Annotated in this window: 70 protein-coding genes, 1 rRNA gene and 2 other annotated features; of the genes, 1 reads left to right on the top strand and 70 read right to left on the bottom strand. The window is 47.8% G+C overall.

The annotated features are described in order from the left end of the window. Positions 1–549 precede the first annotated feature (549 nt). The 3 genes from P397_RS0116515 to P397_RS0116525 form a co-directional block, all read right to left on the bottom strand. A complete protein-coding gene (locus tag P397_RS0116515) occupies positions 550–1,155 on the bottom strand; it encodes a KinB-signaling pathway activation protein (protein WP_026834288.1) in 606 nt (201 codons plus the stop codon). Between the two features lie 3 nt (positions 1,156–1,158). Continuing rightward, the gene (locus P397_RS0116520; RefSeq protein WP_026834289.1) at positions 1,159–2,190 is read right to left on the bottom strand and encodes a P-loop NTPase; all 1,032 of its coding nucleotides are present in this window, start codon (positions 2,188–2,190) and stop codon (positions 1,159–1,161) included. A 180-nt stretch (positions 2,191–2,370) separates the two neighbouring features. After that, positions 2,371–3,003 carry a M15 family metallopeptidase gene (locus tag P397_RS0116525; protein WP_028107238.1) on the bottom strand — a complete coding sequence of 211 codons (633 nt, stop codon included), beginning with the start codon at positions 3,001–3,003 and terminating at the stop codon, positions 2,371–2,373. Positions 3,004–3,103: 100 nt separating this feature from the next. On the opposite strand from P397_RS0116525, the gene P397_RS0116530 reads away from it, so the two are divergent. Then, the gene (locus P397_RS0116530; protein ID WP_028107239.1) at positions 3,104–3,394 is read left to right on the top strand and encodes a hypothetical protein; all 291 of its coding nucleotides are present in this window, start codon (positions 3,104–3,106) and stop codon (positions 3,392–3,394) included. Between the two features lie 273 nt (positions 3,395–3,667). Here P397_RS0116530 and rpsI read toward each other — a convergent pair whose 3' ends face one another. From rpsI to rrf, 67 genes are all read right to left on the bottom strand, one after another. After that, complete coding sequence (gene rpsI / locus P397_RS0116535; RefSeq protein WP_012369042.1) at positions 3,668–4,060, bottom strand: 30S ribosomal protein S9; 393 nt, start codon at positions 4,058–4,060, stop codon at positions 3,668–3,670. Positions 4,061–4,084: 24 nt separating this feature from the next. After that, positions 4,085–4,522 (bottom strand): 50S ribosomal protein L13, encoded by a 438-nt coding sequence (gene rplM, locus P397_RS0116540; protein WP_012369041.1) that lies wholly within the window; start codon positions 4,520–4,522, stop codon positions 4,085–4,087. A 155-nt stretch (positions 4,523–4,677) separates the two neighbouring features. Continuing rightward, positions 4,678–5,427, bottom strand: a complete 750-nt coding sequence (gene truA, locus P397_RS0116545) for a tRNA pseudouridine(38-40) synthase TruA (protein WP_028107240.1) — start codon at positions 5,425–5,427, stop codon at positions 4,678–4,680. Then, a complete protein-coding gene (locus P397_RS0116550) occupies positions 5,427–6,218 on the bottom strand; it encodes an energy-coupling factor transporter transmembrane component T family protein (RefSeq protein ID WP_028107241.1) in 792 nt (263 codons plus the stop codon). The genes truA and P397_RS0116550 overlap by 1 nt, the downstream gene beginning before the upstream one ends. Then, positions 6,215–7,072 (bottom strand): energy-coupling factor transporter ATPase, encoded by an 858-nt coding sequence (locus P397_RS0116555; protein ID WP_026834294.1) that lies wholly within the window; start codon positions 7,070–7,072, stop codon positions 6,215–6,217. Before P397_RS0116555 ends, P397_RS0116550 begins: the two co-directional genes overlap by 4 nt. Beyond that, positions 7,060–7,890, bottom strand: a complete 831-nt coding sequence (locus P397_RS0116560; protein WP_028107242.1) for an energy-coupling factor ABC transporter ATP-binding protein — start codon at positions 7,888–7,890, stop codon at positions 7,060–7,062. The genes P397_RS0116555 and P397_RS0116560 overlap by 13 nt, the downstream gene beginning before the upstream one ends. Before the next feature lie 96 nt (positions 7,891–7,986). Continuing rightward, the gene (rplQ, locus tag P397_RS0116565) at positions 7,987–8,358 is read right to left on the bottom strand and encodes a 50S ribosomal protein L17 (protein ID WP_012369036.1); all 372 of its coding nucleotides are present in this window, start codon (positions 8,356–8,358) and stop codon (positions 7,987–7,989) included. Positions 8,359–8,391: 33 nt separating this feature from the next. Then, entirely contained in the window at positions 8,392–9,336 is a 945-nt protein-coding gene (locus tag P397_RS0116570; RefSeq protein ID WP_012369035.1) for a DNA-directed RNA polymerase subunit alpha, read from the bottom strand. A 137-nt stretch (positions 9,337–9,473) separates the two neighbouring features. Then, entirely contained in the window at positions 9,474–9,869 is a 396-nt protein-coding gene (rpsK, locus tag P397_RS0116575) for a 30S ribosomal protein S11 (RefSeq protein ID WP_012369034.1), read from the bottom strand. A gap of 16 nt (positions 9,870–9,885) precedes the next feature. Continuing rightward, positions 9,886–10,251, bottom strand: coding sequence for a 30S ribosomal protein S13 (gene rpsM, locus P397_RS0116580; protein ID WP_012369033.1), 366 nt, complete (start codon positions 10,249–10,251; stop codon positions 9,886–9,888). 20 nt (positions 10,252–10,271) lie between these two features. Further along, positions 10,272–10,385, bottom strand: coding sequence for a 50S ribosomal protein L36 (rpmJ, locus tag P397_RS0116585; protein ID WP_003156543.1), 114 nt, complete (start codon positions 10,383–10,385; stop codon positions 10,272–10,274). A 33-nt stretch (positions 10,386–10,418) separates the two neighbouring features. Further along, a complete protein-coding gene (infA, locus tag P397_RS0116590) occupies positions 10,419–10,637 on the bottom strand; it encodes a translation initiation factor IF-1 (protein ID WP_012369032.1) in 219 nt (72 codons plus the stop codon). A gap of 150 nt (positions 10,638–10,787) precedes the next feature. Further along, positions 10,788–11,540 carry a type I methionyl aminopeptidase gene (map, locus tag P397_RS0116595; protein ID WP_026834296.1) on the bottom strand — a complete coding sequence of 251 codons (753 nt, stop codon included), beginning with the start codon at positions 11,538–11,540 and terminating at the stop codon, positions 10,788–10,790. After that, a complete protein-coding gene (locus P397_RS0116600) occupies positions 11,540–12,187 on the bottom strand; it encodes an adenylate kinase (protein WP_026834297.1) in 648 nt (215 codons plus the stop codon). Before P397_RS0116600 ends, map begins: the two co-directional genes overlap by 1 nt. 72 nt (positions 12,188–12,259) lie before the next feature. Next, complete coding sequence (gene secY, locus P397_RS0116605; RefSeq protein ID WP_028107243.1) at positions 12,260–13,549, bottom strand: preprotein translocase subunit SecY; 1,290 nt, start codon at positions 13,547–13,549, stop codon at positions 12,260–12,262. Beyond that, positions 13,549–13,989 carry a 50S ribosomal protein L15 gene (rplO, locus tag P397_RS0116610; protein WP_012369028.1) on the bottom strand — a complete coding sequence of 147 codons (441 nt, stop codon included), beginning with the start codon at positions 13,987–13,989 and terminating at the stop codon, positions 13,549–13,551. Before rplO ends, secY begins: the two co-directional genes overlap by 1 nt. 36 nt (positions 13,990–14,025) lie before the next feature. Next, complete coding sequence (rpmD, locus tag P397_RS0116615) at positions 14,026–14,211, bottom strand: 50S ribosomal protein L30 (RefSeq protein ID WP_012369027.1); 186 nt, start codon at positions 14,209–14,211, stop codon at positions 14,026–14,028. An 18-nt stretch (positions 14,212–14,229) separates the two neighbouring features. After that, a complete protein-coding gene (gene rpsE, locus P397_RS0116620) occupies positions 14,230–14,730 on the bottom strand; it encodes a 30S ribosomal protein S5 (protein ID WP_012369026.1) in 501 nt (166 codons plus the stop codon). Positions 14,731–14,752: 22 nt separating this feature from the next. Continuing rightward, on the bottom strand, positions 14,753–15,103 hold the full coding sequence (gene rplR, locus P397_RS0116625; protein ID WP_012369025.1) for a 50S ribosomal protein L18: 351 nt from the start codon (positions 15,101–15,103) through the stop codon (positions 14,753–14,755). Between the two features lie 37 nt (positions 15,104–15,140). Next, complete coding sequence (gene rplF / locus P397_RS0116630) at positions 15,141–15,677, bottom strand: 50S ribosomal protein L6 (protein ID WP_026826919.1); 537 nt, start codon at positions 15,675–15,677, stop codon at positions 15,141–15,143. Between the two features lie 31 nt (positions 15,678–15,708). After that, positions 15,709–16,107, bottom strand: a complete 399-nt coding sequence (rpsH, locus tag P397_RS0116635) for a 30S ribosomal protein S8 (RefSeq protein WP_012369023.1) — start codon at positions 16,105–16,107, stop codon at positions 15,709–15,711. 31 nt (positions 16,108–16,138) lie between these two features. Further along, positions 16,139–16,408, bottom strand: coding sequence for a 30S ribosomal protein S14 (rpsN, locus tag P397_RS0116640; RefSeq protein WP_012369022.1), 270 nt, complete (start codon positions 16,406–16,408; stop codon positions 16,139–16,141). Positions 16,409–16,422: 14 nt separating this feature from the next. Beyond that, a complete protein-coding gene (rplE, locus tag P397_RS0116645; RefSeq protein WP_012369021.1) occupies positions 16,423–16,962 on the bottom strand; it encodes a 50S ribosomal protein L5 in 540 nt (179 codons plus the stop codon). Positions 16,963–16,993: 31 nt separating this feature from the next. Further along, positions 16,994–17,305, bottom strand: coding sequence for a 50S ribosomal protein L24 (gene rplX, locus P397_RS0116650; protein ID WP_014969156.1), 312 nt, complete (start codon positions 17,303–17,305; stop codon positions 16,994–16,996). Between the two features lie 34 nt (positions 17,306–17,339). Beyond that, entirely contained in the window at positions 17,340–17,708 is a 369-nt protein-coding gene (rplN, locus tag P397_RS0116655; protein WP_012369019.1) for a 50S ribosomal protein L14, read from the bottom strand. A 48-nt stretch (positions 17,709–17,756) separates the two neighbouring features. Then, positions 17,757–18,020, bottom strand: coding sequence for a 30S ribosomal protein S17 (gene rpsQ / locus P397_RS0116660; RefSeq protein ID WP_014969155.1), 264 nt, complete (start codon positions 18,018–18,020; stop codon positions 17,757–17,759). Between the two features lie 31 nt (positions 18,021–18,051). Continuing rightward, the gene (gene rpmC / locus P397_RS0116665; RefSeq protein WP_012369017.1) at positions 18,052–18,255 is read right to left on the bottom strand and encodes a 50S ribosomal protein L29; all 204 of its coding nucleotides are present in this window, start codon (positions 18,253–18,255) and stop codon (positions 18,052–18,054) included. Then, positions 18,242–18,679 carry a 50S ribosomal protein L16 gene (gene rplP, locus P397_RS0116670; RefSeq protein ID WP_012369016.1) on the bottom strand — a complete coding sequence of 146 codons (438 nt, stop codon included), beginning with the start codon at positions 18,677–18,679 and terminating at the stop codon, positions 18,242–18,244. Before rplP ends, rpmC begins: the two co-directional genes overlap by 14 nt. Before the next feature lie 33 nt (positions 18,680–18,712). Continuing rightward, positions 18,713–19,369, bottom strand: a complete 657-nt coding sequence (gene rpsC / locus P397_RS0116675) for a 30S ribosomal protein S3 (protein WP_026834299.1) — start codon at positions 19,367–19,369, stop codon at positions 18,713–18,715. A 12-nt stretch (positions 19,370–19,381) separates the two neighbouring features. Beyond that, positions 19,382–19,714, bottom strand: a complete 333-nt coding sequence (gene rplV / locus P397_RS0116680) for a 50S ribosomal protein L22 (RefSeq protein WP_012369014.1) — start codon at positions 19,712–19,714, stop codon at positions 19,382–19,384. 20 nt (positions 19,715–19,734) lie between these two features. Next, entirely contained in the window at positions 19,735–20,013 is a 279-nt protein-coding gene (rpsS, locus tag P397_RS0116685) for a 30S ribosomal protein S19 (protein ID WP_012369013.1), read from the bottom strand. Between the two features lie 63 nt (positions 20,014–20,076). Beyond that, the gene (gene rplB, locus P397_RS0116690) at positions 20,077–20,907 is read right to left on the bottom strand and encodes a 50S ribosomal protein L2 (protein ID WP_012369012.1); all 831 of its coding nucleotides are present in this window, start codon (positions 20,905–20,907) and stop codon (positions 20,077–20,079) included. Between the two features lie 32 nt (positions 20,908–20,939). Then, on the bottom strand, positions 20,940–21,224 hold the full coding sequence (gene rplW / locus P397_RS0116695) for a 50S ribosomal protein L23 (RefSeq protein ID WP_012369011.1): 285 nt from the start codon (positions 21,222–21,224) through the stop codon (positions 20,940–20,942). After that, on the bottom strand, positions 21,224–21,847 hold the full coding sequence (gene rplD / locus P397_RS0116700) for a 50S ribosomal protein L4 (RefSeq protein WP_028107244.1): 624 nt from the start codon (positions 21,845–21,847) through the stop codon (positions 21,224–21,226). The genes rplW and rplD overlap by 1 nt, the downstream gene beginning before the upstream one ends. 29 nt (positions 21,848–21,876) lie before the next feature. Then, on the bottom strand, positions 21,877–22,503 hold the full coding sequence (gene rplC, locus P397_RS0116705; protein WP_026834300.1) for a 50S ribosomal protein L3: 627 nt from the start codon (positions 22,501–22,503) through the stop codon (positions 21,877–21,879). 68 nt (positions 22,504–22,571) lie between these two features. Continuing rightward, entirely contained in the window at positions 22,572–22,880 is a 309-nt protein-coding gene (rpsJ, locus tag P397_RS0116710; RefSeq protein ID WP_012369008.1) for a 30S ribosomal protein S10, read from the bottom strand. A 318-nt stretch (positions 22,881–23,198) separates the two neighbouring features. Next, the gene (gene tuf, locus P397_RS0116715) at positions 23,199–24,386 is read right to left on the bottom strand and encodes an elongation factor Tu (RefSeq protein WP_026834301.1); all 1,188 of its coding nucleotides are present in this window, start codon (positions 24,384–24,386) and stop codon (positions 23,199–23,201) included. A 117-nt stretch (positions 24,387–24,503) separates the two neighbouring features. Next, on the bottom strand, positions 24,504–26,582 hold the full coding sequence (gene fusA / locus P397_RS0116720) for an elongation factor G (RefSeq protein ID WP_026834302.1): 2,079 nt from the start codon (positions 26,580–26,582) through the stop codon (positions 24,504–24,506). Positions 26,583–26,706: 124 nt separating this feature from the next. Beyond that, complete coding sequence (gene rpsG, locus P397_RS0116725; RefSeq protein ID WP_026834303.1) at positions 26,707–27,177, bottom strand: 30S ribosomal protein S7; 471 nt, start codon at positions 27,175–27,177, stop codon at positions 26,707–26,709. A gap of 49 nt (positions 27,178–27,226) precedes the next feature. Next, the gene (rpsL, locus tag P397_RS0116730; protein ID WP_012369004.1) at positions 27,227–27,649 is read right to left on the bottom strand and encodes a 30S ribosomal protein S12; all 423 of its coding nucleotides are present in this window, start codon (positions 27,647–27,649) and stop codon (positions 27,227–27,229) included. A 125-nt stretch (positions 27,650–27,774) separates the two neighbouring features. Beyond that, the gene (locus tag P397_RS0116735) at positions 27,775–28,026 is read right to left on the bottom strand and encodes a ribosomal L7Ae/L30e/S12e/Gadd45 family protein (RefSeq protein ID WP_026834304.1); all 252 of its coding nucleotides are present in this window, start codon (positions 28,024–28,026) and stop codon (positions 27,775–27,777) included. A gap of 80 nt (positions 28,027–28,106) precedes the next feature. Further along, complete coding sequence (gene rpoC / locus P397_RS0116740; protein WP_026834305.1) at positions 28,107–31,706, bottom strand: DNA-directed RNA polymerase subunit beta'; 3,600 nt, start codon at positions 31,704–31,706, stop codon at positions 28,107–28,109. A 20-nt stretch (positions 31,707–31,726) separates the two neighbouring features. Further along, on the bottom strand, positions 31,727–35,284 hold the full coding sequence (gene rpoB / locus P397_RS0116745) for a DNA-directed RNA polymerase subunit beta (RefSeq protein WP_026834306.1): 3,558 nt from the start codon (positions 35,282–35,284) through the stop codon (positions 31,727–31,729). A gap of 230 nt (positions 35,285–35,514) precedes the next feature. Further along, positions 35,515–36,111 (bottom strand): class I SAM-dependent methyltransferase, encoded by a 597-nt coding sequence (locus tag P397_RS0116750; RefSeq protein WP_028107245.1) that lies wholly within the window; start codon positions 36,109–36,111, stop codon positions 35,515–35,517. 83 nt (positions 36,112–36,194) lie between these two features. Beyond that, a complete protein-coding gene (rplL, locus tag P397_RS0116760; protein ID WP_026834308.1) occupies positions 36,195–36,560 on the bottom strand; it encodes a 50S ribosomal protein L7/L12 in 366 nt (121 codons plus the stop codon). Between the two features lie 76 nt (positions 36,561–36,636). Further along, positions 36,637–37,143, bottom strand: coding sequence for a 50S ribosomal protein L10 (rplJ, locus tag P397_RS0116765; protein WP_014969141.1), 507 nt, complete (start codon positions 37,141–37,143; stop codon positions 36,637–36,639). A gap of 50 nt (positions 37,144–37,193) precedes the next feature. Beyond that, positions 37,194–37,348, bottom strand: a sequence feature (ribosomal protein L10 leader region). 54 nt (positions 37,349–37,402) lie between these two features. Then, positions 37,403–38,089 (bottom strand): 50S ribosomal protein L1, encoded by a 687-nt coding sequence (rplA, locus tag P397_RS0116770; protein WP_026834309.1) that lies wholly within the window; start codon positions 38,087–38,089, stop codon positions 37,403–37,405. Between the two features lie 116 nt (positions 38,090–38,205). Further along, positions 38,206–38,631, bottom strand: a complete 426-nt coding sequence (rplK, locus tag P397_RS0116775; protein ID WP_012368996.1) for a 50S ribosomal protein L11 — start codon at positions 38,629–38,631, stop codon at positions 38,206–38,208. Between the two features lie 149 nt (positions 38,632–38,780). Then, on the bottom strand, positions 38,781–39,332 hold the full coding sequence (gene nusG / locus P397_RS0116780; RefSeq protein ID WP_026834310.1) for a transcription termination/antitermination protein NusG: 552 nt from the start codon (positions 39,330–39,332) through the stop codon (positions 38,781–38,783). Between the two features lie 19 nt (positions 39,333–39,351). Then, positions 39,352–39,522, bottom strand: coding sequence for a preprotein translocase subunit SecE (secE, locus tag P397_RS0116785; RefSeq protein ID WP_012368994.1), 171 nt, complete (start codon positions 39,520–39,522; stop codon positions 39,352–39,354). Between the two features lie 44 nt (positions 39,523–39,566). Beyond that, on the bottom strand, positions 39,567–39,713 hold the full coding sequence (gene rpmG / locus P397_RS0116790; RefSeq protein WP_012368993.1) for a 50S ribosomal protein L33: 147 nt from the start codon (positions 39,711–39,713) through the stop codon (positions 39,567–39,569). A gap of 157 nt (positions 39,714–39,870) precedes the next feature. Further along, a complete protein-coding gene (sigH, locus tag P397_RS0116795) occupies positions 39,871–40,512 on the bottom strand; it encodes an RNA polymerase sporulation sigma factor SigH (protein WP_026834311.1) in 642 nt (213 codons plus the stop codon). Between the two features lie 190 nt (positions 40,513–40,702). Continuing rightward, positions 40,703–41,233, bottom strand: a complete 531-nt coding sequence (locus P397_RS0116800) for an NYN domain-containing protein (RefSeq protein ID WP_026834312.1) — start codon at positions 41,231–41,233, stop codon at positions 40,703–40,705. Next, positions 41,230–41,994, bottom strand: coding sequence for a 23S rRNA (guanosine(2251)-2'-O)-methyltransferase RlmB (gene rlmB, locus P397_RS0116805; protein WP_026826906.1), 765 nt, complete (start codon positions 41,992–41,994; stop codon positions 41,230–41,232). The genes P397_RS0116800 and rlmB overlap by 4 nt, the downstream gene beginning before the upstream one ends. 94 nt (positions 41,995–42,088) lie before the next feature. Beyond that, positions 42,089–42,493: a Mini-ribonuclease 3 gene (locus tag P397_RS0116810; protein WP_026834313.1), complete on the bottom strand. Its 405-nt coding sequence runs from the start codon at positions 42,491–42,493 to the stop codon at positions 42,089–42,091. Beyond that, a complete protein-coding gene (gene cysS / locus P397_RS0116815) occupies positions 42,490–43,887 on the bottom strand; it encodes a cysteine--tRNA ligase (RefSeq protein WP_026834314.1) in 1,398 nt (465 codons plus the stop codon). The genes P397_RS0116810 and cysS overlap by 4 nt, the downstream gene beginning before the upstream one ends. Beyond that, positions 43,841–44,524, bottom strand: a complete 684-nt coding sequence (gene cysE / locus P397_RS0116820; RefSeq protein ID WP_028107246.1) for a serine O-acetyltransferase — start codon at positions 44,522–44,524, stop codon at positions 43,841–43,843. The genes cysS and cysE overlap by 47 nt, the downstream gene beginning before the upstream one ends. Before the next feature lie 45 nt (positions 44,525–44,569). Next, positions 44,570–44,787: a binding site (T-box leader), on the bottom strand. Then, the gene (gene gltX, locus P397_RS0116825; protein ID WP_028107247.1) at positions 44,787–46,232 is read right to left on the bottom strand and encodes a glutamate--tRNA ligase; all 1,446 of its coding nucleotides are present in this window, start codon (positions 46,230–46,232) and stop codon (positions 44,787–44,789) included. It overlaps the preceding feature by 1 nt. 45 nt (positions 46,233–46,277) lie before the next feature. Next, on the bottom strand, positions 46,278–46,760 hold the full coding sequence (ispF, locus tag P397_RS0116830) for a 2-C-methyl-D-erythritol 2,4-cyclodiphosphate synthase (RefSeq protein ID WP_026834317.1): 483 nt from the start codon (positions 46,758–46,760) through the stop codon (positions 46,278–46,280). A 2-nt stretch (positions 46,761–46,762) separates the two neighbouring features. Continuing rightward, positions 46,763–47,446: a 2-C-methyl-D-erythritol 4-phosphate cytidylyltransferase gene (gene ispD / locus P397_RS0116835; protein WP_028107248.1), complete on the bottom strand. Its 684-nt coding sequence runs from the start codon at positions 47,444–47,446 to the stop codon at positions 46,763–46,765. 58 nt (positions 47,447–47,504) lie between these two features. Beyond that, positions 47,505–48,599, bottom strand: coding sequence for a PIN/TRAM domain-containing protein (locus P397_RS0116840; RefSeq protein WP_028107249.1), 1,095 nt, complete (start codon positions 48,597–48,599; stop codon positions 47,505–47,507). 131 nt (positions 48,600–48,730) lie between these two features. Continuing rightward, positions 48,731–50,107 carry a DNA repair protein RadA gene (gene radA / locus P397_RS0116845; RefSeq protein ID WP_026834320.1) on the bottom strand — a complete coding sequence of 459 codons (1,377 nt, stop codon included), beginning with the start codon at positions 50,105–50,107 and terminating at the stop codon, positions 48,731–48,733. A gap of 75 nt (positions 50,108–50,182) precedes the next feature. Next, complete coding sequence (gene clpC / locus P397_RS0116850) at positions 50,183–52,636, bottom strand: ATP-dependent protease ATP-binding subunit ClpC (protein WP_026834321.1); 2,454 nt, start codon at positions 52,634–52,636, stop codon at positions 50,183–50,185. Further along, a complete protein-coding gene (locus P397_RS0116855) occupies positions 52,636–53,709 on the bottom strand; it encodes an ATP--guanido phosphotransferase (protein ID WP_026834322.1) in 1,074 nt (357 codons plus the stop codon). Before P397_RS0116855 ends, clpC begins: the two co-directional genes overlap by 1 nt. Continuing rightward, the gene (locus P397_RS0116860) at positions 53,702–54,130 is read right to left on the bottom strand and encodes a hypothetical protein (RefSeq protein WP_026834323.1); all 429 of its coding nucleotides are present in this window, start codon (positions 54,128–54,130) and stop codon (positions 53,702–53,704) included. Before P397_RS0116860 ends, P397_RS0116855 begins: the two co-directional genes overlap by 8 nt. A 16-nt stretch (positions 54,131–54,146) precedes the next feature. Beyond that, a complete protein-coding gene (locus P397_RS0116865) occupies positions 54,147–54,602 on the bottom strand; it encodes a CtsR family transcriptional regulator (protein WP_026834324.1) in 456 nt (151 codons plus the stop codon). A 139-nt stretch (positions 54,603–54,741) separates the two neighbouring features. Next, positions 54,742–54,845: ribosomal RNA gene (gene rrf / locus P397_RS0116870) — 5S ribosomal RNA — on the bottom strand; the annotation flags it as partial.

Here is a 54,845-nt window from a genome sequence, read left to right on the forward strand (position 1 = left end):
CATGCGGTCTGAAGAACTATTCGGTATTAGCTCCGATTTCTCGGAGTTATCCCAATCCTTGGGGCAGGTTCCTTACGTGTTACTCACCCGTCCGCCGCTCATTCCCTTCACTTCCCTCCGAAGAGTTCCGTGAGCTTCCTGCGCTCGACTTGCATGTATTAGGCACGCCGCCAGCGTTCGTCCTGAGCCAGGATCAAACTCTCCATAAAGTGTTTGACTTGCTCGTTGTGTGACCGAAGTCACGTTGACGAAGCTTGCGCTTCATTCATTGTTTGTATCCGAAGATACGTTTTTTGCCTCATCGTTCAGTTTTCAAAGTCCGATATGTCGTTTGACGACTTTTAAATCTTACAGTAAAGTATTAACTGGTGTCAATAACTTTTTTCATAAGTTTTTTTCGTTTCCGACGTGTCTGTGTGGCGTGTGCCTCAGCGACATGTATTAATATATCAACTCTTGTTTTTTACGTCAACTGTTTTTCTAAAAAAATATTAAAAAAAGATGGACGCCGCTCTGACCGGATCAAACGGTAGAACGGCGCCCTTTCTTTTATGCTCTTTTTTCAGACGTTGCGTTAGCTGAATTCGGTTTTTCCTGTAACCGATGTAACATCAAAATCTGATAGGCGTTACAAACGAGTAGTGTGGCGAGTGCCGCCCACAACATCCGTTTATCCTGTGTCGCCTGAAGTGCCGGCACCCATTCAATTAATGTGATGACCGTCATCAGAAACAAGGTCGGGATGAAAGCCGTAAAATTCGTTTCCCGTGCTTTCGTCCGGGCTACGAGGAAAGCGATGAACAACAGAACGACCATTTCCCCGATGTACAAGTTCGTCTTCTCAAACCCAAATGCCAGACCGCGTAGATAGATGCCGTCAAACAAGGCAAACGCAATCAAGACAATTTGGACCCGGTTCCACAATCTCGCGCCCCGGAAAATATCAAGCCCCACCCGGTGCAGGATCAGGTACGAAAAGAATCCCATCAGGCTGATGGCAGTCCAAGTGCTGCTGTAAGCCAGTGCGGTGACATATCCGCTGATCGATTGGTTCCGGATATATCCTGGTTCAGCAACAAGGTTAAACACGAAGCCGGCGAGCGTCCCGATGAGGAGCGTCATCCAAAACAGCTTCAAAAATCCTCTAGTCTTCATTCATTATCCCTCTACTTTTTCGATGACACGCGTTGCGAGTTCATTATAGTGTGTTTCAAATGGATGGCCGTCACGATAAATCGACGGTGCAAAATCCGTCTCGTTCGCATACGGTTGACCAAGTGGAATCTTAGCTAGGATATCTGTTTTCAGCGCTTCTGACAACTTCTCTCCGCCACCCGAACCAAAGACATACTCTCTTTCGCCTGTCTTCTGACTTTCGAAATACGCCATGTTCTCGATAATCCCGAGCAGACGGTGGTTTGTTTTGATCGCCATCGCCCCGGCGCGTGCTGCAACAAACGCCGCAGTCGCATGCGGTGTCGTGACGATCAATTCCTGACAACTCGGCAGCATCGAATGGATATCAAGTGCCACATCACCGGTGCCTGGAGGTAAATCAAGCAACAGATAATCCAGTTCGCCCCACTCGACGTCCGAGAAGAAGTTGTTTAACATCTTCCCGAGCATTGGACCACGCCAGATGACAGGTGCATTGTCTTCGACGAAGAAGCCCATGGAGATGACTTTGACACCAAACCGTTCAGGCGGAACAATCCGGTCATTGACGACCGTCGGACGGGTTTCGATTCCCATCATGTCCGGGACGCTGAATCCGTAGATATCCGCGTCAATCAAACCAACCTTTTTTCCTGCCCGGGCAAGTGCCACTGCCAAGTTGACGGAAACAGTTGATTTTCCGACGCCCCCTTTACCGGAAGCAATCGCGATGAAGGTCGTGCCCGACTCCGGTTTGAGAATCGACGGCGTCGTGGCCGCTTGGATCCCGTGATCACCGAGTGCCTCAAAACGTAAGCCGACCGTCTTGAATCCTTTTTCCTTTAATTCTTTGACAATCTGTTGCTGTAACGTCAACTGTTCACCGGAACCCGCTTGAGCAAGGGCGATTTTCAGACTGACATAATCCCCCTTGATGCGGACATCCCGAATCCCGTTCGTATCTGAAAGCGAGCGTTCAATCGTCGGATCGATCAATTGCCCGACCACCTCGCGAATTTCTTGTTCATTCAACATAGTGCCTTCCCCCTGAGAACGTTCGATTTAATCCATTTCAGTATAACAAAAATAAGATAGCGCTTGCACATTTCGGCTCATAAAGGATGACATTTCCTTGTCGACCCGGAAGAATCGGTCCAGCAACTTCAAAAAAAGAGATCTCCTCCGCACTGTCGCTCAAAGGGATCTCCCGATCTGTTAAAACATCCGATTCCAGGTTGCCGGTCCGACGACTCCGTCAACCGCTAATCCTTGGCGTGCTTGGTAGGCACGGACCTTTTCAACCGTCTCTGCATCAAATCGTTTCGTGACGGTTGCCTTGACCGCCCGCTGAATCCGCTCGATGTCCCGACTGTTCATCTGGACGGCACCTCGATAGAGCGGCTGTCCCGGATAAGGCACCAAAACATCCGTCGTCACTTTATTTAACTCAAAGTGCGGATAATCTTTAAACCCACTCCAGTCTCCGCCCCAGGAAAAACCTTGCCGTTTCATTGCTTGAACGATTTGTTGAAAGTTGGCATCGGTATTGAAGATCGCTTCCGTTCCGTCCATCGAGTATTGAAACAGATCAACGGCAATCCCGCGGTTATGATTCGATTGTCCTCCACGGGCATTCGTGACAATCGCTCCCGGCGTCGTCCGCCCTTGCGCATAGAGTTTCTCCTGCTCGGCATAGGACCGGAAGCCTTGGGCCACCCCGACATAAATTCCTTTGACATGGAGCTCCCGGATGACTTGGCGTGTCTTACGGGCGACTTCCGGCGAGAGTCCGGGAACATTCAGTTTGCGATTGGCCCGTTCGAGCAACCAACTGACTGATACTGTCATCTTTCACCACACTCCTTTCTCCTCTGTTCCCGAAAACAGAATCCGGTATACTTGATGATGGACTTGTCTTCACCAAGCATTTGGAAAAAGGAGTTTTTTGATGAAAAAAACGTTCGCCTTCGCGGGCATCTTGACCGTTCTCTTACATACCGGTTATGCGTTCTACTTTTATACAACGTATGAAGCGAACGCGACTTATCAGCCTGCTCTCCCTGAGAACAGCACCGTGTTAAGTCAGGACACAGCATTTGTTGGAAAGGTCGGTCCGCAAACTGCGTTTAATCCGGCTGCTTTTTTACAGGATCTGTTCCTGTGGAGTGTACCGCTCACGTTTATTGCCTTGTTATTGCTTTTCTCATTGATGCACCGGATCCGTCGGCGCATATCTTAAAAATCAGTTTCTCCAAAGATAAGGGTGACAGAGCGATCATCTGCCACCCTTAGCTCGTAAAAAAAGAATTACTCGTTACACGCAACTCCTACAGGAAAAAGCGCATTTTTGCGCTGTCAGAGACAAACAAGACCCGCTTTCCTGCCTGAATGAGGCAGGAAAACTGGCTTGTGTCTCGCCTGAGGAAAGAGCGTGAAAAGACGAGTGATTTTTTTGAGTCAGCCTCTTTTAAACAAAAAAATCTCCCACCCGTAAGGATGAGAGATAAAACGATTAACGTTTTGAGAACTGAGGTGCACGACGTGCTGCTTTAAGACCGTATTTTTTACGTTCTTTCATACGAGCATCGCGTGTGAGGAAACCTTTAGCTTTAAGTGTGCCACGGAAGTCTGGATCCGCTTGAAGAAGAGCACGTGAGATACCGTGACGGATTGCGCCTGCTTGACCAGTGAAGCCGCCGCCTTTAACCGTTACCATGATATCGTATTTGCCTTCTGTTTCTGTGAGTACAAGTGGTTCTTTTGCAGTCATGATTAAAGTTTCATAACCGAAGTATTCGCTGATATCGCGCCCGTTAACTGTGACTTTACCGTCTCCAGCAACGAGGAAAACGCGAGCTGCCGCGTGTTTACGGCGACCAGTGCCGTAGTAACGTACATCTGCCATCGTGTAGTTCCTCCTAAATTCGTATTAACCGCGAAGTTCGTAAACTTCTGGTTGTTGTGCTTCTTGCTTATGAGTATCTCCAGCGTAAACGTGGAGTTTGTTGAACATTTGACGACCGAGGCTACCTTTTGGAAGCATCCCTTTGATCGCGAGTTCAAGCATACGCTCAGGTTTGTTAGCGAGTAAGTCGCGTGCGACAGTCTGCTTCAAGCCGCCTGGATGACCAGAGTGACGGTAGTAGACCTTTTTGTCGAGTTTGTTACCAGTTAAAACGATTTTCTCAACGTTGATGAGGATAACGTGATCCCCACAGTCAACGTGTGGTGTGAACGTAGGTTTGTGCTTACCGCGGAGAAGTGAAGCCACTTCGCTCGAAAGACGACCGAGTGTTTTGCCTTCTGCGTCGATAAGGAGCCATTTGCGTTCTACATCAGTAGCTTTCGCCATGAAAGTTGTGCGCATGTAAAATACCTCCTAAGGAATTTAAAAATTTCTTTTTTGATTTTTCATTTATTCACTGTTTGAATCTATCAGAATCTTAGGTGTACGGGGCTAAGATTGTGGTTTCATAATAAATGAAATGCCAATAAACATTGTATGTTTTTTAGCGGCTAATGTCAAATGCCTTTTTTAGACTCTGGGTAGAAAACTTCCCAAAGGTATAACCCGTGCGGTGGTGCCGTCACACCAGCGACGTTTCGATCCTTCGCTTCGAGCATCCGTTTGATGTCTTCCGGTGCAAAACGCCCGCGTCCGACATCAAGCAACGTGCCGACCATGATGCGGATCTGATTGTAGAGAAAGCCGCTTCCCCGGAAACGGAAAATCAGTTCTTCCCCTTGTTCAATCAGCTCTGCCTCATAAATCGTCCGAACACGATTGTCCGTCTCTGTCTTCGCGACACAGAACGAACTGAAGTCATGAGTCCCGATTAAATACGCCAGTCCCAGACGAACTTGCGCCACATCGAGCGAATACGGAATCAGCACGGATTGATGACGCCGAAACGCATCTTCCGTCTGACGCACGAAGTACCGGTATTCTTTCCCTACTACATCATACCTTGCTTCGAAGTCAGAAGCGACCTCTATACAGTCACGAATTCGAATATCGTCCGGTAATAACGTATTTAGGGCCTTTACCATGCTTGCGGGTGCAATCGACAGTTCCGTATCAAAATGGATCACCTGCCCTTGTGCGTGCACACGGGCGTCTGTACGCCCGGAACCGATGACCTTGACCGGGTGCTTATGCATCCGCTCAAGCGTCTTCTCGAGGACTTCCTGGATCGTCAGACCGTTTGGCTGCACTTGATAACCGGAATAGTCGGTTCCGTCATACTGAATCGTACATTTAAAACGTCGCATCAAAATCCTCCCCGTAAATAGACTAGAAGCAATCCGATGACGATCAGAAGTATCATCAGTCCCGTATCACGGCCTGTCCATTTTGACTCACGGAGCCGTGTCCGCCCTTCTCCACCCCGGTATCCCCGGGCTTCCATCGCTGTTGCGAGATCCTCCGCCCGTTTAAAGGCCGAGATGAAGAGTGGGATCAGCAGCGGAATGATTGCCCGCAAACGTTCTTTGATCGGACCTGCCGACAAATCGACGCCGCGTGCCTGTTGTGCCTTCATGATCTTTTCCGTCTCTTCTGCCAACGTCGGCAGGAAACGGAGTGAAATCGACAGCATCAAGGCAATCTCGTGCGTCGGTACACGGACAATCTTAAACGGTTTGAGTAACAATTCAATCGCGTCTGTCAGTTCAATCGGCGACGTCGTCAACGTGACGAGTGTCGTGATCGACACCAAATAGAAGAACCGGAGCGAGACGATGATGGCGAGACGCAATCCTTCTTCGTAAATCTTGAACCAGCCCAGTTCAATCAGAACGGCCCCTTCCCGGGTAAACAGCAGCTGGATGATGAACGTGAAGACGATTAAAAATAAAATCGGCCGCAAGCCTTTTAAGACGTAACGGATTGGCAGTTTACTGCTTGCCAGCGCCAAGAATGTAAAAACAAGCAAAAAGACATTTGTTGCCGTATTGTTCGCCAGAAACACGAGCGGAATGAAACAAAAAGCAAAAATGATTTTCGCGACAGCCGACGAACGGTGTAAATACGATGTACCTGGTATATGTTGACCGACGATCATCGTGTTTCCCCCCGTACGTGTAAAATCCACTCAATCAGTTCAGCTTCTGTCTGAAGCGCCGGACGCGTCAGCTTCAACTGATCCGCCATTTGCCAGGCAAATGCCAAGACGTGTGGTAAATCGAGATGGAACTGGCGCAATAACGTTTCTTGACGGAATAGACCCATTGGTTCTCCATCGTAGGCGACTTGCCCATCCTCCATCACGACGACCCGGTTTGTATACTCAAGGACCTGATCCATATCATGTGTGATCAACAGCAACGTCATTCCTGCTTGGGCATGCAATTCGGCAAACAGACGCAACATCTGCTTTCGTCCTTGCGGATCGAGCCCGGCAGTTGGTTCATCGACGATCAACACGTCTGGTTGACTAGCGAGTACGCCCGCAATCGCAACACGCCTCATTTGCCCACCAGACAGGTCAAACGGCGAACGTGACCAGAATACTTCATCCAGTCCGACGGTACGTAATGCATCTTTTGCCAACCGCTCTGCTTCCGCCGGTTCATGACCGAAGTTCATCGGTCCAAACATGACATCCTTCAGGACGGTTTCTTCAAACAATTGATATTCCGGATATTGGAACACAAGACCGACCCGTTTACGTAACGCTTTTAAATCTTGTTTTCGTTTGGGTTCGATGATGATGTCATCGACCTGTACCTTCCCGGCAGTCGGCTTCAACAACCCGTTGATGTGTTGGACGAGCGTCGATTTTCCGGAACCGGTATGCCCCACAAACGCAACAAGCGCCCCTGACGGAATCTCAAGATTCACATCACGCAGCGCGACTCGTTCAAACGGACTATTGAGTTGGTACGTATAGTTTAATTCCTGGATTAAGATTGGCATAAGCGGTTCACCAAGTCTCTTTCATCTAGTATCGTGTCCGCGTAAGTAAGACCACGTGCTGAAAGTTGTTCCTGCACCCGGACGACAAACGGAACATCTAGTCCAATCTGCTCAAGAAACGCGGATTGTGCAAACACCTCTTGCGGTGTTCCTTCTAATACGATTTGACCCGCATCCATGACAATCACACGACTGGCCCGTAAGACTTCGTCGAGTTCATGTGTGATGGCAACAACGGCCATCGGATGTTGTTCATATAATTCCTGGACGGTCGACATAACCTCAGATCGTGCAATCGGATCAAGCATCGATGTTGCTTCATCGAGCACGAGAACATCAGGGCGCATCGCAAGCGCCGAGGCGATTGCGACACGCTGCTTCTGTCCGCCGGATAGTTGATGGGGTTCCCGATCAACAAAATCCGTAAGGCCAACGCGCGCTAGACTGTCGTCGATACGACGAACCATTTCCTCGCGTGACACACCCCAATTTTCAAGGGCAAATGCCACGTCGTCGCGCACGGTCGTGCCAACAAATTGATTATCCGGATTTTGAAAGACGATTCCGATTGCGCGGCGCATCTCCCATAGTTGCTCCGGCACTGCACTCGAGAATGTCTCGTTGACAGTGACCGTTCCTTGTTCAGGAAGCAACAATCCGTTAAACAACTTTGTCAGCGTTGATTTTCCAGAGCCGTTGTGTCCAACGATCGCGACCCATTCCTGCGAATGAATCGAAAGAGAGACATCGCGTAAGGCTGGTTGTTCTTGTTCCGGGTAACGGTATGTCACCTGTTCCAGCTCAATCAGCTTTGTCATGTCTGCTCCTCCTTCATCAAATCAAAATAATTTCATTTGTAACAAAAGGGCAGAAGCGAGTTACGCACTGCCCTTTTTATCCGAATCATTTAAAAATTAAACGAGTTCGATGATGACCATTTCTGCGCCGTCACCACGACGTGGTCCCATTTTCATGATACGTGTGTAACCACCTTGACGCTCAGCAAAACGTGGAGCAACATCAGCAAACAACTTTTGGATTGCATCTTGTGTTTTACCAGCTTCGTTTTGACCAGCAGCTTCGCGACGAACGAACGATGCAACTTGACGACGAGCGTGGAGATCACCGCGTTTACCTAAAGTGATGAGTTTCTCAACGACTGGACGAAGTTCCTTCGCTTTTTGTTCTGTAGTTTGGATACGCTCATTGATGATGAGATCAGTCGCAAGGTCACGCAAAAGTGCCTTACGTTGTGAGCTTGTACGGCCTAATTTCGAGTATGCCATGGATGGATTCCCTCCTTCGTGCAATTAATAGTTTTAGTCTTCTTTACGTAGGCCCAGTCCGAGTTCATCGAGTTTCGCTTGAACTTCTTCGAGTGATTTACGTCCGAGGTTACGAACTTTCATCATCTCGTCTTCGCTCTTGTTCGCGAGTTCTTGAACCGTATTGATGCCGGCACGTTTCAAACAGTTGTACGAACGAACTGAAAGATCGAGTTCTTCGATCGTCATTTCAAGTACTTTTTCTTTTTGATCTTCTTCCTTTTCGACCATGATTTCGGCATGGAGCGCTTCGTCCGTAAGACCAACAAAGATGTTTAAGTGTTCTGTCATGATTTTTGCACCGAGTGACACTGCTTCTTCAGGGCGGATTGAACCGTCCGTCCAAACATCAAGCGTCAATTTATCGAAGCTCGCATCTTGACCAACACGTGTTTTTTCAACTTGATAGTTTACACGTTGAATTGGCGTGTAAATCGAATCAATTGGGATTACACCGATTGGCATATCGTCCCGTTTGTTATCTTCAGCCTGAACGTAACCACGGCCACGACGAGCTGTCAGACGCATATGAAGTGATGCACCTTCTGCAAGTGTTGCGATGTGCAGTTCTGGGTTGAGGATTTCGACGTCGCTGTCATGCGTAATGTTCGCAGCAGTAACAACGCCAGCGCCTTGAATATCGATCTCAAGTGTTTTCTCTTCTTCCGAGTAAACTTTGAGGGCGAGTTTCTTGAGGTTCAAGATGATTTGGGTAACGTCTTCTACAACGCCATCAATCGTCGAGAACTCATGAAGAACGCCATCGATTTGGACTGCAGTGACTGCAGCACCCGGAAGTGAAGATAATAGGATACGACGCAATGAGTTACCAAGCGTTGTACCGAATCCACGCTCAAGCGGTTCTACCACGAATTTACCAAACGTAGCGTTGTCGCTTAATTCGACCGTTTCAATCTTCGGCTTTTCGATTTCGATCATCTGAACCCCTCCTTGAATATCGTCATGTTGGCCATCGCGTTCAATCGCCAACCGTCTTGTGCACGTTTCTACTGCCTTGCTTGGTCATACGATCAACAAAAGTCTACTCGAATTCCCGCTTTGCAGTACAAGACGGGTTACACGCGACGACGTTTTGGAGGGCGGCAACCGTTGTGTGGAACTGGAGTTACGTCACGGATCGCTGTTACTTCAAGACCGATTGCTTGGAGCGCACGGATTGCAGCTTCACGACCTGCACCAGGACCTTTAACGTTAACTTCTACAGTACGCATACCGTTATCCATTGCTGTTTTCGCAGCAGTTTCAGAAGCGAGTTGCGCAGCAAATGGAGTTGATTTACGTGAGCCTTTGAAGCCCATGTTTCCTGCAGTTGCCCAAGAGATTGCATTCCCTTGCATGTCAGTGATCGTAACGATTGTGTTGTTGAATGTTGAACGGATATGCACGATACCAGATTCAATATTCTTTTTGACTTTACGTTTACTACGAACATTCTGTTTACGTTTTGCCATCTTAGTTTACCCTCCCTTACTTCTTCTTGTTCGCTACTGTACGGCGTGGGCCTTTACGAGTACGCGAGTTGTTTTTAGTGTTTTGACCACGAACTGGAAGACCACGACGGTGACGAACACCACGGTAGCAACCGATTTCGATCAAACGTTTGATGTTGAGTGAGATTTCACGACGAAGGTCACCCTCAACTTTTACTTTATCTAATCCATCACGGAGTTGGTTGAGTTGTTCTTCAGTCAATTCACGAGTACGAGTATCTTCAGAGATACCAGCTTCTTTCAAGACTTTCTGAGCAGTCGTTTTACCAACACCATAGATGTAAGTGAGTGAGATAACGATGCGTTTCTCACGTGGAATATCTACACCAGCAATACGTGCCATGTGTGCACCTCCTTGTTTAATTACCCTTGTTTTTGTTTATGCTTAGGGTTTTCGCAAATAACCATTACTTTGCCTTTACGGCGGATAACTTTACACTTTTCACAGATCGGTTTAACCGAAGGTCTTACTTTCATTGTGAATACCTCCTCCTGAAAAAATCGGAGTTTTTATTTGAAACGGTATGTGATCCGTCCGCGAGTCAAGTCGTATGGTGACAACTCAACTGTTACTTTATCTCCTGGCAGGATCCGAATGAAGTGCATCCGAATTTTCCCTGAGACGTGCGCGAGGACCGTGTGGCCGTTTTCTAACTCCACCTTAAACATCGCGTTTGGAAGCGGTTCGATAACCGTACCTTCCACTTCGATTACATCTTGTTTCGCCATCAATTATACCCCTTTCTCTATAAAGTTGATTGGGAGCCCAGACGATTTGTAGCGCTTAGGGGCTTTCTACAGTAGCCGTGAGAGAATCATCGGTCACAAACACGAGTGGATAGCGGCTTATAGAAAGGTGACACCAATAACGCGCACAGCTCACTCTGCATCGACCGTTAAGATCTCGTAGCCTTCGTCTGTGATGGCGATGGTGTGCTCAAAGTGGGCGCACATGCTACCGTCCACTGTCACTACCGTCCAATTGTCCGATAGCGTGCGAACATAGCGTTTCCCGACATTCACCATTGGCTCAATCGCCAAGGTCATGCCGGTTTTCAGGCGCGGCCCTTTCCCCGGTGGTCCATAATGTGGAATTTGCGGATCTTCATGCAAATTTTGTCCCACGCCGTGGCCCACATATTCGCGGACTACAGAAAAATTCGCAGCTTCAACATGTGACTGAATCGCATGCGAAATATCTGTCAGGTGCACGCCGGCTTTGGCGCGCTCCAATCCTTTATACAGAGATTCTTCAGTTACGTCAAGTAACCGCTTCGTCTCTTCAGAGATTGTACCTACCGGATATGTCCAGGCTGAATCTCCGTGATATCCGTTATACTCCGCCCCGATATCAATCGAGATGATGTCTCCATCGTGGAGTACGCGGTCACCCGGAATACCATGGACAAGTTCTTCATTTACCGACGCACAGATGCTGCCAGTAAACCCATTATAACCTTTAAACGATGGTGTTGCCCCTTGACTTCGAATATACCGTTCAGCAATCGCATCGAGTTGCCCCGTTGTGATCCCTGGACGAATATGAGCTTTCAACTCTTTATGCGTCCGGGCGACGATTTGTCCCGCCTTCCGCATAATATCGATTTCACGCGGCGCTTTCGTAATGATCATTACTGACCACCAAGAAGTGCTTGAACATCGGAATAAACTTCATTAATCGGACGATCACCGTCCAAATTACGAAGATACCCTTTTTCAGCGTAAAAGTCAATCAAAGGTTGCGCTTGCGCGACGTTGACTTCAAGACGACGGCGAACCGTTTCTTCTTGATCATCTTCACGTTGAACAAGTGCTGATCCGTCGATATCACAGACACCCTCCACTTTTGGTGGGTTGTAGATGACGTGATACGTTGCTCCACATGTCGGGCAAATCCGGCGGCCTGTCAAACGAGGAACAAGTTTCTCCGGGTTCACACCGATGTGAATGACGTGATCGATTTGTTTGTTTAGATCCGCAAGCAATGCTTCAAGAGCGTCTGCTTGTTTCACTGTGCGTGGGAAACCGTCAAGAAGAAAACCATTTGCACAGTCTTCTTTGGCGAGACGCTCACGTACGATGCCGATTGTGACTTCGTCCGGAACGAGTTCCCCTTTATCCATGTACGATTTCGCTTCCTGCCCGAGCGGTGTTTGATCTTTGATCGCCGCGCGGAACATGTCGCCTGTCGAGATGTGTGGAATGGCGTAGTCTTCGATAATTTTCGCAGCCTGCGTCCCTTTTCCAGCACCCGGCAAGCCCATCAATACAAGATTCATGTCGGTAGCCTCCACTTCTATAGACTCTATAGACACAACAGAAAGGAAAGGGATGGTCCCCTTCCTCCCGCCTTATCGGATAAAGCCTTTGTAGTGTCGTTTAACCAGTTGACTTTCAATCTGTTTCATCGTCTCAAGACCTACACCGATGACGATCAACAAGCTTGTTCCACCAATCTGCACCGAGTTCGGTAAACCAGCGAACTTAATAAAGAACGTTGGTGTTATCGCGATGACAGCAAGGAAGAGTGAACCGAAGAATGTCAGACGGTATAGGATCTTCGTGATGTATTGTTCCGTTTGCTTACCAGGACGAATACCAGGAATGTATCCGCCTTGTTTTTGAAGGTTCTCTGCCATTTGTTCCGGATTGACCTGAACGAATGTATAGAAGTACGAAAATGCGATGATGAGCGCTACATAAATCGACATACCGATTGGACTCGTATAGTCGAAAATGTCACGGATCTTCGTCGCGTTCTCCGGACTTGCAAAGAAACTTGCAACCGTTGGTGGAGTCACCATAAACGATACAGCGAAGATAACTGGGATAACACCAGCAGCGTTAAGCTTGATCGGCAAGTGTGTCGATTGGCCGCCGACTGGTGCACGGTTCACCGTACGCTTGGCGTACTGAATCGGAATCTTCCGTGCAGCTTGCTGCACATAGATGACACCGACGATGACCGCGATGATGATTAAAAGCAACAGTACGATATAAAGCACATTGACAAACAAAGCATCCCCTGCATTTTGGAGCTTTGTTTCATAGATCTGACGGAATGCGTTCGGGAAGCTCGCGACGATCCCAGCGAAGATGATCATTGATATCCCGTTACCAATGCCCTTCTCCGTGATGAGTTCACCGAGGAACATCAAGAATGCGGTACCCGCCGTCAAAACAAGTGCAATCATCACGTACGTCCAGGTGCCAAAATCTTCATTGACAAGACCTGGGTAGATACGGTTAAATCCAAGCGCGATTCCAAACGCTTGGACTAAGCCGAGTACGATCGTTCCATAGCGCGTTACCGTTGCTAACTTCTTACGGCCCGCCTCTCCTTGTTTTGCCCATTCGGCAAACTTTGGAACAACGTCCATCTGTAAGAGTTGGACAACGATCGAGGCCGTGATATACGGCATGATTCCCATCGCAAAGAGTGAGAAATTCTGCAAAGCATTCCCGCCGAAGGAGTTCAAGAAGCCAAGAATACCATTCTCGTCAATCTTGAATACTTCAGTGTTTACCATTGGGACTGGGATATGTGCACCGATACGGAACACGATAATCAGAGCCAAGGTAAAGAGAATGCGCCGACGGATGTCGGCTACGCGCCACATATTGGAGATCGCTTGAAACATTAGATCACCTCAACCGTACCGCCGGCAGCTTCGATCGCTTGCTTCGCAGCTTCGGAGAACTTGTGAGCTTTTACTGTCAGTTTCTTTTCAATCTTACCGTTAGAAAGGATCTTCACGCCATCCTTCATACCTTTGACTGCGCGAGTCTCGATAAGAAGTTCTGGTGTTACTTCCGTTCCATCTTCAAAACGGTTAAGTGTGTCAAGGTTGATAACCGCGAACTCTTTACGAGTTGGGTTGTTGAAGCCGCGTTTTGGTAAACGACGGAAAAGTGGGTTTTGTCCACCTTCGAAACCTGGACGAACACCACCGCCTGAACGAGCTTTTTGACCTTTGTGACCACGGCCAGAAGTCTTACCGTTACCAGAAGACATACCGCGACCTACACGGTTGCGTTCTGAACGTGAACCAGCAGCTGGTTTCAATTCATGGAGTTTCATAGTGGGGCACCTCCTCATAAAATTATATCGAACGTATTACTCTTGAATTTCTTTTACTGTCAATAAGTGTGACACGTGGTTAATCATCCCACGCATAGCAGCGTTGTCAGGTACGACAACAGTTTGGTGCATCTTACGGAGACCAAGCGTACGAGTAGTAACGCGTTGGTTCTCCGGACGACCGATCATGCTGCGTGTGAGGGTAACTGCGAGTTTCGCCATCTGTATTCCCTCCCTTTCTTAACCGCGAAGTTCTTCGACGGTTTTACCGCGGAGTTTCGCAACGTCTTCAGCACGTTTAAGTGAAGTGAGACCTTTAACAGTCGCACGAACCATGTTGATTGGAGTGCTTGATCCAAGTGATTTCGAAAGAATGTCGTTGATTCCCGCTAATTCGAGAACCGCACGAACTGGGCCACCAGCGATGACTCCAGTACCTTCAGAAGCAGGTTTCAAGAAGACGTGACCTGCACCGAAAATTCCGTTGATTTCGTGTGGAATTGTAGTGTTAACGATTGGAACGTTAACCATGTTTTTCTTTGCATCTTCGATTGCTTTACGGATCGCTTCAGGCACTTCCTGAGCTTTACCCGTACCGAAACCTACGTGACCATTCTTGTCACCTACGACGACGAGTGCAGCAAAACGGAAGCGACGGCCACCTTTTACTACTTTCGCGACGCGGTTTACAGTAACAACGCGTTCTTCGAGTTGATCCATGTTAATTTCTAACTGGCGCATGTAGAGGTTCCCTCCTTTTCTATTAGAATTTGAGACCAGCTTCACGAGCTGCTTCAGCTACTGCTTTAATACGTCCATGATAGAGATATCCTCCACGGTCGAAAACGACTGTTTCAATACCTTTTTCAAGAGCGCGTTCAGCTGCAAGCTTACCAACTGCTGATGCAGCGTCAGTCGTGTTGCCTTTTTCAAGGTCGAGTGATGATGCAGATGCGAGTGTTGCATGTGTTGCATCGTCAATGACTTGTACGTAAATGTTCTTGTTCGAACGGAATACATTCAAGCGTGGACGAGCTGCAGTCCCGATGATTGTACGACGTACACGACCATGACGCTTTTTACGCGTAGCATTTTTGTTTGCCTTTGAGATCATTTATGCCACTCCTTTCCGGTCAATTCGTATCAACGAATTACTTACCTGTTTTACCTTCTTTACGACGAACGACTTCATCACTGTAACGAATTCCTTTACCTTTGTACGGCTCAGGCTGACGGTACGAACGGATCAATGCAGCAACGTGTCCAACACGCTCTTTGTTGATTCCGCGGACGATGATTTGCGTATTCGTAGGAACTTCGACTTCAATGCCTTGTTCCGGAGTGTACTCGATTGGGTGTGAATAACCGAGGTTGAGTACGATTTTGTTACCTTGCTTTTGAGCACGGTAACCAACACCTTGGATATCGAGTGTCTTAGCGAAACCGTTGTTTACACCTTCGACCATGTTCGCGATAAGCGCACGAGTCGTTCCGTGGATTGTACGGTTAGCTTTCTCGTCGTTTGGACGAGTGACAGTCAATTCATTACCTTCTACGTTGATAGCCATTGTCGGGTTGAACTCACGAGTAAGTTCACCTTTAGGACCTTTTACCGTAACTGTGCTGTTTTCAACTGTTACTGTAACGCCTGCTGGGATAACGACTGGCTTTTTACCAATACGTGACATTTAAGACACCTCCGTTCTTTTTATGCGTGAATTACCAGATGTATGCGATCACTTCGCCGCCGACTTTTTGTTGGCGAGCTTCTTTGTCTGTCATAACACCTTTAGATGTTGAAACGATAGCGATTCCGAGACCACCGAGTACTTTCGGGATTTCATCAGCTTTCGCGTAAACGCGAAGACCTGGTTTCGAGATACGTTTGAGTCCAGTGATGACGCGTTCGTTGCTTGCGCCGTACTTAAGGAATACGCGGAGCGTACCTTGTTTGCTGTCCTCGAGATATTCAACATCGCGGATGAAACCTTCACGTTTGAGGATTTCAGCGACTTCACGTTTGATTGTAGAAGCTGGCATTTCCAACTTCTCATGGCGAACCATGTTTGCATTACGAATGCGTGTAAGCATATCTGCAATCGGATCTGTCATAACCATGCGATGTACCTCCTTTCACAACTTTAATGAATTACCAGCTTGCTTTTTTAACACCAGGGATTTGACCTTTATGAGCAAGATCACGGAACTTAATACGGCTGATACCGAATTTACCAATGTAACCGTGTGGACGGCCAGTGATACTGCAACGGTTGTGTAAACGAACCGCTGAAGAGTTACGTGGGAGTTTGCTCAAGCCGATGTAGTCGCCTTGTGCTTTCAATTCTGCGCGTTGTTCAGCGTAGCGCTCTACGAGTGCTTGGCGTTTTACTTCACGTGCGATCATTGATTTCTTAGCCATGTTGTCGACCTCCCTTATTTTTGGAATGGCATGCCGAGTGCAGTGAGAAGCTCACGTGACTCTTCATCCGTATTTGCAGTTGTAACGATAACGATGTCCATACCACGGACTTTCGATACGCGATCGTAGTCGATCTCTGGGAAGATCAATTGTTCCTTCACGCCTAGCGTGTAGTTACCACGGCCATCGAATGATTTCTTCGATACACCACGGAAGTCACGTACACGTGGAAGTGACACGTTGATCAACTTGTCGAGGAACTCATACATGCGCTCTCCACGAAGTGTTACCTTCGCGCCGATTGGCATACCTTCACGAAGTTTGAAACCAGCGATTGATTTCTTAGCTTTCGTGATGAGTGGCTTCTGACCAGTGAGGAGCTGAAGCTCTTCGACTGCCATGTCAAGTGCTTTCGTGTTCGTAACAGCGTCACCAACACCCATGTTGATTACGATCTTATCGACTTTCGGCGCTTGCATTACAGAAGTATAGTTGAATTTCTCCATCATTACTTTGACGATTTCGTCTTGGTATTTAGCTTTTAAACGGTTCATCAGAAAGTGGACCTCCTTTCTTTAAATCTTCTTATTTATCTAAAGCTTCGCCCGATTTTTTAGCGATACGTACTTTCTTGCCGTCAACCACAGTGAAACCAACGCGTGTTGGGTTTCCTGTCTTAGGGTCGATGAGCATAACGTTCGATACGTGAATCGGTGCTTCTTTCTCGACAATTCCGCCTTGCGGGTTGAGTTGAGAAGGTTTTGAGTGTTTTTTGATCATATTAACGCCTTCGACGATAATGCGATCTTTTTTAGGCATAGCAGTAAGGACAACACCTTGTTTGCCTTTATCTTTACCAGTCATAACCTGAACTTTATCACCTTTTTTGACATGCATCGTTAGAGCACCTCCTTGTAGGAATTCTTTGGAATTAAAGTACTTCCGGTGCCAACGAGACGATCTTCATGAAGTCTTTTTCACGAAGTTCGCGTGCGACTGGTCCGAAGATACGTGTGCCACGTGGGCTTTTATCATCTTTGATGATGACTGCTGCATTTTCGTCAAAACGGATGTACGAACCGTCTTTACGACGAACGCCACGTTTAGTACGAACGACTACTGCGCGTACAACTTCACCTTTTTTGACAACGCCACCTGGTGTTGCTTGTTTAACTGTGCAAACAATTACATCACCGATGTTAGCAGTTTTACGACCAGATCCACCGAGGACTTTGATCGTCAAGACTTCACGAGCTCCTGAGTTATCTGCTACTTTCAAGCGAGATTCTTGTTGAATCATACGATTGTACCTCCCTCCGGATGTTTATTCACCCGAACTAATTAGAGTTTAGATGATTACTGCTTTTTCGACGACTTCTACGAGACGGAAACGTTTGTCCTTAGAAAGTGGACGTGTTTCTTGAATGCGTACAACATCACCGATTTTAGCTGTGTTGCTTTCATCATGCGTTTTATACTTCTTCGAGTAGTTTACGCGTTTGCCGTAGAGCTTGTGCTTTACTTTTGTCTCAACTGAAACAACGATCGTTTTATCCATTTTGTCAGATACGACGCGTCCAGTTAATACTTTGCGGTTGTTAGTGCGTTCCATTGAGTGTTCCTCCTCTCAGAATCCGAGTGAATTATGCGTTGTTGATGCCGAGTTCGCGTTCACGAAGAACGGTTTTCGCGCGTGCAATCGACTTGCGCACTTCACGGATACGAGCAGGGTTCTCAAGCTGACCAGTCGCGAGTTGGAAACGAAGGTTGAACAACTCTTCTTTCCACGAACCGACTTTACCGTTGAGCTCTTCTGTAGTTTGCTGACGGAGATCAGTTGCTTTCATTCGTATCACCACCATTTTCTTCACGTTTTACGAACTTACATTTTACTGGAAGTTTGTGTGATGCAAGACGGAGAGCTTCGCGTGCGATCTCTTCCGATACTCCTGCGATTTCGAACATTACTTTACCCGGTTTGACGACTGCAACCCAGCCCTCCGGAGCACCTTTACCTGAACCCATTCGGACTTCAAGAGGTTTTTTAGTGTATGGTTTGTGTGGGAAGATCTTGATCCACACTTTACCACCACGTTTCATATAACGAGTCATCGCGATACGCGCTGATTCGATTTGACGGCTAGTGATCCAGCTAGCTTCTTGAGCTTGGATACCGAACTCGCCGAAGTGTACTGTAGTACCACGTTTCGCTTTACCACGCATGTTGCCGCGGTGAACACGACGATATTTTACACGTTTTGGTAACAACATGTTGTGTTGCCTCCTTCCCTAGACGGATGTGGATTATTGTTCGTTTGATGCTGCTTTTTTCGTAGGAAGCACTTCACCGTGGTGGAGCCATACTTTTACGCCAATTTTGCCGTAAGTTGTATCAGCTTCAGCAGTACCGTAATCGATGTCTGCACGGAGTGTATGAAGTGGAACTGTTCCTTCTGAATACTTCTCTGAACGAGCGATATCAGCGCCGCCAAGACGACCAGAAACTTCAGTCTTGATTCCTTTGATACCTGAACGCATAGAACGTTGGATTGATTGCTTCATTGCACGACGGAACGAAACACGGCCTTCAAGTTGGCGTGCGATGTTCTCAGCGACAAGTTTAGCAACTGCATCCGGGTTTTTCACTTCAACGACGTTAACGTGAACGCGTTTGCCTTTTGCAAGGTTAGTGATGTCTGTACGAAGTGTTTCGATTTCAGAACCGCCTTTACCGATAACCATACCCGGCTTAGCAGTGTGAAGTGAAATGTTCAAGCGGTTTGCTGCGCGCTCGATTTCAATTTTAGAGACACTAGCGTCTTTAAGACGTTTTTCGATATATTCACGAACTACGTAGTCTTCATGAAGGAGATCAGCATAGTCTTTATCTGCGAACCAACGTGATTCCCAGTCTTTGATGATACCTACGCGAAGACCAGTTGGGTTAATCTTCTGACCCACGGTAATCCCTCCTTATTTTTCAGATACCACGATGTGAACGTGGCTCGTACGTTTGTTGATGCGGCTTGCGCGACCCATTGCACGTGGGCGGAAACGTTTGAGCGTTGGACCTTCGTTTACGTAAGCCTCTGTTACTACGAGGTTTTCGATGTTCATGTCGAAGTTGTGCTCAGCGTTCGCGATTGCCGATTTCAATACTTTCTCAACGATTGGCGTTGCTGCCTTGTTCGTGTAAGCAAGAATCGAAAGTGCTTCGCCGATTTGCTTCCCGCGGATTAAGTCTACTACTAGACGTGCCTTACGAGGAGCAATGCGAACCATATTAGCCGATGCTTTTGATTGCATAATGAGTACCTCCCCTCAGATTAACGTTTAGTCTTCTTATCGTTTCCAGCATGTCCTTTATAAGAACGTGTTGGCGCGAATTCACCAAGTTTGTGACCGACCATATCTTCTGTCACGTAAACCGGTACGTGTTTACGACCATCGTAGACAGCGATCGTGTGACCGATGAACTCTGGGAAGATTGTAGAGCGGCGTGACCAAGTTTTGATAACATGCTTGTCACCAGCTTCGTTGGCTTTATCAACCTTAGCGAGCAAATGGTGATCTGCAAATGGACCTTTTTTCAAGCTGCGACCCATAGTTGTACCTCCCTTTGGCATGATTCAGGAACGGTTCCTGCGAACCGTTCAGAAATCACGTAATTATTTTTTAGAACGACGGACGATATATTTATCGCTCGCTTTGTTTTTCTTACGAGTTTTGTAGCCGAGTGCCGGTTTACCCCAAGGAGTAAGTGGGCCTGAACGACCGATTGGAGCACGTCCTTCACCACCACCGTGTGGGTGATCAACTGGGTTCATTACAGAACCACGAACTGTAGGACGTTTTCCGAGCCAGCGTGAACGACCAGCTTTACCGATATTGACGAGCTCATGCTCTTCGTTACCGACAGCGCCGACTGTTGCACGGCAAGTAGCAAGGATCATACGTGTTTCGCCTGATTGAAGACGAACGATCGCGTATTTACCATCTTTACCGAGAAGCTGAGCAGAAGTACCAGCTGAACGAACGAGCTGACCACCTTTACCTGGCTTAAGTTCGATGTTGTGGATCAATGTACCAACTGGGATGTTTGAAAGTGGAAGAGCGTTACCGACTTTAATGTCAGCCTCAACTCCTGACATGACTTGCATGTCAACTTTCAATCCTTTAGGTGCGAGGATGTAGCGTTTTTCACCATCGATGTAGTGTACAAGAGCGATGTTTGCAGAGCGGTTCGGATCGTACTCGATTGTAGCGATACGGCCAGCGATGCCATCCTTGTTACGTTTGAAGTCGATGATACGGTATTTACGTTTGTGTCCGCCACCTTGGTGACGTACTGTCAAGCGACCTTGGTTGTTACGTCCGCCCTTTTTCGAAAGCTTTTCAGTTAACGATTTTTCAGGACGTGAAGCCGTAATCTCAGCAAAGTCAAGAGCAGTCATATTACGACGACCGTTAGTGGTCGGTTTAAACTTTTTAATTCCCATCGAGAGTTCCCTCCTTTTCTACAGAGTACCGATTAACCGAGGTAATCGAGTTCTTTGCTATCTGCAGTAAGCGTGACGACCGCTTTTTTGCGGCGTGCTGTGTAACCAGCGTGACGACCTACGCGTTTTGCTTTTGGTTTAGAGATAAGTGTGTTGATTTTTTCAACTTTAACGCCGAAGATCGCTTCAACTGCATCTTTGATTTGTGTCTTAGATGCCTTTACGTCTACTTCGAACGTGTACTTTTTCTCAGCCATTTGGTTCACTGAGCGTTCAGTAATTACAGGACGTTTGATAATGTCGTGTGCGTTTGCCATTATGCAAGCACCTCCTCTACTCTCGCAACTGCATCCTTCGTGAAGATGACTTTGTCGTGTGCGACAAGATCAAGGACGTTTACTCCAGCAGCGTCAACGACTGTGACACCCGGAATGTTGCGTGTTGAAAGAACGACTGTCTCGTTGTAATCAGCAGTAACGACGAGGACTTTACGTTCGATTGAAAGAGCAGCGAAGACCGAAATCATGTCTTTTGTTTTCGGAGCATCGATTGTCAATCCTTCAAGAACGATGAACTCGTTGTTAGCGACTTTCGAAGAAAGTGCTGAACGTAATGCGAGACGACGAACCTTTTTAGGAAGTTTATAAGCGTACGAACGTGGTGTTGGACCGAAGACTGTTCCACCGCCAACCCATTGTGGCGAACGGATCGAACCTTGGCGTGCACGACCAGTACCTTTTTGTTTCCATGGTTTACGGCCGCCACCGCGAACTTCCGAGCGACCTTTTGTATCATGTGTACCTTGGCGACGTGAAGCTTGTTGCATGACGATTGCATCGTATACGACTGCTTCGTTTGGCTCGATTCCGAAAACGGTATCTGCCAACTCGATGTCTCCAACTTGTGTACCTGTTTGGTTAAGCAAAGCTACTTTAGGCATTCGTTATTCCTCCTTTCCTTGCAAACAAATTAGTTGCCTTTTACCGCAGTTTTGACGACAACTTGGCTCTTACGTGCGCCTGGGATAGCACCCTTGACGAGGAGTAAGCCGCGTTCTACATCAACTTTTACGATTTCAAGGTTTTGAACAGTGACTTGCTCTCCACCCATGCGTCCTGGGAGCAATTTCCCTTTGAATACACGGTTTGGAGCGACAGGACCCATTGAACCTGGGCGACGGTGGTAACGCGAACCGTGAGCCATTGGACCACGTGATTGGTTGTGACGCTTGATTGCTCCAGCGAAACCTTTACCTTTCGACGTACCTGTTACATCAACCATTTCGCCTGCAGCGAAAGTATCTGCTTTAATCTCTTGACCGATTTCGAAATCTGTTACAGATGTACGGATTTCTTTAATGAAGCGCTTAGGTGTCGCACTAGCTTTCGCTGCGTGACCTTTTTGCGGTTTGTTTTGACGACCTTCTTTGATATCACCAAAGCCGAGTTGGACTGCTTCGTAACCGTCCACTTCCATTGTCTTCAATTGAAGAACAACGTTACCTTCTACTGAAACGACAGTAACCGGTACTACTTCGCCTGACTCGTTGAAGACTTGTGTCATACCGAGTTTAGTTCCTAAGATTCCTTTAGCCATGAGATACACCTCCTAATATTGAATGATTTTGATCTTCTGGCTAGTATCAACTATTTATAGAAGAAAAATTAAAGTTTGATTTCGATGTCAACGCCCGATGGAAGTTCAAGACGCATAAGCGCATCAACTGTTTTCGGTGTTGGGTTAACGATGTCGATCAAACGTTTGTGTGTACGCATTTCGAACTGCTCACGAGCATCTTTGTACTTGTGAACGGCACGAAGTACTGTGTAGATCGCTTTCTCCGTTGGGAGTGGGATCGGACCAGATACAGTAGCACCAGAACGTTTTGCTGTTTCGACAATCTTCTCAGCCGATTGATCAAGCACGCGGTGATCGTATGCTTTCAAACGGATCCGAATTTTTTCATTTGCCATGTTGTTTCCCTCCTTTTCGCCTATTTTGTAAATAGACATTCTCCGCGGAAATTTCCACACTAGCCATGGCAATGCCGCCTGGTGTGTCATAACCTCCCGCTTCATCGCGTTGTGTTTGTGACCAACATATTCTAGTTTACTTAATTCCAAGCAGGAAAGCAAGTAAAATAAAAATAGAATTTGTTTTCAAGTCTCTCACCACTCGCACAAACACTTTCCTCAGTATATAAGATGTCTGACCATGTTGCAAGACTGTTTTCAGCAAATCAAAAAAAAGGTCTTCCGTCACGGGAGACGGAAGACCTTTTGTCTTAAAAATTACTCAACGATTTCTGTAACTGATCCAGCGCCTACTGTACGGCCACCTTCACGGATTGAGAAACGAGTTTCTTTTTCAAGAGCGATTGGCGCGATGAGTTCAACAGTCAATTCGATGTTGTCCCCAGGCATTACCATTTCAGTTCCTTCTGGAAGTTGGCACATACCAGTTACGTCAGTTGTACGGAAGTAGAACTGTGGACGGTAGTTACCGAAGAATGGCGTGTGACGGCCACCCTCTTCTTTTGAAAGGATGTAAACTTGCGCTTTGAAAGTTTTGTGCGGTGTGATTGTGTTTGGTTTCGCGAGAACTTGTCCACGCTCGATGTCGTCACGTGATACACCACGGAGAAGTGCTCCGATGTTGTCGCCAGCTTCAGCATAGTCAAGAAGCTTACGGAACATCTCTACACCAGTACATACTGATTTTTTAGTTTCTTCGTGAAGACCAACGATTTCAACTTCGTCGTTGACTTTAAGAACTCCACGCTCAACGCGGCCAGTAGCAACTGTACCACGACCAGTGATTGAGAAAACATCCTCAACTGGCATCATGAAGTCTTTTTCAGTGTCACGAGTTGGCTCAGGGATGTACTCATCAACAGCTGTCATGAGTTCCATGATTTTTTCTTCCCATTTAGCTTCGCCGTTAAGCGCGCCGAGAGCAGATCCTTGGATAACTGGGAGGTCATCGCCTGGGAAGTCGTACTCAGAAAGAAGTTCGCGGATTTCCATTTCAACGAGTTCAAGAAGCTCTTCGTCGTCAACCATGTCGACTTTGTTCATGAATACTACGATGAAAGGAACACCTACTTGACGTGAAAGCAAGATGTGCTCACGTGTTTGTGGCATTGGACCATCAGTTGCAGAAACAACGAGGATCGCGCCGTCCATTTGTGCAGCACCAGTGATCATGTTTTTAACATAGTCAGCGTGACCTGGGCAGTCAACGTGTGCATAGTGGCGTTTTTCTGTTTCGTACTCGATGTGAGCTGTTGCGATAGTGATACCGCGCTCGCGCTCTTCTGGAGCACCATCGATTTGGTCAAACTTAGTTGCAGCTTTACCTTGTGCTTTTGCAAGTACAGCTGAGATAGCTGCTGTTAAAGTTGTTTTACCGTGGTCGACGTGGCCAATTGTACCAACGTTAACGTGCGGTTTAGAACGGTCGAATTTTTCTTTACCCATTCTGAATTCCTCCTCTATGTGTCTAATAATATTTTATAACTAGGAAGGTGAATCGTCGAATAACGTACACCTTCCTTAGCTTACACTAATCATAAAAGCGTGACAACCTGTGAAGGATTAGCCGTTTGCTTTTTTGATGATTTCTTCAGCAACTGATTTCGGTACTTCTTCGTAGTGATCGAAGTGCATCGAGTACGTTCCGCGACCTTGTGTGCGTGAACGAAGACCAGTAGCGTAACCGAACATCTCTGAAAGTGGAATCATCGAACGAACGACTTGAGCGTTCCCACGAGCTTCCATACCTTCAACGCGTCCACGGCGTGATGTAACATCACCCATGATGTCTCCCATGTATTCATCTGGGATAACGATTTCAACTTTCATCATTGGCTCAAGGATAACAGCGCCGCTCTTATCTTTAAGTTGTTTGACGGCCATTGAAGCCGCGATTTTAAATGCCATCTCGTTTGAGTCGACATCGTGGTACGAACCGAAAACGAGTGCCGCTTTAACGTCAACTACTGGATAACCAGCAAGGATACCGTTTTGAAGCGCTTCTTCGATTCCGTGTTCAACCGCTGGGATGTATTCACGTGGAACAACACCACCGACGATTTTGTTGTTGAACTCAAAGCCAGCACCTTCTTCGTTTGGCTCGAATTCTACGACGACGTGACCATACTGACCACGACCACCTGATTGACGAGCAAACTTAGAATCGATTTTCGCCGCTTGGCGGATCGTTTCACGGTAAGCTACTTGTGGAGCACCAACATTTGCTTCGACTTTGAATTCGCGACGCATACGGTCAACGATGATGTCGAGGTGAAGCTCACCCATACCTGAGATGATCGTTTGACCAGTCTCTGGGTTAGTTTCAGTGCGGAATGTTGGATCCTCTTCAGCAAGCTTAGCGAGTGCTTGACCCATTTTATCTTGGTCAGCTTTCGTTTTAGGCTCGATTGCGACCGAGATAACTGGTTCTGGGAATGTCATTGATTCGAGAACGACGTTGTCTTTCTCTGAACAAAGCGTATCACCAGTAGTAGTATCTTTAAGACCTACAGCTGCTGCGATGTCACCAGCGAAGACCATTGGGATCTCCTCACGGCTGTTCGCGTGCATTTGAAGGATACGTCCAAGACGCTCACGTTTACCTTTTGTTGAGTTCTTGACGTATGATCCTGCCGAAGCTGTACCAGAGTACACACGGAAGAACGTCAATTTACCAACATACGGGTCAGTCATAACTTTGAATGCAAGTGCAGAGAATGGCGCTTCGTCAGTTGACTCACGAACGATCTCTTCATCTGTATCCATGTTAATTCCTGTGATTGCTTTTACGTCGACTGGTGATGGGAGGTAGTCAAGGACTGCGTCAAGCATAAGCTGAACACCTTTGTTCTTGAATGCCGAACCAACGAGAACTGGGTAGAAATCAACTGTAAGTGTCGCTTTACGGATACCCGCTTTAAGCTCTTCAATTGTGATTTCCTCGCCCTCGAGGTATTTCATCATCATTTCTTCTTCGTAATCTGCAACTGCTTCGATTAATGACGCACGAAGTTCTTCAGCTTCTTCTGCGAATTCTGCAGGGAAACCTTCAGTTTCTTCGATGTCAGTACCGAGGTCGTTACCGTACATGTAAGTTTTCTTTTCAACGAGGTCGATGATTCCTTTGAATTCATCTTCAGCGCCGATTGGGATTTGGATTGCGTGTGCGTTCGCTTGAAGGCGGTCGCGGAGCGTTCCAACCGAGTACAGGAAGTCTGCACCGATTTTATCCATTTTGTTAACGAAAACGATACGTGGTACGCCGTAAGTTGTAGCTTGGCGCCATACTGTCTCAGTTTGTGGCTCAACACCAGACTGAGCATCAAGTACTGCTACCGCACCATCAAGTACACGGAGTGAACGTTCAACTTCAACAGTGAAGTCTACGTGTCCAGGTGTATCGATGATGTTTACGCGGTTACCTTTCCATTGTGCAGTTGTTGCTGCCGATGTAATCGTGATTCCGCGCTCTTGCTCTTGCTCCATCCAGTCCATCTGTGAAGCACCTTCGTGCGTTTCACCAATCTTGTGGATACGACCCGTGTAATAGAGGATACGCTCAGTCGTTGTTGTTTTACCAGCATCGATGTGGGCCATGATCCCGATATTACGGGTGTTCTTAAGGGAGAATTCTCTTGCCATCTTTAAACATTCTCCTTTCGCATTTTAGTTTAGTGTCCGTGTGTTGCCACACGTCATGACTATACCCGAAAGCCACCTCATATTTCCATACAAAATGGCATAGATGAGGTGGTTAATTCCGGATTTACCAGCGGTAGTGAGCAAACGCTTTGTTCGCTTCCGCCATTTTGTGCATATCTTCGCGCTTCTTAACAGAAGCACCAGTGTTGTTTGCAGCGTCCATGATTTCGTTAGCAAGACGAGCATCCATTGTTTTCTCGTTACGGAGACGTGAGTAGTTCACGAGGTAACGAAGTGCGAGTGTCGTACGGCGCTCAGGGCGGACTTCGACAGGAACTTGATAGTTAGCTCCACCTACACGGCGTGCTTTTACTTCAAGAACTGGCATGATGTTGTTCATCGCCTCTTCAAAAACTTCCATTGCATCGCGACCTGAACGTTCAGCGATAGTTTCGAAAGCTTTGTATAAGATTTGTTGAGCAGTACCTTTTTTACCATCTAACATAAGACGGTTGATAAGGCGGGTAACGAGTTTAGAGTTGTAGATCGGATCAGCCATTACATCACGGCGTTCTACTTGACCTTTACGTGGCATTCCGAGTCCCTCCTTTCATATAGTGAGGTGATATCTTCTGATATCTAGATTATTTTTTTGCTGCTTTTGGACGTTTAGTACCATATTTCGAACGACCTTGCATACGGCCGTCAACTCCAGCTGTATCGAGTGCACCACGAACGATGTGGTAACGTACCCCTGGTAAGTCTTTTACGCGACCGCCGCGAATAAGAACAACACTGTGTTCTTGCAAGTTGTGGCCGATACCTGGGATGTAAGCTGTTACTTCCATTGTGTTCGTTAAACGTACACGTGCGTACTTACGAAGAGCCGAGTTCGGTTTCTTCGGAGTCATTGTACCTACACGAGTACAAACACCACGTTTTTGTGGTGAGCTGATGTCAGTACGAGCTTTAATAAAGCTGTTGTACCCTTTGTTCAGCGCTGGCGAATCTGATTTCACAACTTTTGATTGACGTCCTTTACGGACTAATTGGTTGATAGTAGGCATCTTTGAGATCCTCCCTTCCTGAATTCATGACAAGTTTCAAAACCACCGAGCCGGGTGGTTCATCGAAAGTCATAATGAAACGTTTTGCGTGGCTCAGGCATTCCATCGCCACACAAAACGTATTATCAAACTTTCTTAATGGCAACAGCAGTTGCAGCAACGTCGATTCCACAAGCCTTACCAAGCTCAAGCTTAGAAGGAACGCTCACGACTGGAACGTTTGCTTGTTTCGCCGCGTCGAGCAATGCTTGCTTTACGTGTTCATCTGCGTCATCTGCGATGATCACTTCCGACGCCTTGCCAGATCGCAATGCTTTGAGCGTTTGCTTTTGACCGACAAACTTCAAATCTGCGCCGACTACTTTTTTGTAAGACATGAAGATATCCTCCAAAATAACACAGCCGGTTGGCAACACTATATCATAGTAGCACCGCCATACCGGCGTGTCAAGGCGTTTTATTCTACAGGAGAATCTGCTTCTACAGGTGTTTCGCCTGCTATTTCGAGACCGATTTGACGGTAACGTGTCATTCCTGTACCAGCTGGAACAAGTTTACCGATAATAACGTTCTCTTTCAAGCCGCGAAGGTAGTCGCTCTTCCCTTTAATCGCCGCATCCGTAAGGACACGAGTAGTTTCCTGGAACGAAGCAGCTGATAGGAACGAATCCGTTTCAAGCGACGCTTTTGTGATACCGAGGAGAACTGGTTTAGCCGAAGCGAGTGCTTTACCGGCACGGAGCGCTTCTTTACATGCTTCTTTAAACGTGCTGATATCGACAAGCGAACCTGGTAAGAGTGATGTCTCACCTGATTCGATGACGCGGACGCGACGGATCATCTGACGTACCATGACCTCGACGTGCTTGTCACCGATCTCAACCCCCTGCATCCGGTATACTTTTTGAACTTCTTGGAGAAGATAGTTCTGTACGCCTGATACACCTTTGACGTTCAAGAGTTCTTTCGGGTCGATTGAACCTTCTGTGAACACTTGTCCGGCTTTGACTTCTTCACCGAGTTGAACACGCAGACGCGATCCGAAAGGAATCGTGTATGTCCGTGTCTCGCTCAGACCTTGAATCGTCAACTCACGCTTGTCACGCGACTCCGTAAAGTCGATGACTTGTCCGTCGATCTCCGAGATGACCGCTTGACCTTTCGGGTTACGGGCCTCGAACAACTCCTGGATACGCGGGAGACCTTGTGTGATATCGTCTCCGGCAACCCCACCTGTGTGGAAGGTACGCATTGTAAGCTGCGTTCCCGGCTCACCGATTGATTGTGCCGCGATGATTCCGACTGCTTCGCCGACTTCGACGTCGTTACCAGTCGCAAGGTTACGTCCGTAACATTTCTTACAGACACCATGACTTGTGTTACATGTGAAGGCTGTACGAATCTCAACGTTGTCGATGCCTGCGTCCGTAATCGCACGCGCGATATCTTCGTCGATGAGTTCGTTTGTTGAAACGAGAACGGCACCTGTTTCCGGGTGAACGACTTTTTCAAACGCTGTACGGCCAACAAGACGGTCGTAAAGGTTTTCAATTTCTTCCGTTCCTTCACGAAGTGCTGTGACGCGGATACCACGATCCGTTCCACAATCATCTTCACGAATGATAACATCTTGCGCTACGTCAACGAGACGACGAGTCAGGTAACCTGAATCGGCAGTCTTCAAGGCTGTATCGGCAAGACCTTTACGCGCACCGTGCGTCGAGATGAAGTATTCCTGAACCGTCAGACCCTCACGGAACGAAGATTTGATCGGGAGCTCGATGATCCGTCCACTTGGAGCGGCCATGAGTCCACGCATCCCTGCAAGCTGCGTAAAGTTTGACGCGTTACCACGGGCACCGGAGTCACTCATCATGAAGATCGGGTTGAGACGGTTAAGGGATTTCATCAGACGAGACTGAATTTCATCCTTCGCATCATTCCACGATTTAACGACACGCTCATAGCGCTCTTCTTCTGTGATGAGACCACGACGGTACGATTTCATAACGCGGTCAACATTATCTTGTGCCTCGACGAGGATTTCCTGTTTGTCCGGAAGTACGATGATATCGGCGATACCAACCGTAATACCCGCACGTGTCGAGTGTTTGAAACCAAGGTTTTTCATTCGGTCAAGCATGCGGCTCGTTTCAGTCGTTTCAAAACGCTTGAAGACTTCCGCGATGACATTTCCGAGGAATCCTTTTTTGAATGGTTCGATGATCGGACGGCTCTTGATTTCAGCAGCGACATCCGTTCCTTTTTCAAGGAAGTACTGATCAGGCGTTGCTTCCTGCAGATTGCTCATCGATGGTTCATTCAAGTATGGGAACGTCGTTGGGAGGATCTCGTTGAAGATCAACTTACCGACCGTCGTAACCAATAATTTCTCGTTTTGCGCTTCCGTGAATGTCGGGTTTTTAAGAACGCCGGCTGGAACTGCAACACGTGTATGGAAGTGGACATACCCATTTTGGTAGGCAATCAACGCTTCGTTCACGGTCGAGAATGTTTTCCCTTCGCCGATTGCGTTTTCACGCTCAAGCGTCAGGTAGTAGTTACCGAGGACCATATCCTGCGATGGTGTAACAACAGGTTTACCGTCTTTCGGGTTCAAGATGTTTTGAGCAGCGAGCATGAGAAGACGTGCTTCTGCTTGTGCTTCTGCCGAGAGTGGTACGTGAACCGCCATTTGGTCACCATCGAAGTCGGCGTTGTATGCCGTACATACGAGTGGGTGAAGGCGAATCGCGCGACCTTCGACGAGCGTTGGTTCGAACGCCTGGATACCGAGACGGTGAAGGGTCGGGGCACGGTTCAAGAGAACCGGATGCTCACGGATGACTTCTTCTAAAACGTCCCAAATTTCAGGTTGTACACGTTCGATTTTCCGTTTTGCACTCTTAATGTTAGGTGCGATGCCACGTGAGACAAGCTCTTTCATGACAAACGGTTTGAAGAGCTCAAGGGCCATTTCTTTCGGAAGACCACACTGATACATCTTCAGGTTTGGACCAACGACGATAACCGAACGACCAGAGTAGTCGACACGTTTACCGAGCAAGTTTTGACGGAAACGTCCTTGTTTCCCTTTCAACATATGTGAAAGAGATTTTAATGGACGGTTACCCGGTCCAGTAACAGGACGACCGCGACGACCGTTATCAATCAAGGCATCAACCGCTTCTTGCAACATCCGTTTTTCATTCTGAACGATGATGTTCGGAGCGCCAAGGTCAAGAAGACGCTTGAGACGGTTGTTACGGTTGATGACACGACGGTACAAATCGTTTAAGTCAGATGTCGCGAAACGTCCACCATCAAGCTGGACCATCGGACGGAGTTCCGGCGGGATGACCGGTAATACTTCAAGAACCATCCACTCCGGGTTGTTGCCTGAGTTACGGAAGGCATCGAGGACTTCAAGGCGTTTAATCGCACGAGTACGACGTTGTCCTTGAATCATTCGAAGATCTTCACGTAAGCCAGCTACTTCTTTTTCGAGTTCAACGTCGCGAAGCAATTTACGAACGGCTTCTGCACCCATTTCAGCGGTAAACGAACTACCGAATTTCTCGCGGTATGCGCGATACTCTTTTTCTGAAAGGAGTTGTTTCTTCTCGAGTGTCGATTCGCCTGGATCCGTTACGACGTACGACGCGAAGTAAATGATCTCTTCGAGTGCACGTGGTGACATATCAAGGACGAGACCCATACGACTTGGGATTCCTTTGAAGTACCAAATGTGCGAAACCGGTGCAGCAAGTTCAATGTGACCCATGCGTTCACGGCGGACTTTCGACTTCGTGACTTCAACGCCACAGCGGTCACAAATGATTCCTTTATAACGGATTCGTTTGTATTTCCCACAGTAACATTCCCAGTCTTTCGTCGGACCAAAAATCCGTTCACAGAACAAGCCGTCTTTCTCTGGCTTGAGCGTACGATAGTTGATCGTTTCCGGCTTCTTCACTTCCCCGAAAGACCATGAACGGATCTTTTCAGGGGAAGCGAGGCCGATTTTCATATATTCAAATCTATTAACATCTACCAAGGGGTGGACCTCCCTTTCGCTTATTCCTCTTCAGTAACAACTGGTGCGACAGGCGCTTGAACTTCTTCGAGTGCTGGAGTCGCGTTCGGGATGTTGTCCTCGTCGTCGTCTTTCATTTCGATCTCTTCATCTTCGGCAGACATCATCTTAACATCCATACCCAGTGATTGAAGCTCTTTAATGAGGACTCGGAACGATTCCGGTACGCCCGGTTGTGGTACATTTTCACCTTTAACAATCGCTTCATATGCTTTGACACGACCGATTGTATCATCCGACTTGATTGTCAGGATCTCTTGGAGCGTATAAGCGGCACCATATGCTTCCAGTGCCCATACTTCCATCTCACCGAAACGCTGTCCACCGAACTGGGCTTTACCACCGAGCGGCTGCTGCGTAACGAGTGAGTAAGGACCCGTCGAACGTGCGTGAAGTTTATCATCGACCATGTGGGCGAGTTTGATCATATACATGACACCGACCGAGATACGGTTGTCGAAGGCTTCACCAGAACGTCCATCATAAAGGATGGTTTTGGCGTCGCGATCCATACCGGCTTCTTCAATCGTTGCCCAAACATCTTCCTCACGCGCACCATCGAATACCGGTGATGCGACTTTGATTCCGAGTTGGCGTGCAGCCATACCAAGGTGAAGCTCGAGCAACTGCCCGATGTTCATCCGTGATGGTACACCAAGTGGGTTCAACATGATGTCGATTGGTGTGCCGTCTGGCATGTACGGCATGTCTTCTTCTGGCAAGATACGTGAGATAACACCTTTGTTACCGTGACGTCCCGCCATTTTATCTCCTTCGTGAATCTTACGCTTCTGAACGATGTACGCACGGATCAACTGGTTGACACCAGGTGACAGTTCGTCGCCGTTATCACGATCGAAGATTTTCACGTCAAGGATGATACCGTCGCCGCCGTGCGGTACACGGAGTGATGTATCACGGACTTCACGTGCTTTTTCACCGAAGATGGCATGAAGCAGGCGTTCTTCAGCTGTCAATTCCGTTACGCCCTTAGGTGTAACTTTACCGACCAGGATATCCCCGTCTTTAACTTCAGCACCGACGCGGATGATTCCGCGGTCGTCGAGGTTTTTCAGGGCGTCGTCGCCGACGTTCGGAATGTCACGAGTGATCTCTTCCGGTCCGAGTTTTGTATCACGCGACTCACACTCATATTCCTCGATGTGGATCGACGTGTAGACATCGTCTTTCACGAGACGTTCGCTCATGATGACGGCATCCTCGTAGTTGTAACCATCCCATGTCATGAAACCGACGAGTACGTTACGACCAAGCGCAAGTTCCCCACCGTCCATCGATGGACCATCTGCAAGAATCTCGCCTTTATCGACTGGATCGCCTGCTTTGATGATTGGTTTTTGGTTATAGCACGTTCCTTGGTTGGAACGGATGAATTTTTGAATCTTGTAACGATCGAGTTCACCTTGAACGATGTTGCCATCGACTTCCGTCGTACGACGGACAAGGATTTCACGCGCCGTTACACGCTCAGCGATACCTGAGTGTTTAGCAACAACCGCAGCACCTGAGTCTTTCGCAGACACGTACTCCATTCCTGTTCCGACAATCGGTGATTCCGGATCGAGAAGTGGGACGGCCTGACGTTGCATGTTTGCTCCCATGAGGGCACGGTTCGAGTCATCGTTCTCAAGGAACGGGATACATGCCGTCGCTGCCGAAACAACCTGTTTCGGAGATACGTCCATGTAATCGACACGAGCTGGTTCGACAGACAAGTTTTGTCCACGGAAACGTGACAAGACGTGTGTATCTTGGAACGTCTTCTCTTCCGTCAACAACATGTTTGCCTGTGCGACGACGTAGAGATCTTCTTCGTCTGCCGTCATGTAGTGGATTTCATTCGTGACGACACCCGTTTCCGGATCGACACGACGGTATGGTGCTTCAATGAAACCATACTCATTGACCTTCGCGAACGAAGACAGTGAGTTGATCAGCCCGATGTTCGGACCCTCAGGCGTTTCGATTGGACACATACGGGAATAATGCGAGTAGTGAACATCTCGGACTTCGAAGCCGGCACGCTCACGTGTAAGACCACCGGGTCCAAGTGCAGAGAGACGACGTTTGTGCGTCAACTCGGCAAGCGGGTTCGTTTGGTCCATGAACTGTGACAACTGCGAGCTACCGAAGAACTCTTTAATCGATGCGATAACCGGACGAATGTTGATCAATGCCTGTGGCGTGATCGCGTTCTGATCCTGAATCGACATCCGCTCCTTAACGACACGTTCCATACGGGAAAGCCCGATCCGGAACTGGTTTTGGAGCAATTCACCGACTGAACGGAGACGACGGTTACCGAGGTGGTCGATATCGTCTGTCGTTCCTACTTCATGCAACAAGTTGAAGAAGTAGTTGATAGCAGAAATCATGTCAGCAGGCGTAATGTGCTTGATGTCACGATCGATGTTACCGTTACCGATGATATTGATGATGCGTTCACCTTCAGCATCGTCCGGTGCGAACACCTTGATCGACTGCAAGTTGAAGGCTTCGCCTTGTGTTACGCCGCCAGTTGGCGTCGCTTCGATATAACCGACAGATCCTTCAAGGAATGGCAGAACCTTATCGAGCATACGACGATCAAGGACTGTTCCTTCTTCTGCGATTACTTCACCTGTTTCCGGGTCCACAAGCGTTTCCGCAAGTTTCTGTCCGAACAGACGATTCTTCAAATGAAGTTTTTTATTGATTTTATAACGACCAACGTTTGCCAAATCATAACGTTTCGGGTCAAAGAACCGTGACACGAGAAGTGCTTTCGCATTTTCGACAGTCGGTGGCTCTCCCGGACGCAGACGCTCATAAATCTCAATGAGGGCTTTTTCCGTTGTTTCTGTATTATCTTTTTCAAGGGAGTTGCGGAGGTATTCATCATCTCCAAGGAGATCGATGATTTCCTGATCCGTGCCGAAACCAAGAGCACGTAAAAGAACCGTTACTGGAATCTTACGCGTGCGGTCGATTCGGACATATACGATATCCTTCGCATCTGTCTCAAGTTCGAGCCATGCTCCACGGTTCGGGATGACCGTTGCCGAAAATCCACGTTTACCGTTCTTATCTAACTTATTGTTGTAATACACACTTGGCGAACGAACAAGCTGAGAAACGATGACTCGTTCCGCACCATTAATAATGAATGTTCCCGACTCCGTCATAAGCGGGAAGTCACCCATGAAGACTTCTTGTTCCTTCAATTCACCCGTCTCTTTGTTTTGAAGACGGACTTTTACGCGTAGTGGTGCCGAATAGGTCACATCGCGTTCTTTTGATTCATCAATCGAATACTTCGGCTCTCCGAGCGAGTAGTCGATGAATTCTAATACGAGATTTCCAGTGAAGTCGGAAATCGGCGAGATATCATGAAACATCTCACGAAGACCTTCCCGCAGGAACCATTCGTATGAATTCGTTTGAATCTCAATAAGATTTGGAAGTTCTAATACTTCGCTGATACGTGCATAGCTTCTTCTCTGACGGTGACGACCGTACTGAACAAGTTGACCAGTCAACTGATTCACCTCTCAGACCCACTTCTTCTTCTAGAGAAGGACGGGTGTAATATCGAACATTGAAGCCATTTTTTGACCGATAAGCGCAAAAAAGCGACGTCTTGTCTACTCAATCATCTGTAGTCGAGAACGCCAGCTGCTTCAAACTGCTTATCCAAAAATCACTCCAATGGCATTTTATAATACTATCATAGACATTAGACAAGGTCAACGACAAATCACTCGATTTGTCAAGACCGAATTGATTTAAATATCGAGTACCCTTTATCCCGGGTAACGGTTTCACATGAACCAAAGACTTCTTCCATCAGTTTTTTCGCTGACGGTCCGCCTTGTTTTTTCTGAATGACGACCCATAAGGCACCGCCGATTTCCAAATGATCATACGCTTCCCGTAAAATCCGGTGAACTACAGTTTTTCCTGCGCGAATCGGTGGATTCGTCACGATCGCTGCAAACGTCTGATCAACCACGCCAGCGTATCCGTCACTTACACCGGTCGTCACGGAAACACCATTCGCACGTGCGTTGTCAGCAGCAAGCTCAAGTGCCCGCTCGTTTACATCAACCAAAACCGCTTCTCGTCCGGTCGTCTTCGCAAGCGAAATACCCATCGGACCGTATCCACAACCGACATCAAGAATTGCACCGGTGACGTCTGGTTCGACAAATGCTTCTATTAAAAGACGTGAACCAAAATCAATGCCGCCTTTTGAAAAGACACCATGATCGGATGTAAAACGGAACGTTTCACCACGTAATACAAACTCCCACGACTTCGGATCCCGTTTCGAGGAGGGATCATTTGTGTAATAATGATCGGCCATGTTTCCTTCCCCTCTCTGCATTAAAGTTGAAAACAAAAGAAGCCCGCAAAGCGAGCTTCTTTTGTTTTACGTGAAGAAGAAAATTACTTAACTTCTACAGTAGCGCCAGCTTCTTCAAGCTTAGCTTTGATTGCGTCAGCGTCTTCTTTCGAAACGCCTTCTTTAACTGGAGCTGGAGTTCCGTCAACGAGTGCTTTCGCTTCTTTAAGACCGAGGCCTGTCAATTCGCGAACTGCTTTGATGACGTTGATTTTACCAGATCCTGCGTTTGTGAGGATAACGTCGAATTCAGTTTGCTCTTCAGCTGCTGCTGCGCCTGCACCTGCTGCTGCTACTGGAGCTGCTGCTGATACGCCGAATTCTTCTTCGATTGTTTTTACGAGTTCGTTAAGTTCAAGAACAGTCATGCCCTTGAGGTCTTCGATAAATTGCTCTTTGTTGAAAGCCATTATGGTTTTCCTCCTTTGATTTAGCCCACGTTGGGGTTTGAAAAATTGTGTGTTTGCCTATCCCGCTAAGCGGACATTAAGCAGATTGTTCTTCTTTTTGCTCTGCAATTGCGTTCGTTGCCACCGCAAGACCACGGATTGGCGCTTGAAGCACGCTGAGAAGCATCGAAAGGAGACCTTCGCGTGATGGAAGTTCCGCAAGGGCTTTGACATCTTCTACTGAAGTGACTTTGCCTTCGATGATACCACCTTTAAGCTCAAGAGCTTTGTGTTCTTTCGAGAAGTTGTTTAAGATCTTAGCTGGAGCGATAACGTCTTCATTGCTGAAGGCGATCGCAGTAGGACCTGTAAAGACTTCCTCAAGACCTTCAAGATTGCTTTGAACTGCTGCACGGCGGAGGAGACCGTTTTTGTAAACTTTGAATTCAACACCCGCTTCGCGGAGTTGTTTACGAAGTTCAGTTACTTCGTCTACTGTGAGACCACGGTAGTCGACGACGATCGTTCCAGCACTCGCTTGCATTTTCTCAGCGATCTCAGATACGAGATCCGCTTTGACAGCGATAACTTTTTCGTTTGCCATTTCTGTTGCACCTCCTGGTAAATGGAATGTACCGGCGCGAGGGGCTGCTCGATTTCAAATAAAAAGCCTCCGTCTGCGAAGCAGAGGAGGCGTAATCGTCAAAAAGGATACCTGAACAAACAGGCTCTCTGAGCAAGAACACCTCGGAAGGGTTTATGCTCAATCGATGAGCACCTTCTGTCTACGGTATGTCGAATATATCAACGTTTTATACTGTAACAGCGTTCTTAGAACGTTGTCAAGTTCGTTTTAGACGAAATTATTTCGCGAAGTCAGCTGAAGATACTTTTACACCAGGACCCATTGTTGAAGCGATCGCGATGTTCTTAAGGTAGATACCTTTAGCAGTAGCAGGCTTAACTTTAACGAGTGTTTCGATGACTGTGTTGATGTTCTCAACAAGTTTCGTGTCATCAAATGATTTTTTACCGACAGGAACGTGGATGTTACCTGATTTGTCGACACGGTACTCAACTTTACCAGCTTTGATATCGTTGATTGCTTTTGTGACGTCAAATGTAACTGTTCCTGTTTTCGGGTTAGGCATGAGGCCTTTAGGTCCGAGAACACGACCGAGTTTACCAACTTCACCCATCATGTCAGGTGTCGCAACGATAACATCGAAGTCGAACCATCCTTGTTGGATTTTAGTGATGTACTCAGAATCACCAGCGAAGTCTGCTCCAGCAGCTTCCGCTTCTTTCAATTTCTCACCTTTAGCAAAGACGAGAACTTTTTGTGTTTTACCAGTACCGTGTGGCAATACGACTGCTCCACGGATTTGTTGATCTGCTTTCTTCGGATCGACTCCGAGACGAACAGCAAGTTCGATTGTTTCATCGAATTTCGCAGTTGCAGACTTTTTAGTCAAGTCTACCGCTTCAGCGAGTTCGTATGAAACCGTACGATCGATAAGTTTAGCAGCTTCTTTATACTTCTTACCCATTTTAGGTTCCTCCTTTGTGGTTGTGCGGAAAATCCTCCCACATAATGAAAGGGTAGCAAGGCTTCAAGTAACTATCCGCCTGCGACCCTCATCGTTGTTCATTGCAATCAAAAGACTCAGTCTTCGATTACGATACCCATAGAACGTGCAGTACCTTCAACCATCAACATCGCTGTTTCAACAGATGCTGCGTTGAGGTCTGGCATTTTCGTTTCAGCGATTTCGCGAACTTTGTCACGTTTGACAGTCGCTACTTTCTTACGGTTAGGCTCGCCTGAACCGCTCTCGATTCCAGCTGCTTTCTTCAAGAGAACTGCTGCTGGTGGAGTTTTAGTAATAAACGTAAATGAACGATCTTCAAAAACCGTGATGACTACAGGAATAATCAAGCCGGCTTGGTCTTGTGTACGAGCGTTGAACTCTTTACAGAAGCCCATGATGTTCACACCTGCTTGACCGAGTGCCGGTCCAACTGGTGGAGCTGGGTTTGCTTTGCCCGCAGGAATTTGAAGTTTAACTAGTTTCATAACCTTCTTCGCCACGAGACACACCTCCTTAATTCTTTAATGTGGTTTAATTGGACGTTGCGCGTCCTCCCACTCATTCTATTCGACGAGTAATTTATCGAAATAAGCACAACATCAAACAGGAAAAATTGTACCATTAAAACAAAAGTTTCGCAATAGGAAACTTAATCTATTTTCTCAACCTGTGAGAAATCAAGCTCGACTTTTGTTTCACGACCGAACATATCGACAGAAACCTTCATTTTTTCCGTTTCCGTGTCGAGCTCTTCAACCGTTCCTTCCAAGTTCTCAAACGCACCTTCTTTGATCCGAACAATTTGTCCCATTGCAAAGTCGTAACGACTCTTCATGTCGACAAGTCCCATTGATCCAAGAATGTTTTCTGCTTCTTCAGGAAGAAGTGGTGTCGGTTTTGAACCGCCGCCGACCGAACCAAGGAATCCTGTGACGTTCGGCGTGTTACGGACGACGTACCAAGAATCATCCGTCATGACCATTTCCACGAGGACATACCCCGGGAAGATCTTGATTTCACGTTCCTTGATTTTCGTCTCGCCTTTTTTATTTGTTACTTCTTCCTGTACCGTTTCGATCGGAACGAGTACACGGAAGATTTTCTCGTCCATGTTCATAGACTCGATCCGACGCTCAAGGTTCGCCTTGACGTTGTTTTCGAATCCAGAGTACGTTTGGACAACAAACCACTGCTTATCCATGGTACGTCACCTCTTCTTTTTACTTAATCAACCAACTCATGAATGCGCTGAGCCCAGAATCGACACCAAAGATGAAGACACCCATGAAAATGACCATACCGATTACGGTCAGTGTATACTTCGTCAGTTCTTTTCGTTTTGGCCAGCTCGTCTTTTTCAGTTCATTCCATACGTCACGCAAAAATTTCATCGTACTTTCCCTCCAGGATGTATTAAATCGGGACAGATGAAGCCTTATTTCGCTTCTTTATGAATCGTATGCGCGTTACAGCGGCGACAGAACTTTTTCAGTTCCAAGCGGATGCTGACATCCTCTTTTTTCATCGTCGTGTAGTCGCGGGCACCGCAAATATCACAAGCAAGGCCTACTTTCTTCGCCATCTCAAAAGACCTCCTTCTTTGCCACTCTTTCTCTTTGCGAAAAGAAGTCTCTCTCCAAAAAAGAGCGTAAAAAAAAACGCCTATGAGCGGCGTCTCGCTAGTAAGGCGCTATTTATACAGTAGCACACCCGGATTCAGTGGTCAATCCACCTCTCGATCATACTGTCAGTTTCCGCGCCTCGAGGTACCGTTCCAGTTTCTTCTTGACGCGTTGTAACGCATTATCGATCGATTTCACATGGCGGTCAAGATCATCTGAGATTTCTTGATACGTTCTACCGTCCAAGTACAGAGCCAGAACCTTTCGTTCCAGATCACTTAAAATCTCATCCATCTTACTTTCAATATCGGCATACTCTTCCCGGTTGACGATCAGAATCTGCGGATCAGACGGCGCCGTCGACGTGATGATATCGAGTAACGTCCGCTCCGATTCGTCATCGTAAATCGGTTTATCCAGCGAGATGTACGAATTAAGCGGAATATGTTTTTGACGTGTCGCCGTTTTGATGGCTGTGATCATCTGTCGTGTAATGCAGAGTTCGGCAAATCCTTTAAAAGAAGCTAGTTTATCGGTTCGATAATCCCGGACCGCTTTATACAGTCCGATCATGCCTTCTTGAACGATATCTTCCCGGTCCGCTCCGATTAAGAAGTAAGACCGTGCTTTAGCTCGTACGAAGTTGCGATACCGCTCGATCAGAAATTCGAGCGCATCACTGTTGTCAAATACCTTCGCTTGTTCCACAAGCGCCTCATCGGTCATGCACTCAAACTGGTCGAACGAAACCAAACTCATCCTTCATCCCTCCAAGCTTCTCTAGCCAACTAATCGATTGTTTCTAATTATACAATAATTTCCTATCGTACGACAATGAAAATTGGCATGACCTCTTTTTGTCTGAACGGTCGGGTGAAGATTCGGCACAGATGACGATAAAAAAAGCAGGATCCACGACTGTATCGTGAACCCCGCTTGTCCGAATATCTTATGAATCTGAATTTTTACGCCGCCGGATTTCTTCCAGACGTTCGATGACATCCGCCGGCATATCGATTGTCGACCGCGGTTTTTTGCTGGTCTTCGACATCGTCGTCTGACCCCGGATGACGACAACGGCCGCTTTCCAGTCCCGGCGTAACTCCTGTGCCGAAATCCGCAACGCACCCAGTGTGAAAATGACCCATTGCTCCGTGAAGTCATTTGTCGCAACGGTCAGTTTAACCCGGATGTCCTGCAACCATTCCGCTGCTGTTTTTTCAATCCACTCATCCGCCGTTTCGTTTTCTCGTGTATAGATGACTTCGATCCCGCTTTTCTTAATCCGGGATTCTCGTCCCGGTTGCAAGTAGGCATCAAATACAATCGTCACACTGATTCCCGTTACGGCTTGATACTCGGCCATCGCATCGACCAATCGTTCCCGTGCTAATTCAAAATCCTGCTCCCGCAATGTCCGGAATTCCGGCCATGCGCCAATGATATTGTAGCCATCAACGATCAGACGGTCATATTTCATCGCGAATACGGCTTTCTCGTCCGGTAGACCTCATACAACAATAACGAGGCTGCGACCGATGCATTGAGTGATGTGACGTGCCCTGCCATCGGAAGATGCACAAGGAAATCACATTTTTCACGGACGAGTCGACTCATCCCTTTGCCTTCGCTGCCGATGACGATTCCAAGCGGCATCGTCCCGTCAAGCGTTCGGTAATCATCACTTTCGCGTGCATCCGTTCCGACAAACCAGATGCCCTTTTTCTTCAAGTCTTCCATCGTCCGGGTCAAGTTCGTCACGCGGACGACCGGAATGTGTTCGATTGCCCCTGTTGAGGCTTTGGCGACGACTTGTGTCAATCCGACCGACCGGCGCTTCGGAATGATGATCCCGTGGGCACCGACGGCGTCCGCCGTCCGGAGAATCGATCCGAGGTTATGTGGATCTTCCAGCTCGTCGAGCAAAATCATCAGCGGCGTTTCGTCTTTCTTCTCTGCGAGCGCGAAGATGTCATCGAGCTCCGCATATTCGTAGGCAGCGACGGCAGCCACGACACCTTGGTGGTTGTCACTGCCTGTCAGCCCGTGTAATTTCGAACGCGGGACGATTTGTGTCTGGACACCGGCTTCTTTCGCCATCGCATGGATGACGGCAAGCGGTCCCTTCTGCTGTCCTTCTTGGATAAAGAGCTTGTTCATCTCACGGCCCGTCCGCAATGCTTCAAGGACCGGATTACGTCCGTATAAGAAATCCTGCCCTTCCTCAAGCGGCTCGATCACGATGGAATCTTCTTGTTTTGGTTCGACCTTCTTCTGTTTCGTTTTTTCGCCGTGCGGCTTGTCGTTTTTTGGTTTCCGCGACGGGTGAACCGATTTATTTTCCGTCCGCTGCTTCGGCTTCGAGTAATTCGAACGCTTGTCCGATGAGTTCTTCAAGACGATCTCCTCCTTCTGAAAGATAGACATATCCTAACAAGGCTTCAAATGCCGTCGCATAACGGTACGTGTGGACATCCGTGCTTTTAGGGACGGATCCAGACTTCGCATTTTTTCCGCGACGGACAACAGCCTGTTCTTCTTCTGTCAACGTATTTTCGTTTAACCAATGTGTCACGACAAAGGCTTGGGCTTGCGCACGAACATAACGAATGGCGGCTTGATGCAACTCACCCGGTTTAACGAATCCTTGATCAAGCAGCCGTTCCCGGACATGCATCTCATAGACGACGTCGCCCATATAAGCGAGCGCCAACGCATTTAATTGTTTGTAGTTCTTCATCCGCGCTTCCACCGCATCCCTTGTGCTGTATCCTCAAGCAAGATGCCTTGATCACGCAATTGATCACGGATCGCATCCGCACGGGCGAAGTCACGTTCTTTTCGTGCTGTGTCACGATCGCGAATCAGCTGTTCGACTTCTTCATCAAGTAATCCTTTGTCGACCGTCAACGTCACACCGAGGACCGTTGAAAGTTCTTGGAAGACCGCTAAGAATTGTTCGAGGACTTCCGTTGCGACTTGGTCCTCGCCAAGATAGAGGTTCGCTTCTTTTGATAAATCAAACAAATCTGTCACAGCATTGGCTGTATTGAAATCATCATCCATCGATGTAATGAAATGTTGTTTGATTTCCTCGATCCGCTTCAACCATTTTTCGTTTGCTGTTCCAAGGTTCGCGGTCATTGCCAAACGGTGTTCGACGTTTGCGACCGATTCCCGGATCCGGGCCAGACCATTTGCCGCCTGATCGATCAATTCACGGCTGTAGTTGATCGGATGACGGTATTGGACCGACAACATGAAGAAACGTAAGACCATCGGATCGACCGCTTGAATCGCTTCGTGGACCGTCAGGAAGTTACCGAGGGATTTTGACATCTTTTCATTTTCAATGTTGAGGAATCCGTTGTGCATCCAGTAATTCGCGAACTTTTGCGAATTGCAGGCTTCCGACTGGGCAATCTCATTCTCGTGGTGGGGGAACTTCAAGTCCTGTCCGCCCGCGTGAATATCAATCGTGTCGCCGAGATACTTTTTCGCCATCGCCGAGCACTCGATGTGCCAGCCGGGACGCCCTTCTCCCCATGGACTTGTCCAAGCCGGTTCGCCCGGTTTCGCTGCTTTCCATAACACGAAATCAAGGGGATCTTCTTTTTTCTCGCCGACTTCAATCCGGGCACCGGACCGGAGCTCATCAATCGACTGTTGGCTCAATTGTCCGTAATCTTTGAAACTGCGTGTTCGGAAATAGACGTCTCCACTCGAGGCATAGGCATTTCCTTTTTCAACGAGCACTTCGATGAAGGCGATGATATCGTCCATCGTTTCCGTGACAAGCGGGTGGATGTCTGCCTTTTGAACGTTCAATGCACCTGTGTCCGCATGGTAAGCGTCGATGAACCGTTTCGTCAAGGCATGGTAGTCTTCACCGAGTTCGTTTGCTGTGCGGATGATTTTATCATCCACATCCGTGAAGTTCGACACGTATTTGACGTCATACCCCCGATATGTGAAGTAACGGCGGACCGTATCAAACACGATTGCCGGACGGGCATTTCCAATATGGATGTAATTGTAGACGGTCGGACCGCAGACATACATCTTGACCTTTCCCTCTTCTAACGGTTTAAATGGTTCCTTTTTTCCGGTCATGCTGTTGTACAGTTGTATCATGGCGGCGTCCTCCTTTTATTCGTTCAATTTCACGTTTTAACCGATCCAGTTCCAGCTCGATTCGTTCCTGGCATTCGCTGACGGGATCCGGGAGTTGGTGATCAAGCGGGGCATTGACCTTGATGCCGTCTTGAATGACGACTCGTCCGGGAATACCGACGACTGTCGCATTCGCCGGAACATCCTTTAACACAACGGAACTCGCACCGATTTTTGAGGAGTCACCAATTGTGATATCACCCAGTACACGTGCTCCAGCAGAAACCAGCACCCCATTGCCGAGTGTCGGATGCCGTTTTCCGGTTTCTTTCCCCGTCCCTCCAAGTGTCACACCTTGAAAGATCGTCACATCGTCGCCGATGATGGCCGTTTCGCCGATGACGACTCCCATACCGTGATCGATGAAGAAACGCCGGCCGATCGTCGCACCGGGATGGATTTCGATTCCCGTGATGAAACGACTGAATTGCGACAGCATCCGGGCGGCCAGATGCAGATTCATCTTCCACATGCGATGAGCCAGCCGGTGCATCCAGACTGCATGCAGTCCGGGATAGGTCAACACCACTTCCATCGCACTCCGGGCAGCTGGATCCTGCTTAAATACATTTCGGATATCTTCACGCATCCGTGTCATGTTTGTTCTCCTCTCCATAAGAAAAAGCGCCTCCGTGCATCGCTGCACAGAGACGCTAATCAGCGCGGTCCCACTCTGTTTGGATGAACGGGTCATCCCTCTCCGGTCCGTTAACGCCGGAGATACGTCTACGCCTACTCTCACTGATTTCGGGTAGCACTCAGAGGGGCATTTCGCGAACGCGTCCGTTCAAGCTCTCTCACCGTTCAAGCTTGTCTCTGTACAACAGACATCGTCACTACTTTCCTCATCTACGCTTTATTTATGCGTCCAGACGTGCAAGTACGCGGTCTTTTCCTAGTAGTTGAATCGTGTTTGGAAGCTCTGGTCCGTGTGTTTGTCCGGTCGTTGCGACACGGATCGGCATGAACAGATTTTTCCCTTTTTGTCCGGTTGCTTTTTGAGTCGCTTTGATCGCGCCTTTGATGGCTTCCGGTGTCCATTCCTCAAGCGTCCGCAACTGTGCTGCGAATTCACTCAAGACAGCAGGAACCGTTTCTCCTGCCAAGACAGTGTTTGCCTCTTCATCATACACCAGTTCATCCTCAAAAAACATCTCTGAAAGCTCAACAATTTCCGCACCGTGTGTCATTTGTTCGCGGTACAGGCCAACCAAGTTTTGCGCCCAGACGAGTTCTTCTTCCGTCGGCTCACTCGAGACACGTCCTGCTTCTTGTAAGAACGGCAGGCTCGCTTCGAATACTTCTTCAAACGATTGGTGTTTCATGTATTGACCGTTGATCCACGCAAGTTTTTGTTGATCAAAGACAGCCGGACTCTTCGATAGACGAGATGCATCAAAGATGTCGATGAACTCCTCTTTCGTAAAGATTTCCTGTTCGCCGACTGGTGACCATCCGAGCAACGTCACGAAGTTGAGCAACGCTTCCGGCAGGTAACCGAGGTCTTTGTACTGCTCGATGTATTGAATGATCGATTGATCACGTTTCGACAGTTTTTTGTGTTCTTCGTTGACGATCAATGTCATGTGACCAAATGTCGGGTACTCCCAACCAAACGCATCATAAATCATCATCTGTTTTGGTGTGTTCGAGATGTGGTCGTCTCCGCGGAGAACATGGCTGATCGCCATCAAGTGGTCATCGATGACAACAGCGAAGTTGTACGTCGGGATACCGTCTTTTTTGACGATGACCCAGTCTCCGAAGTCTTTTGATTCAAACGAGACGTCTTCTTTGACGATGTCATTCCATGTATACGTGACCGCTTCCGGGACACGGATCCGAATCGACGGCGTCCGGCCTTCTGCCACAAACGCCTCTTCTTGTTCCTGTGTCAGGTTGCGGTGTGCACCCGAATAACGGGGTGCTTCGCCGCGGGCAATCTGGGCTTCCCGCTCTGCTTCGAGTTCTTCTGAAGTCATGTAGCACCGGTATGCGAGGCCTTTTTCAAGCAACTCGTCCGTATACTTCTTGTACAGATCCAGTCGTTCCATTTGGAAATAAGGACCGTACTCCCCACCGCGACCCGGACCTTCGTCCCAGTCGATGCCGAGCCATTCCAGATACTTCATCTGACTTTCAACACCACCATCGATGTTTCGCTTCTGATCCGTATCCTCAATTCGTAAAATCATCTTGCCGCCTGCGTGCCGTGCAAACAGGTAGTTGAACAATGCTGTTCGTGCATTCCCGATATGAAGGTGTCCCGTTGGACTTGGTGCATAACGTACACGTACTTCTGCCATTACCGATCCACTCCTTTAGTCTAAAATTCGCTTACCTAGTATACCTTATTCTTCGATTCGTTTCAGCAAAATCACAGCCTGACACGCGATTCCTTCTTCCCGTCCCGTAAAGCCGAGCCATTCCGTCGTCGTTGCCTTGACGTTAATCTGCTCGATATCCGCTTCCAGCAATTCCGCGATCCGGGCCCGGATTGTGTCGATGTACGGACGTAACTTCGGCGCCTGTGCGATGACGGTTGCATCGAGATTACCAAGTTCGTACCCCTCGGCTTTGACGAGCGCATAAACATGTTGCAACAACTTCGCCGAATCCGCGTCCTTGAATTCCGGATCCGTATCCGGGAAATGTTTCCCGATGTCACCGGCTGCGATGGCTCCGAGTGCCGCGTCCGCAATCGTATGTAACAACACGTCCGCATCCGAGTGACCAAGCAATCCTTTAGTGTGTGGAATCTCGATTCCACCTAAAATCAGTTTCCGATCCTCTGCAAATGCATGTACATCAAAACCTTGTCCAATTCGAATCATCATCATTTCCCTCGTTTCGTTAAAATCGCTTCACCAAACAATAAATCGTCCGGTGTCGTCACTTTAATGTTCTCGTATTGTCCGGTGACCCAAGTCACCGTTCCTCCGTCCCATTCTATCAAACTTGCGTCATCCGTACCTAAAAATTCGGTTGCCGCTTTTTCGTGAACGGTCCGAATCACTTCCAGCTGAAAAGCTTGCGGTGTCTGAGCTGCCATTAACTCATCGCGGGGGACTGTCTCGACGATCACATCGTGTTGAATCCGTTTGACCGTATCCTTGATCGGAACACCTAAAATTGCAGCCCCGGTCTGTTCGGCTGCTTCGACGACCTGCTGAATCGATTCGATTGTCACGAAGGGGCGTGCCCCGTCATGAATCAAGACGATTCCGGGTTCCGTAACCGCCTCTAGTCCACGCTTTACACTTTCCTGACGTTCGCGGCCACCCGGAACGAGACGGATCGGTGTTTGATACTGTGCCGTCATCTCTTCAAACCAGATCTGTTCGACCGGATTGATGGCTAAGATGATTTCAAGACACGCCGGATCCTGCTCAAAGACATCGAGTGTCCATTCGATGATCGACCGGTCCCGTAATGTCAGCATCAACTTGTTTCGATCCGCCCCCATCCGTTTTCCTGCTCCGGCAGCCGGAATGACGATCCGGTATGTATGTTCTTTCATCTAATTCCCTCTTTTCACATAAGTAAAGACTGCCAAAACAGATTTGGCAGTCCCTTGTTTATTTTTCTTGTGGTTTCGCAAAAATCATCCGACCTGCAGACGTTTGCAGAACACTGGTCACGACGACACCAATCGTCTTCGAAATCAAATGTTTTCCCTCTTCGACGACGACCATCGTCCCGTCCTCGAGGTACGCAATTCCCTGTTTTTGCTCTTTTCCTTCTTTGATGACAAGGACCGTCATCTCTTCACCCGGAATCACCACTTGTTTGACGGCATTCGCCAAATCGTTGATGTTCAAGACCGGTACATTCCGGACTTCACAGACCTTATTTAAGTTGTAATCGTTGGTGACGACGATTCCTTTGATCAGTTCGGCAAGCTTTATCAACTTGATGTCAACTTCCGGTACATCTTCAAAATCACCATCATAAATTTCAACTTCCATCCCGGGAATCGACTGCAATTCCTTGAGGACATCCAGCCCGCGGCGTCCACGGTTCCGCTTCAGTGTATCGGATGAGTCGGCGATATACTGCAACTCACCGATGACGAATTGAGGGACAATCAATTTGCCTTCTACAAATCCGGTTTTGGCGATATCCGTGATCCGACCGTCGATGATGACACTCGTATCGAGTACTTTGCTGTTCGATTTTGCGACGACGACGGGTTCGGCCGCCGCTTTTTTCTCAGCTTGATTGTTATTGTTGTTGCGCAAGAAGACTTTTGTCAGTTCATGACGCTTCCGGTAACCGACGGTAAATCCGAGGTAGCCGAACAGGACTGCGACAATCATCGTTAACACGTTACTCAGTAAAGGAATACCGACAAGTTCAATCAACATACTGACGAGAAAGGCCATGACAAGACCAATCAATAGACCAAATGTGCCGAAAAACAAATCGGCGACAGGTGCTTTCACTAATTTTTCTTCTAAAAACCGGAGAAGTCGAATCACAGAATCCGTAATGAATAATCCAATTAATAAAAATATGAGTGCACCAATCGTTCCTGTTACGTATGTGGTCATCAACCATTCCGGGAAAGCCGTCTTCGTCGCTGCTTCAATCAGTTGAAATAATTCAGGAAGCAACAAGATACCAAGCGCAAGACCTAGTAACGCAAAAAAGATCCTGATGACGATTTTCAATCTTCCCACCTCCTTCTATTATTTTAAGTTCATTGTAACATGTATTTATTTGATTCACCTACGGCTTAAGGTGGGGAAACTGTTTACAATTCTTTAACACCTTCCCCATCTTTTACCGCAGTTGAAACCGCTTAAAACGGAATTGTCTCACGTAAGGCTTCATCGACACTTTCAACACCGATCACCGTGATGCCGGGAGGATAGGTCCAACCTCCGAGGTTGTTTTTCGGAATGATTGCCCGTGTGAAACCGAGCTTGGCTGCTTCGGCGACACGTTGTTCAATCCGTGATACCCGTCTGACTTCTCCTGTCAAACCGACTTCGCCAATGACGACGTCAGTCGGACGTGTCGGCTTATCACGGAAACTCGAGGCGACGGCAACACAAATCGCTAAATCGATCGCCGGTTCATCCAATTTGACGCCACCCGCTGCCTTGAGATACGCATCCTGGGTTTGAAGCAACAAGCCGGACCGTTTTTCCAGAACCGCCATCAATAAAGCGACTTTATTTTGATCAATGCCTGTCGCCATACGGCGTGGATTACCAAATGAGGTCGGTGAAATCAACGCCTGTAACTCAACGAGGACTGTTCGGGTTCCTTCCATCGAGGCGACGATCGTCGATCCGGAAACACCGGATGTCCGTTCTTCGAGGAAAATCTCCGACGGATTCAAGACCTCTTCGAGTCCCGATTCCCGCATTTCAAAAATCCCGATCTCATTGGTTGAACCAAACCGGTTTTTGACGGCACGTAAAATCCGGAACGTGTGATGACGTTCTCCTTCAAAATACAATACGGCATCAACCATGTGCTCAAGCAGACGGGGACCCGCAATCGAACCTTGTTTCGTCACATGACCGACGATAAAGATGGCGATTCCGCGGCTCTTCGCAATTTTCATCAGCATCGCTGTACATTCCCGGACTTGCGTGACGCTGCCCGGTGCCGACTGGATCTCATCGATATACACCGTCTGAATCGAGTCAATGATTAAAAAGCCCGGGTTTTCTTCATCGACGACCCGTTCGATCATGTTCATATCGGTTTCACTTAACACGAACAGATCCTGTGTCGGTAATCCCAGTCGTTCAGCTCGTAATTTCGTTTGTTTCAGTGATTCTTCTCCTGAAATATAGAGCACCTTTTCGCCCCGTTGTGCGAGACGGGCACTTGTCTGGAGTAAAATCGTCGATTTCCCGATTCCGGGATCTCCTCCGACCAGTACCATCGATCCGGGAACGATTCCTCCACCGAGCACACGGTCAAACTCACTGCTTCCGGTAAAGACGCGGCTTTCTTCCTGCGAAACGATATTCGACAAGCGTTCCGGTTTTAATTGCTTTGTCGTCGTATGCACAAAAGCAGAACCACGACGGGCTTTTTTCTCTTCTACGACTTCTTCGACCATCGTGTTCCATTCGCCACAGCCTGAACAACGGCCCATCCATTTTGGAGATTCCGTTCCACAACTTTGGCAGACAAATTTCGTCTTCAGTTTAGCCAATCGATTCATCCTTTCTCTTTATCAAGAAAAAAATCCAGCTTTCGCCTCATACTTGCGAAAGCTGGACCCTGTTGATCACTTATTCTCAGTCGTTGCCGGTTCAGCTTGATGACGACGGACGATAAATTCACCGTTCTCGACATCAAGTGCCACGCGTTCACCTTTTTGGATGTCTCCCGCAAGCAATGCTTCCGACAAACGATCCTCCGCTTCCCGTTGAAGCGCTCGGCGAATCGGACGGGCTCCGTATTCCGGATCGTATCCGACATCTGCGATTTTCGAGAGGGCTGCTGGTGTCAACTCGAAATGCACCTGTTGTTCAGCAAGTCGTTGTTCCAGTGTTTTCGCCATCAACTTCACGATTTCTTCGATGTGTTTTTTCTCAAGTGAGTGGAAGACGATGGTTTCGTCAATCCGGTTCAAGAATTCAGGGCGGAAAGCTTTTTTGAGCTCATCCATGACTTTGCCCTTCATGTCTTTGTACTCACGATCCGTATCATCCGAGACGGCAAATCCAACATATTTATTGCGTTTAAGGGCACTTGCCCCGACGTTCGATGTCATGACGATGATCGTATTTCGGAAATCGACCGTCCGGCCTTTTGAATCCGTCAAACGACCGTCATCAAGCACTTGAAGTAAGATGTTGAAGACTTCAGGGTGTGCTTTTTCGATTTCATCCAGCAAGATGACCGAGTATGGTTTCCGGCGTACTTTTTCCGTTAACTGACCGCCTTCTTCATATCCGACATATCCTGGAGGAGAACCGACCAAACGGCTTGTTGCATGTTTCTCCATGTACTCTGACATATCGATGCGGATAATGGCATCCTCGTCACCAAACATGGCTTCTGCGACTGCTCGTGCCAGTTCCGTCTTACCAACACCAGTTGGACCGAGGAAGATGAACGAACCAATCGGACGTTTTGGATCTTTTAGTCCTGCCCGCGCACGGCGGATGGCTTTTGAAATCGATTTGACGGCCTCGTCTTGACCGATGACACGTCCATGCAGAATTTCTTCGAGACGTAATAAACGATCCGTTTCTTCTTCTGCGATTTTCGTGACCGGAACACCTGTCCAGTTGGCGACGACTTGCGCGATATCATCTTTTGTCACTTCTAGTTTTTCATTGCCTTGCTTGTTCTGCCATTCTTCTTTCAAACGTTCCAATTCATCCCGTAATTTTTGTTCCGTATCACGGAGACTGGCTGCTTTTTCGAATTCCTGGCTTTGAACCGCTTCATCTTTGTCTTTGCGAATGCCTTCAAGCTTCGCTTCGACTTCTTTTAAGTTTGGTGGTGCCGTGTAAGAACGTAAACGGACTTTTGAAGCCGCTTCGTCGATCAAATCGATCGCTTTATCCGGTAGGAAACGGTCTGAGATATAACGGTCCGAGAGTGTTACAGCTTCTTGAATCGCTTCATCCGTGATGGTGACACGGTGGTGGGCTTCATAACGGTCACGTAGACCAAACAAGATTTGTGTCGCTTCATCCGTTGTCGGCTCAGCGACTTGGATCGGTTGGAAACGACGTTCGAGTGCCGCATCTTTTTCGATGTATTTCCGGTACTCATCCAGTGTCGTTGCTCCGATACATTGAAGTTCACCACGAGCGAGTGACGGCTTGAGGATGTTCGAGGCATCAATCGCCCCTTCCGCTCCACCGGCACCGATTAACGTGTGCAACTCATCGATGAAGAGAATGATGTTTCCAGCCTGACGAATCTCGTCCATGACTTTCTTCAAACGATCTTCAAACTCACCACGGTACTTCGTTCCCGCAACGAGTGTCCCCATATCGAGCACCATGACGCGTTTATTCCGTAACGTTTCCGGTACTTCGTTATTGATGATTTGTTGAGCAAGCCCTTCAACGACTGCTGTCTTACCAACACCTGGTTCCCCGATTAACACGGGATTGTTTTTTGTCCGACGACTTAAGACTTCAATGACCCGTTGGATTTCTTTGGCACGACCGATGACTGGGTCGAGACGTGTCTCACGTGCTTGTTGCGTCAAATCACGCGCTAGACCATCAAGTGTCGGTGTTGCGACACCTGAGCCGGCTTGTGAAGCGTTTGCTGTCGTTTCGCTGTTCCCAAGCAACTGAAGTACTTGCTGACGGGCTTTTGAAAGGCTGATCCCGAGATTGTTCAAGACACGTGCTGCGACACCTTCTCCTTCACGGATTAAACCGAGTAAGAGGTGTTCCGTTCCAACGTAAGAGTGACCGAGTTTACGGGCCTCATCCATCGAAAGTTCGATGACTTTTTTCGCGCGTGGTGTATAGTGGATCGTTGTCGCGCCATCTTGACCGCGACCAATTAAAGCTTCAACTTCCATCTGAATCTTATCTGAACTGAGTCCGAGTGCTGTTAAGGCTTTTGCCGCAATCCCGTCTCCTTCACGTACAAGTCCGAGTAAAATGTGTTCTGTCCCGATATTATGGTGACCAAGACGTACCGCTTCTTCTTGTGCAAGTGCGAGTACGCGTTGAGCACGTTCTGTGAATCGTCCAAACATCATTACGCAAAACCTCCTTGTGTGTGATCCCTGTTTGTCTGTTCGGTTAACATCTCACGAATGACTGTCGCTCGTTCGATGTCCCGTTCTCTTGATGTTAATTGTTTCCCGAAATGCTTTTGTAGAAAACCTGTTTGTAGTGATACAAGTAAATGATGGAACAAGTTTGGCGGCAAAGTGACGGCCAACCCTAGGCTGTCTGCCAGACGGACATCGGATAAGCGTTCGGTTGCTTCCCGTGCCGTAATCAAACGTGCCGATTTTAAGATACCGTACGACCGATAAAGTCGGTCTTCTAGTTCTTCTTGATACATCTCCAATAATCCTTTTCTTGCAGCCTGTTCTGCTTCAATTAATGCTTCAACGGCAAATTGATAATCAGTAATCAGCATGTCTTCACTGGCTCCAAGCGTCCGTTGATTCGAGAGTTGGAACATTCTTCCCGAGGCGTCGCTTCCTTCGCCGTACCGTCCCCGAATCGCAAAACCCAGTTGCCGCAGGTGTTTGATATACCCTTGGATCTGATTCGTCAGGACAAGTCCAGGTAGATGTAACATCACAGAAGCCCGCAACCCTGTCCCGACGTTACTCGGGCACGTCGTCAGATAACCGAGTGTATCGTCAAAGGCGATTTTAAACCGTTCACTGATCAAACGATCCACTTGTTTGGCGACGCGGAATGCTTCTTCCAATTGCAGCCCCGGTAAAAGCGTCTGAATCCGGAAATGATCTTCCTCATTCACCATGACACTGATCTGTTCATCTTCGCTGACGAAAAGTCCGGTCCGTGGATGTGTCGCAAGAGCAGGACTGATTAAATGCTTTTCTACTAAAGCAGTTCTTGTCAACGCATCGACTTGATCGACCCGTCCGAACTGAAATCCTTTTAAGCCCGACAATTGACGTTCTGTTTCGTTGATCAAAGCATTGGCTTGATCTTCTGTCATGCGGGTCGAAAACGGATAATGGGTGACGTTTCGCGCCAATCGAATCCGTGTCGAGACGACGATATCATCGTACGGAGCTTGTTGATCCATCTTTTCACTGAGAGGCCGCGTCAATAATTGTTCAAACATGGCGCAAATCCTCCTCGACGTTCAAAATTTGCTGTTTGATGAGTTCGGCTTCCTCGTAGTCTTCCGATAAAATCTTCCGGTTCAACTGTTCTTTGAGTCGACTTAACTGCTGGGACAAGCGTCTTTCAACCGACTCTTCTTCCGGACGTGATCCATAATGCTTTGTATGACCGTGTTGAAACTGACGAATCATCCCATCTACTTCTTCTTTAAAAAACGAATAGCATGTCGCACAACCAACTTTTCGGACATGTAAAACTTGTTGACGTGTCATTCCACACGAAGGACAAGCGGTTTCTTGATAGGCTTTTGCCAACTCTTTTACGCATACGGAACAGAGTATCTGTTCCGTTCCCTCTTGATCTTGTGGAAGTTTGACACGCACGACGGCTTCTCGTTCACCACACCGTTGACAACGCATACTCATTCCTCCCGCGTCAAAGTCGCTTAATGGTTTGCAGGACTGTCTGCATCAAGTGAGCCCGCATTCGACGTTGGTCTTCAAGCGCCATCGGCAAACTTTCCTTTTGTAACAACGATTGAATGACAATGGCTTCTCGTCGTGTTAAAAGTTGTTCATTCACCAATCGAATCAGATAATCTTCTGCTGCTTGTTGCGTCAAATCATTTCCAATCCATCGGCTCATCTCATCGAGCAGATCGTGGCTATCCAGAATTACAATCTTTTGAATCCGGATATACCCACCACCACCACGCTTACTTTCGACGAAATATCCTTTTTCAATCGTAAAGCGGGTATTGATGACATAATTGATTTGTGAGGGTACACAATCAAAACGTTCGGCAATCTCTTGACGTTTGATTTCAATTTTTTTCTGGTCATGTAAAATCTGCTTTAAATAGGCTTCGATGATATCTGTGATGTTTTGCATGGGCACCACCTCTCTGACCATCTTTGACTATTATTTGATTTAATAGTAATCATCTTAAAAGTGAATTGCAACCATTTCGCCTTTTCATCCGAAGTACACAAAAAAGCCGACCTGCAGATGCAGATCGGCTTCTTCAATTGCCTGGCAACGTCCTATCCTCACAGGGGGAAGCCCCCAACTACTTTCGGCGTTCAAGTGCTTAACTTCCGTGTTCGGCATGGGAACGGGTGTGACCACTTGGCT

This window comes from Exiguobacterium undae DSM 14481 (assembly GCF_000620805.1).
Classification (GTDB): domain Bacteria; phylum Bacillota; class Bacilli; order Exiguobacteriales; family Exiguobacteriaceae; genus Exiguobacterium_A; species Exiguobacterium_A undae.

Excerpts from the sequence above, each read along its gene's own strand:
- P397_RS0116515 (WP_026834288.1), bottom strand. The coding sequence starts at position 1,155 with ATGAAGACTAGAGGATTTTTGAAGCTGTTTTGGATGACGCTCCTCATC.
- P397_RS0116520 (WP_026834289.1), bottom strand. The coding sequence starts at position 2,190 with ATGTTGAATGAACAAGAAATTCGCGAGGTGGTCGGGCAATTGATCGAT.
- P397_RS0116525 (WP_028107238.1), bottom strand. The coding sequence starts at position 3,003 with ATGACAGTATCAGTCAGTTGGTTGCTCGAACGGGCCAATCGCAAACTG.
- P397_RS0116530 (WP_028107239.1), top strand. The coding sequence starts at position 3,104 with ATGAAAAAAACGTTCGCCTTCGCGGGCATCTTGACCGTTCTCTTACAT.
- rpsI (WP_012369042.1), bottom strand. The coding sequence starts at position 4,060 with ATGGCAGATGTACGTTACTACGGCACTGGTCGCCGTAAACACGCGGCA.
- rplM (WP_012369041.1), bottom strand. The coding sequence starts at position 4,522 with ATGCGCACAACTTTCATGGCGAAAGCTACTGATGTAGAACGCAAATGG.
- truA (WP_028107240.1), bottom strand. The coding sequence starts at position 5,427 with ATGCGACGTTTTAAATGTACGATTCAGTATGACGGAACCGACTATTCC.
- P397_RS0116550 (WP_028107241.1), bottom strand. The coding sequence starts at position 6,218 with ATGATCGTCGGTCAACATATACCAGGTACATCGTATTTACACCGTTCG.
- P397_RS0116555 (WP_026834294.1), bottom strand. The coding sequence starts at position 7,072 with ATGCCAATCTTAATCCAGGAATTAAACTATACGTACCAACTCAATAGT.
- P397_RS0116560 (WP_028107242.1), bottom strand. The coding sequence starts at position 7,890 with ATGACAAAGCTGATTGAGCTGGAACAGGTGACATACCGTTACCCGGAA.
- rplQ (WP_012369036.1), bottom strand. The coding sequence starts at position 8,358 with ATGGCATACTCGAAATTAGGCCGTACAAGCTCACAACGTAAGGCACTT.
- P397_RS0116570 (WP_012369035.1), bottom strand. The coding sequence starts at position 9,336 with ATGATCGAAATCGAAAAGCCGAAGATTGAAACGGTCGAATTAAGCGAC.
- rpsK (WP_012369034.1), bottom strand. The coding sequence starts at position 9,869 with ATGGCAAAACGTAAACAGAATGTTCGTAGTAAACGTAAAGTCAAAAAG.
- rpsM (WP_012369033.1), bottom strand. The coding sequence starts at position 10,251 with ATGGCACGTATTGCTGGTGTAGATATTCCACGTGAGAAACGCATCGTT.
- rpmJ (WP_003156543.1), bottom strand. The coding sequence starts at position 10,385 with ATGAAAGTAAGACCTTCGGTTAAACCGATCTGTGAAAAGTGTAAAGTT.
- infA (WP_012369032.1), bottom strand. The coding sequence starts at position 10,637 with ATGGCGAAACAAGATGTAATCGAAGTGGAAGGTACGGTTATCGAACCG.
- map (WP_026834296.1), bottom strand. The coding sequence starts at position 11,540 with ATGATCATTACGAAAGCGCCGCGTGAAATCGATATTATGCGGAAGGCG.
- P397_RS0116600 (WP_026834297.1), bottom strand. The coding sequence starts at position 12,187 with ATGAATCTTGTATTGATGGGCTTGCCGGGTGCTGGAAAAGGGACGCAG.
- secY (WP_028107243.1), bottom strand. The coding sequence starts at position 13,549 with ATGTTTCAAGCGATCTCCAATATGTGGCGCGTAGCCGACATCCGTCGG.
- rplO (WP_012369028.1), bottom strand. The coding sequence starts at position 13,989 with ATGAAACTCCATGAATTGAAACCAGCTGCTGGTTCACGTTCAGAACGC.
- rpmD (WP_012369027.1), bottom strand. The coding sequence starts at position 14,211 with ATGGCGAAACTCGCAGTTACCCTCACACGCAGCATGATCGGTCGTCCG.
- rpsE (WP_012369026.1), bottom strand. The coding sequence starts at position 14,730 with ATGCGCCAGTTAGAAATTAACATGGATCAACTCGAAGAACGCGTTGTT.
- rplR (WP_012369025.1), bottom strand. The coding sequence starts at position 15,103 with ATGATCTCAAAGGCAAACAAAAATGCTACGCGTAAAAAGCGTCATGGT.
- rplF (WP_026826919.1), bottom strand. The coding sequence starts at position 15,677 with ATGTCACGTATTGGTAAAAAGCCAGTCGTTATCCCAGCAGGCGTTACA.
- rpsH (WP_012369023.1), bottom strand. The coding sequence starts at position 16,107 with ATGGTTATGACAGATCCGATTGCAGATATGCTTACACGCATTCGTAAT.
- rpsN (WP_012369022.1), bottom strand. The coding sequence starts at position 16,408 with ATGGCTAAGAAATCAATGATCGCACGTGAAGTAAAACGCCAAGCACTC.
- rplE (WP_012369021.1), bottom strand. The coding sequence starts at position 16,962 with ATGAACCGTTTAAAAGCTAAATACCAAGACGAAATCGTCAAAGTAATG.
- rplX (WP_014969156.1), bottom strand. The coding sequence starts at position 17,305 with ATGCATGTCAAAAAAGGTGATAAAGTTCAGGTTATGACTGGTAAAGAT.
- rplN (WP_012369019.1), bottom strand. The coding sequence starts at position 17,708 with ATGATTCAACAAGAATCTCGCTTGAAAGTAGCAGATAACTCAGGAGCT.
- rpsQ (WP_014969155.1), bottom strand. The coding sequence starts at position 18,020 with ATGGAACGCACTAACAACCGCAAAGTATTAACTGGACGCGTCGTATCT.
- rpmC (WP_012369017.1), bottom strand. The coding sequence starts at position 18,255 with ATGAAAGCAACTGATCTCCGTCAGCAAACTACAGAAGAGCTCAACGGT.
- rplP (WP_012369016.1), bottom strand. The coding sequence starts at position 18,679 with ATGTTGTTACCAAAACGTGTAAAATATCGTCGTGTTCACCGCGGCAAC.
- rplV (WP_012369014.1), bottom strand. The coding sequence starts at position 19,714 with ATGCAATCAAAAGCATCGGCTAATATGGTTCGCATTGCTCCTCGTAAG.
- rpsS (WP_012369013.1), bottom strand. The coding sequence starts at position 20,013 with ATGGGTCGCAGCTTGAAAAAAGGTCCATTTGCAGATCACCATTTGCTC.
- rplB (WP_012369012.1), bottom strand. The coding sequence starts at position 20,907 with ATGGGAATTAAAAAGTTTAAACCGACCACTAACGGTCGTCGTAATATG.
- rplW (WP_012369011.1), bottom strand. The coding sequence starts at position 21,224 with ATGGCAAACGCACACGACATTATCAAACGTCCTGTAATTACTGAACGC.
- rplD (WP_028107244.1), bottom strand. The coding sequence starts at position 21,847 with ATGCCTAAAGTAGCTTTGCTTAACCAAACAGGTACACAAGTTGGAGAC.
- rplC (WP_026834300.1), bottom strand. The coding sequence starts at position 22,503 with ATGGCTAAAGGAATCTTAGGAACTAAACTCGGTATGACACAAGTCTTC.
- rpsJ (WP_012369008.1), bottom strand. The coding sequence starts at position 22,880 with ATGGCAAATGAAAAAATTCGGATCCGTTTGAAAGCATACGATCACCGC.
- tuf (WP_026834301.1), bottom strand. The coding sequence starts at position 24,386 with ATGGGTAAAGAAAAATTCGACCGTTCTAAACCGCACGTTAACGTTGGT.
- fusA (WP_026834302.1), bottom strand. The coding sequence starts at position 26,582 with ATGGCAAGAGAATTCTCCCTTAAGAACACCCGTAATATCGGGATCATG.
- rpsG (WP_026834303.1), bottom strand. The coding sequence starts at position 27,177 with ATGCCACGTAAAGGTCAAGTAGAACGCCGTGATGTAATGGCTGATCCG.
- rpsL (WP_012369004.1), bottom strand. The coding sequence starts at position 27,649 with ATGCCTACTATCAACCAATTAGTCCGTAAAGGACGTCAATCAAAAGTT.
- P397_RS0116735 (WP_026834304.1), bottom strand. The coding sequence starts at position 28,026 with ATGTCTTACAAAAAAGTAGTCGGCGCAGATTTGAAGTTTGTCGGTCAA.
- P397_RS0116750 (WP_028107245.1), bottom strand. The coding sequence starts at position 36,111 with ATGGCCGATCATTATTACACAAATGATCCCTCCTCGAAACGGGATCCG.
- rplL (WP_026834308.1), bottom strand. The coding sequence starts at position 36,560 with ATGGCTTTCAACAAAGAGCAATTTATCGAAGACCTCAAGGGCATGACT.
- rplJ (WP_014969141.1), bottom strand. The coding sequence starts at position 37,143 with ATGGCAAACGAAAAAGTTATCGCTGTCAAAGCGGATCTCGTATCTGAG.
- rplA (WP_026834309.1), bottom strand. The coding sequence starts at position 38,089 with ATGGGTAAGAAGTATAAAGAAGCTGCTAAACTTATCGATCGTACGGTT.
- nusG (WP_026834310.1), bottom strand. The coding sequence starts at position 39,332 with ATGGATAAGCAGTGGTTTGTTGTCCAAACGTACTCTGGATTCGAAAAC.
- secE (WP_012368994.1), bottom strand. The coding sequence starts at position 39,522 with ATGAAATTTTTGCGTGACGTATGGAATGAACTGAAAAAGACGAGCTGG.
- rpmG (WP_012368993.1), bottom strand. The coding sequence starts at position 39,713 with ATGGCGAAGAAAGTAGGCCTTGCTTGTGATATTTGCGGTGCCCGCGAC.
- sigH (WP_026834311.1), bottom strand. The coding sequence starts at position 40,512 with ATGAGTTTGGTTTCGTTCGACCAGTTTGAGTGCATGACCGATGAGGCG.
- P397_RS0116800 (WP_026834312.1), bottom strand. The coding sequence starts at position 41,233 with ATGAAATATGACCGTCTGATCGTTGATGGCTACAATATCATTGGCGCA.
- P397_RS0116810 (WP_026834313.1), bottom strand. The coding sequence starts at position 42,493 with ATGAAGAACTACAAACAATTAAATGCGTTGGCGCTCGCTTATATGGGC.
- cysS (WP_026834314.1), bottom strand. The coding sequence starts at position 43,887 with ATGATACAACTGTACAACAGCATGACCGGAAAAAAGGAACCATTTAAA.
- cysE (WP_028107246.1), bottom strand. The coding sequence starts at position 44,524 with ATGACACGGATGCGTGAAGATATCCGAAATGTATTTAAGCAGGATCCA.
- gltX (WP_028107247.1), bottom strand. The coding sequence starts at position 46,232 with ATGGCAGAAGTACGTGTACGTTATGCACCAAGTCCAACGGGACACCTT.
- ispF (WP_026834317.1), bottom strand. The coding sequence starts at position 46,760 with ATGATTCGAATTGGACAAGGTTTTGATGTACATGCATTTGCAGAGGAT.
- ispD (WP_028107248.1), bottom strand. The coding sequence starts at position 47,446 with ATGAAAGAACATACATACCGGATCGTCATTCCGGCTGCCGGAGCAGGA.
- clpC (WP_026834321.1), bottom strand. The coding sequence starts at position 52,636 with ATGATGTTTGGACGATTCACAGAACGTGCTCAACGCGTACTCGCACTT.
- P397_RS0116855 (WP_026834322.1), bottom strand. The coding sequence starts at position 53,709 with ATGTTTGAACAATTATTGACGCGGCCTCTCAGTGAAAAGATGGATCAA.
- P397_RS0116860 (WP_026834323.1), bottom strand. The coding sequence starts at position 54,130 with ATGCGTTGTCAACGGTGTGGTGAACGAGAAGCCGTCGTGCGTGTCAAA.
- P397_RS0116865 (WP_026834324.1), bottom strand. The coding sequence starts at position 54,602 with ATGCAAAACATCACAGATATCATCGAAGCCTATTTAAAGCAGATTTTA.